This window comes from Rhodohalobacter barkolensis (assembly GCF_002834295.1).
Taxonomy (GTDB): domain Bacteria; phylum Bacteroidota; class Rhodothermia; order Balneolales; family Balneolaceae; genus Rhodohalobacter; species Rhodohalobacter barkolensis.
This window is the reverse complement of record NZ_PISP01000004.1, coordinates 57,672-108,837: the sequence shown is the minus strand read 5'-3', so window position 1 is coordinate 108,837 and position 51,166 is coordinate 57,672. Positions and strand designations below refer to the sequence as shown.

The window sequence follows — 51,166 nt, the reverse complement described above, 5'->3', positions numbered from 1 at the left end:
CTAAAATACTTGACTAAAGGATTTTAACAGTGGCAACACAACAGAAAATAAGAATTAAGCTTAAATCGTACGATCATAACCTGATTGATAAATCAGCTGAAAAGATTATTCAGACTGTGAAATCAACAGGAGCTGTGGTATCCGGTCCAATTCCATTGCCGACCAATAAGAATATTATCACAGTTAACAGATCTGTTTTTGTGGATAAAAAATCACGAGAACAATTTGAGTATCGTTCACATAAACGGTTGATAGATATCCTGTCAACCGGTTCACAAACCGTTGATGCCCTGATGAAGCTAGAGCTTCCTTCTGGCGTGGATGTAGAAATTAAAGTGTAAAAATTCCAAAAGTACCATGAGTGGTTTAATCGGAAAAAAAGTGGGAATGACAAGTATCTTTGATGAATTGGGACGCAGTATTGCTGTCACAGTGATCGAAGTACCTGCTTGTACAATTACCCAGATAAAAACAGAAGAAAGTGACGGATATAATGCCGTTCAAATAGCAGCTTTTGATAAAAAGAGAAAAAATATATCAAAAGCGCTGAATGGGCATTTTGAAAAAGCCGGATCTGAGCCTAAAAGAATTGTAACTGAATTCAGAGATTACATTCCTGAAGGATTTGAAATAGGCGATGAATTAAACATTGATGATGTTTTCACTGTAGGAGATCATGTTGATGTAGCCGGAATTTCAAAGGGAACCGGATTTACAGGTGTAATTAAGCGACATAATTTCCATGGTGTTGGTGACCAAACACACGGTCAGCATAACCGGGAAAGAGCACCTGGTTCAATCGGTCAGGCATCTGATCCATCCCGCGTCTTTAAAGGGATGAAAATGGCCGGACGATCCGGAAATCAAAGAACTAAAATTAAAAATCTTTCTGTAGCTAAGATTCTTCCGGAATCAAACCTGATGATGATTACCGGATCAATACCGGGATCTAAAGGTGGTTACGTAGAGATTTATAATCAATCACAGAAATTAGCCTGATGGAATTAACGATTTATAAAACTGACGGAACAAGCAGTAAGAAAAAGGCTCAATTGAGTGATTCTATCTTCGCTATCGAGCCTAATGAAACAGTTTTGTACGAAGATGTTCGTCGTATTCAAGCTAATAGCCGTCAAGGTACAGCTAAGACAAAAGAAAGAGGCGAAGTAAGAGGCGGCGGTAAAAAAGCGTACAAGCAAAAAGGAACCGGTATGGCCCGTCGAGGTTCAATCCGTTCTCCACTTTTAAAAGGTGGTGGTACTGTTTTTGGTCCTAGACCAAGAACATACACCGTAAACCTTTCCAAGAAAGCTAAAAGACTTGCTCGTAAATCAGCTCTTTCACTAAAAGTTTCAGAAGAGTCACTGGTTGTTGTTGAAGATTTTTCTTACGAAGCGCCTAAAACAAAGCAAGTAGTTGAGCTTTTAACCGCTTTGAAACTGGATGGTAAAAAAGTGCTTCTTTTAACTTCAGAAATGAATAAAAACATATTTATTTCAGCCCGTAACATTCCTGGTGTTAGTGTATTGGAAGCCAGTAAGCCATCTACTTACGAAATAATGAAAGCTGATGTTGTCATATTTCAGGAAAGTGCAGTATCTGTTCTTGAAAACAGCATCGAACCAAAAGTTGATGAGGAAGCAGCATGAGTGTATTAGTTCAACCATTAATTACTGAGAAACTGACTCGTCTTCAGGAAGAGCATCAGCAGTATGCATTTGAAGTAAGTAGAAATGCAACAAAACCACAGATCAGAAAAGCTGTTGAAGAGAAGTACCCTGAAGTAAAAGTTGCTAAAGTGAATACGATTATTGTTCCTTCCAAACCGAAAGGCAGATTTACTAAAAGTGGATTTGTAAGTGGAAGAAGCAAAGTATGGAAGAAAGCGATTATTACGCTCAAGGAAGGAGAAATAGACTTTTTCAGCGAAATTTAAAGAAATTTAGACAATGGCTACTAAGCAATTAAAACCAACAACCCCCGGACAGCGCCATCGTGTTGCACCAGTATTTGATGATGTAACCACAAACAGGCCGCAGAAGTCTCTGACTCAAGGAGCTGGTAAATCCGGTGGTAGAAACAACCGTGGTAGAATGACCTCCCGACGACGAGGAGGAGGCCATAAGCGTAAGTACCGCGTAATTGATTTCCATCGTAATAAATTTGATATCCCTGCAAAGGTTCAAACAATTGAGTACGATCCGAACCGAACTGCAAGAATTGCATTATTAGCTTATGCTGATGGTGAGAAAAGATATATAATCGCTCCAAGTAAATTGAGTGTTGGCGATACTGTAATCAGCAGTAAGACTGCCGCACCTGAAAATGGAAATGCAATGCCACTGAAGAGCATGCCTTTGGGTACTGTTGTTCACAATGTGGAAATGATTCCAGGTAAAGGTGGTCAACTTTGCAGAAGTGCCGGTACAAATGCTCAATTGGTTGCTAAAACTGATAAGTATGCTACTGTGAAACTTCCTTCTGGTGAAGTTAGAATGGTATTGGCAAATTGCTTTGCTACTGTTGGTACTACAAGTAATGCAGATCACTTCAATACTTCAAAAGGTAAAGCCGGTCGTAACAGATGGCTTGGAAGAAGACCTAAAGTAAGGGGTGTTGCGATGAACCCGGTTGATCACCCAATGGGTGGTGGTGAAGGAAAAGCTTCTGGAGGTCATCCAAGATCTCCATGGGGACAATCTGCCAAAGGGAAAAAGACAAGAAAACCGAAAAAGTTATCGTCTAAATTTATTGTTAGACGACGAAAAACTAAAAAAGCTTAATAAGTATGCCACGTTCGCTAAAAAAAGGGCCTTTTGTTCACTATAAGCTTCAGCGTAAGATTGATGCTGTGAATGAGAGCGGCAAAAAGAAAGTAATCAAAACCTGGTCCAGAGGTTCAATGGTAACACCGGATTTTGTTGGCTTGACCATCGCAGTTCATAATGGCAAGCAGTTTATACCTGTTTACATTACAGAAAATATGGTTGGACATAAACTTGGTGAATTTGCACCAACGAGAACATTTCGTGGCCATCCTTTAAAAAAGGCTAAATAATTAAAAGAGATTGATTGATGGAAACGCCAGTATTTGAAGCAAAAGCAGTACAAAAACATCTCCGAAAGTCTGCCCGTAAGGTGAGACTGGTAGCCAATTTTGTAAGAGGTGAGCGAGTGGATAAGGCACTTACAAAGCTTGATTTTGAATCAAAATCATCTTCAACAGATGTGGCAAAGGTTATTAAATCGGCTGCTGCAAATGTGAGAGATAAATTTCAGGAAGAGCGGTTGGATAACGACCTACTGTTTATCAAAGAAATTTATGTTGATGAAGGTGTGACTTTGAAAAGAATTCAACCGGCTCCAATGGGACGTGCCCATAGAATTAACAAAAGAAGCTGCCATATCACTGTGGTTGTTGCTAAGCTTCAGGAAGAAACTGTAACAGAAGAATAAACGAGTAGAACATTGGGACAAAAAACCAATCCAACCGGACTAAGACTTGGAATCATTCAAGGATGGGAATCCAATTGGTATTCTGAAGAGAATGAACCGGCTATGCTGGTGGAAGATCATAAGCTTCGCGAATATCTGGCAACCCGTTTAAGAAATGGCGGATTATCAAACGTCGTTATTGAACGAACACCCAAGAGAATATTACTTACACTGAATACTTCCAGACCCGGTGTGATTATCGGTAAAGGTGGTGAGCAAATTGAACTCCTTCGTGAGGAGCTCAAGAAAATCACCAATAAAGAAGTTCAGATCAATGTAAGTGAAATTAAGCGACCAGAATTAGATGCAAGCTTAGTAGCACAGAATATTGCCCAGCAGCTTCAGGCAAGAGTATCATTCAGAAGAGCTATGAAAACAGCGGTTTCTTCTGCGATGAGAATGGGCGCCAAGGGTATTAAGATTAAATGTTCCGGTCGACTCGGTGGAGCGGAAATGGCACGTACCGAACAGTACAAAGAAGGCCGTGTACCTCTGCACACATTGAGAGCTGAAATTGATTACTCAAACACCACTTCAAATACCATTTATGGTTCTATTGGTGTAACCGTTTGGATTTTCAAAGGCGAGATTATCGGTGATGTTGATTTAACACCGGGCTCTCAAACAAAACAGGATGATGAGCCGCAACGCAAACGTTCCGGTAAATCTGGTGACAGAAGATCCAGAAGATCGAAAAGACGCAGTAGAAATTAACCGTTTTAGTATAGAACAATGTTAGAACCAAAAAGAGTACAAAGAAGAAGAGTTCATCGTGATAAACTCAAAGGGAATGCCCAGAGAGGACACACTCTCGCTTTTGGTAGTTTTGGACTAAAAGCCCTGGAACCAAAGTTTATCACCTCTAGACAAATTGAAGCGTGCAGGGTAACCATCGCACGTACTTTGCAAAGAGACGGTAAAACTTTTATCCGAATTTTTCCTGATCGTCCAATTACACGTAAACCTGCTGAAACCCGAATGGGTAAGGGTAAAGGTACTCTGGACCACTATATTGCAGTTGTAAAACCGGGCAGAATACTGTTTGAAATTGCTGGTGTTAGCGAAGAACAAGCTAAAGAAGCTCTCAGACGTGCGTCTAATAAACTGCCAATTAAAACAAAATTTATAAAGCGTCGCGATTACGACGGTGTATAATTGACAGAGGTTTAAAAGATGAAAGCACACGAATTACGAGACTTAACGATGACGGAATTGGAGGCCAGGCTGAAAGATGAAATTGAAGCTTTGGAAAACTTTCGATTTAACAAAGCAATTGCTGGCCAAATTGAAAATCCGGCCAAAATAAAAAATACCAAGCGGGAAATTGCCCGTTTGAATACGATTATTAATGAAAAATTAGGTGCTGAATAAATTATGGCTGAAGCACAAAGATCTCAAAGAAGAACCAGAACCGGTCGGGTAGTAAGTGACCGAATGGAAAAGAGCATTACAGTTGCTGTAGACAGACAGATTAAACATCCGATCTACGGTAAGTTTATTACAAAAACAACCAAGTATATGGCGCATGATGAAAACAATGATGCCAAAATTGGTGATACTGTATTGATAATGTCAACTCGGCCTCTATCAAAACGCAAAACATGGCGTTTGGTAGATATCGTAGAAAGAGCAAAATAACGTTCAATCTTGTAGGTAAAGCTCATGATTCAAACGCAAAGTGTATTAACAGTTGCCGATAATAGCGGCGCAAAAAAGGTGATGTGTATTAAGGTTCTTGGAGATTCAAGAAGACGTTATGCACGTATTGGAGATTTAATCTCATGCTCTGTAAAAACAGCGATACCCGGAGGAAATGTTAAGAAGGGAGAAGTTGTACAAGCTGTAGTTGTGAGAACTAAAAAGGAAATTCGTCGCCGTGATGGAAGTTATATTCGTTTTGATGAAAACGCGGCAGTAATTATTAACAAAGAAAAGGAACCGGTTGGAACTCGGATTTTTGGACCTGTAGCCAGAGAGCTTCGGGAAAGAAATTTCATGAGAATTGTTTCACTGGCTCCGGAAGTACTTTAAAATCATATTTGTTATGCCACGTAAGTATAACACGCAAAAGAAATTACATGTTAAAAAAGGCGATAACGTTTTAGTTATTGCCGGAAATGACAAAGGGAAACGAGGTCGTGTTCTGTTTGTATATCCAAAAACTGATCGTGTATTGGTAGAAGGGATTAATATGAGAACACATCACGAAAAACCATCTCAGGATAATCCACAAGGTGGACGCCTTAAAAGAGAAGCATCTGTCCATATATCCAATGTGATGGTGATTGACCCAACTACTGACGAGCCAACTCGGATTGGACGCAAAAGAATTGAAGAAGAAGGTGGTGGTCGTTGGGTGCGATATGCAAAAACCAGTGGCGAAATCATTGATAAATAAATAGTAGAATGGCTGAAGCAAGACTTTATACAAATTACAAAGAAGACATTATACCTAAGCTCAGAGAAGAGTTTAAGTATGAGAACATCATGGGTGTACCCAAATTACAGAAGATTGTAATCAATGTTGGTGCCGGTGATGCTATGAATGATGCCAAGATACTCGACGTCATTAGCGATAATATTGCAACCATAACCGGGCAACAACCCGTAAAGACCAAGGCCAAAAAATCGATTGCGAACTTCAAATTGAGAGAAGGGATGCCAATTGGTTGTAAAGTGACTTTGAGAGGAAAAATAATGTATGAATTCCTCGACAGGCTCATTAACTTGGCGCTGCCCAGAACCCGAGACTTTCAGGGTGTTCCAAATAAAAGTTTTGATGGCAGAGGAAATTACACGATGGGTATTAAAGAACATACCATTTTCCCTGAAATTGATGTTGATAAGGCAAAATTAGTGCATGGTATGGACGTAACGTTTGTTACTTCAGCTGAAAGTGATGAAGAGGCGTTTACGCTTTTGAAGCACTTTGGAATGCCATTCAAAAAATAATTTAATACTAAGACAAGGTTCGATAATGGCTAAAAAATCCTGGATAGCGAGAAACGAAAAACGTAAACGAACAGTAGAAAAATACGCCGAGAAAAGACGTCAGCTTAAAGAAGCAGGCGACTACGAAGCGTTGCAAAAACTGCCTCGCGATGCAAGTCCTACAAGAGTAAGAAATCGTTGCTCAATTACAGGACGTTCAAGAGGTTATATAAGCAAGTATGGCGTATCAAGAATTAAATTCCGTGAACTTGCTTTAAATGGTAAAATTCCCGGCATTCGTAAAGCAAGTTGGTAAACTGGAGATTTTAAATTATGCAAAGCGACACAATATCAGATTTTTTAACACGCATTAGAAATGCACAGCGTGCCGGCCACAGACGCGTTGACATTCCCGCTTCGAAAATTAAACGGGCAATGACAAAGATTCTTGTGGATAAAGGTTACGTGAATAGGTTCATCGATATCGAAGATGGCAAACAAGGTATTATCAGGATCTTCTTGAAGTATGATGCCTATGGAAAGCCTGTAATTCGCGAGATGAAACGTGTATCCAAGCCGGGATTAAGAAAGTACAGTTCATCTGACAATATACCGAGATCTTACAATGGTCTGGGAGTTGTAATTGTATCAACTTCAAGAGGTGTAATGACAGACAAAGAAGCTCGTAAACTAAATGTAGGCGGAGAAATTCTCTGCACTGTTTACTAATAAAAGAATTAGAGAAAAGTTATGTCCAGAATAGGTAAGCAGCCCGTTCCATTACTGAAAAACGTTGAGTTTTCTATTGATGCCGATAACGTAGCTACTGTTAAAGGCGAAAAAGGAACCGGTACACTGCGTATACATCCTGAAATTAAAGTAGAAACTACAGAAAGTGAGATTATTGTATCTCGCAGCAGCGATTCGAAAGAACATAAATCGCTCCACGGTCTCTACCGCTCTTTAATTGACAATATGGTTAAAGGAGTTTCTGAGGGCTATAAAAAGCAACTCGAAATTATCGGTGTAGGTTATCGTGCTGCTTTTTCTGGCGGTGTTCTTGAATTGAACCTGGGTTATTCACACCCAATTTATTTTATGCCTCCGGAAGGAATTGATATTGAAGTGGATACTAAAACAAAGAAAAATCCAATTCTTAATATCAGTGGTGTGAATAAAGAGTTGGTCGGTCAAGTTGCGGCTAAAATCAGATCTCTTCGTAAGCCCGAACCTTACAAAGGGAAAGGAATCCGCTACGTTGATGAGTATGTACGTAGAAAAGCCGGTAAATCTGCAGCTAAATAATTTTAGAGATCTTTTAGAACTATGAAGAAGAATAAGAAAAAGATAGAACGTAGAAATAAGATCCGCAGACGAATTCGTTCTACGATCCGCGGTACAGCTGAAAGGCCACGATTGAGCATTTTCAAAAGTAATAAGCATGTTTACCTGCAGCTTATTAATGACAGAGAAAATGCCACCTTGGCAGCGATGTCAACTAAATCTGATGATTTAGAGAAGGAATTAAAAGACAAACCAGGTGTTGAAGCTGCACATCTAGTAGGCAAGGCTCTTGCTGAAGTAGCAAAAGACCAGGGAATTACAAAAGTTGTTTTTGACAGAAGTGGATATAAGTACCACGGTGTTGTTAAAGCAGCTGCTGATGGTGCCCGTGAAGGAGGATTAGACCTATAAAATTATTTGAATTATGCCTAAAGTAAGAAGAAAACATAACATCCCGGCTGCTAATTTGAACCTTGAAGAGAAGCTCGTTCACATTAACAGAGTTTCTAAAGTGGTTAAAGGTGGTCGTCGATTCAGCTTTAATGCAATTGTAGTAGTTGGTAATGGTGAAGGTGTTGTAGGCCACGGATTGGGTAAGGCAAATGAAGTTGCCGATGCAATTCAAAAAGGCTTTGATAATGCCAAGAAAAACCTGATTAAAGTACCGATTACTAAATCAGGAAGTATACACCATCCAGTTGTGGGTAAAAAGGGTGCCGGTAAGGTTCTTTTGCGACCGGCTGCTGAAGGTACAGGTGTAATTGCCGGTGGTCCTGTAAAATCTATTTTAGAGGTTGCCGGATTCCATAATATCCTCTCAAAATCTTTGGGATCATCAAATCCGCATAACATGGTTAAAGCTGCTTATGAAGCTCTGAGAGAATTGACCGACCCTGTTGAGGTTGCTCAACGTAGAGGAGTTAGCGTAAGCAAAGTCTTTGAAGGATAATCAATCGTTTTAATAGAGATCTATCATGAAATTACACAATTTAAAAGCACCGATAACCAACCAGCAAACTCGTAAAAGAGTTGGGCGTGGACAAGGTTCCGGTATGGGCGAACAATCTGGAAGGGGCCATAACGGTCAAAAATCCAGAAGTGGTAGTAAAGTGAAAGCCTGGTTTGAAGGTGGACAGATGCCGCTTCAAAGAAGAGTTCCGAAATTTGGATTTAAGAATCCATTCAGAACAGAATACCAAGCATTAAATGTTCAAAAAGTAGCTGATTTTATTGAGGCTGGTCGTTTAACTGAAAATGTAACCATTAATGATTTAGTGGGTGCCGGTTTAGTTGACGATAAAGAAAGAGTGAAACTCTTGGGTACTGGCGAAATTAGTCAAAAAGTATCTATAGAAGTACACGCTTGCAGCAATTCAGCAAAAGAAAAAGTTGAATCCGCAGGCGGAGAAGTAACTATCATCTCGTAACAGCCACAATCATCTCAGTTGAATATATCTAATGAGTTTAATAGAAAACTTTAGAAACATATTTAAAATCGAAGACCTCCGGAATAGAATTCTCTATGTGGTCGGAGTTCTTATGGTGTATCGTATCGGTAGTTATGTTACGATGCCCGGAGTAGACGCAAGTTTACTAACTCAATCGCAAGGAGATGCATCTAGCCTGTTGGGGCTTTTTGACCTGTTTGTAGGTGGAGCTTTCTCGAGAGCCGGTGTATTTGCTCTTGGAATTATGCCCTACATTACTGCAGCGATTATCATTCAGCTGATGGGTGCTGCGGTTCCTTACTTCCAAAAACTTCAGCGTGAAGGTGAGGAAGGTAGAAGGAAAATTAATCGTTTAACACGATATGGAACTGTAGGTATTACTGCTGTACAGGCGATTGGTTTTGCTATTAATTTAATGGCAACTTCACCAGATGCCATCGTAGTGTCTAATGCTACATTTATATTTACCTCGATTGTTGTCCTAACCGCAGGTACTACATTTGTAATGTGGCTTGGTGAACGTATTACTGACAGGGGAATTGGGAATGGTATTTCACTGCTGATTATGATTGGTATTATTGCGGTGTTGCCTACGAATTTGATGAATGAGATCCAGACTACGAACAATGCAATTATTATCATTGTTGAGTTAGCAGGTTTGGCACTAGTTATCGCATCTTGTGTACTCTTAACTCAGGGAACAAGAAAAATTCCGGTACAGTATGCAAAGCGTGTTGTTGGTCGAAAAGTTTATGGTGGCACTACGCAGTATTTACCGATTAGAGTTAATGCAGCAGGAGTAATGCCTATTATTTTCGCTCAGTCAATTATGTTTATACCCAGTACGGTAGGAACATTTTTTCCGGAAAATCAGACTGTACAATGGTTAACCGCCTGGTCGTCCGATTTTACAGGAATTACTTATTCGATCATATTTTTCATCATCTGTGTGTTTTTTACTTTCTTTTATACTGCCATTGCAGTGAATCCGAAAGAGATGGCAGATACAATGAAGAGACAGGGTGGATTTATCCCTGGAGTTAGACCTGGTAAGCAGACTGTTGAATTTATTGACAACATTTTGACAAAGATTACATTACCCGGTTCGTTATTCTTGTCATTCGTGGCGATTATGCCTGCGATTGTAGCAAGAATGGGAGTTACACCCGGTTTTGCTCTCTTTTACGGTGGAACGAGTTTGCTGATTATTGTGGGTGTTGCATTAGACACCCTTCAGCAAATTGAAAGCCATCTGATGATGAGACACTATGATGGATTTATGAAATCAGGTAAGATCAAAGGAAGACGAAGAGCCTGATGATCTACCTGAAAAGTGAATCGGAAATTGAAAAACTGAGGGAAGCTGCACAGTTAGTGTCCAGAACATTAGCTGAAGTTGCTAAGAAAATTTCCCCGGGTGTTCAAACCGGTACACTTGATAGAGTAGCTGAAGATTTTATTAAAGAAAATAATGCAAGGCCTGCGTTTAAGGGTTATGGATCAAAACAGAATCCTTTTCCGGCTAGTTTGTGTATTTCAATTAATGAAGAAGTAGTACATGGTATTCCCGGTAAGCGAGAGCTTAAAGAAGGAGATATCGTTTCTATAGATTGCGGTGTTGAGAAGGACGGGTATTTTGGTGATCATGCTTATACATTTGTAGTGGGTGAGTGTGATGACAAGACCAAAAATCTGTTAAAAACAACACTCGAATCTCTTTATAAAGGGATTGAAAAAGCAATACATGGAAATAAAATTGGCGATATTGGCGCTGCTATTCAAAAGCACAATGAAGCCGAAGGTTTTGGTGTAGTTAAAGATCTTGTAGGTCATGGGATCGGAAAAAATATGCACGAAGATCCATCTGTTCCGAACTATGGCAAACCGGGTCGTGGTGAAAGATTGCGATCAGGTATGACATTGGCAATTGAACCGATGATTACAGAAGGAACCTGGAAAGTAAAAACATTGTCTGATGGATGGACAATCGTTACTGCTGATAACTCCAGGGCAGCTCATTTTGAGCATGATATTGTAGTAAGAGAAGGAAAAGCTGAAATTCTCAGTACTTTTAATTATATTGCTGAGATCACAAAAAATGAAATTTTAGAAACGCATTATGGCTAAACAAGAGCCTATAAAGCAAGACGGAAAAATTTTAGAAGCATTACCTAACGCACAATTTCGTGTGGAACTAGATAACGGGCATGAAATATTGGCTCACGTATCAGGTAAAATGAGAATGTACTACATAAAAATCTTACCGGGCGACAGAGTACAGGTTGAAATGTCTCCGTATGATTTAACGAAAGGAAGAATAACATATCGTTACAAGTAAAATAGGATTACAATGAAGACTAAATCCTCAGTTAAGAAAAGAAGTTCTGACGACAAAATAGTTCGGCGTAAAGGTCGTGTCTATGTAATTAATAAAAGGAACCCGCGTCATAAGCAGCGGCAAGGTTAAAAATATTGGATTTGATTTATGGCAAGAATCGCAGGTGTTGATTTACCGAAACAGAAGCGTGGCGTTATCGCGTTAACTTACATTTTCGGAATTGGTAAAACCACGGCAAAAGAAATTTTGGACGAAACAGGTATTGATTATGATACCAAAGTAGTGGACTGGAATGAAGACCAGGTGGCTGCTCTGCGTTCAATCATTGATAATGACCTTAAAGTTGAAGGTGCACTTCGCACTGAAATCAATGGTAACATCCGTCGTTTAATAGAAACCGGAAGTTATCGTGGTGTAAGGCACAGAAAAGGTTTACCGGTTCGCGGACAACGTACACAGACAAACGCACGTACACGTAAAGGCAAGAGAAGAACTGTTGCCGGTAAAAAGAAAGCTCCTAAATAATCGTTTAATTTTTTAATCTAATGGCTAAAAGACAAAGAAAAACTGCGACTGAAAAGGTAGCAAGGAAAAAGAAGAAAAAGCAGATTGCGAACCCTAATGGGATGGCTTTTGTAAAGGCAACGTTTAATAATGTTTTGGTAAGTGTTACTGATGCAAATGGCAATGTGTTGTCCTGGTCATCATCCGGAAAAGAAGGATTTAAAGGTTCTAGAAAAAATACACCGTATGCAGCTCAGCTTAGTGCAGAAACTGCAGCTAAAGCAGCATACGACATGGGGCTCCGTAAAGTAGAAGTTTTTGTAAAAGGTCCCGGTTCAGGTAGAGAAGCAGCCGTTCGTGCTTTGGCTACAAGCGGATTGGAAGTTGTATCGATTAAAGATCGTACTCCAATACCACACAATGGATGCCGTCCTCCAAAAAGAAGAAGAGTTTAAAATAAATACATTTAATTAAATGGCACGATACAGAGGTCCAAAACAAAAAGTAGCGCGTAGATTTAGAGAACCAATCTTCGGTCCAAGCAGCGCATTAGAAAGAAAACCGTATGGCCCGGGCCAACACGGAAGAAGCCGTTATAGCAGAAAATCTGAATATGCTATTCAGCTTGATGAAAAACAAAAGGCAAAATACACTTACGGTTTACTTGAAAAGCAATTCCGTAATTTATACGAAAAGGCTAACCGTCAGGAAGGTGTTACCGGTGAAGTTCTCTTGCAGTTGTTAGAGTCCAGATTGGATAATGTTGTATTCAGAATGGGATTTGCCAGAACCAGAAGACAAGCCAGACAGTTAGTTTCTCACAAGCACATTGTTGTGAATGGCCAGGTTGTAAACATTCCTTCTTATCACGTAAAATCGGGAGATGTGATTACTGTTCGACCGAAATCACGCGATTTAGAATTAATAAATGAAACCTTGCAAAGCTATTCTACAAGCAAGTATAAGTGGCTAGAAACGGATAAGAAAACAAAGACCGGTAAGTTTTTAAATGAACCGGTAATGGAAGAAATACCTGAAAATATCAACGTTCAGTTGATTATTGAGCTTTATTCTAAATAATTTAAACAGTCTTTTAAAGATCCAGCTATGAACAGCTATAGTTTACAAATGCCTGAAGTACTTGAGGTAGAAAAAGAAACAGAAACTTTTGGTACATTTATTCTTCAACCACTTGAAAGAGGATTTGGTGTTACCATTGGTAATTCATTCAGAAGAGTGCTCTTATCCTCACTGCCGGGTTTAGCGATTACCGCTGTAAAGATTAACGGTGTTGATCATGAATATTCAAGTATAGACGGAGTGAAAGAAGATGTCTATGAGATTATTCTGAACCTGAAGCAGATTAGATTCAAGCAGGTTGAGCAAAGTGGCGGAGTTGTAACTATGTCCATTAAAGGGCCCGGTAATTTTACAGGAAAAGACATCGATGATGCTACTGCAGATTTCGATGTATTGAATCCTGATATGGTTATTGCAACCCTCTCTGAAGACGTTGATCTTGATATCGAACTTCGAGTAGGCCGTGGCCGTGGATATGTACCTGCAGAGGAAATGGCATCTGAATTTGAAGACGATGTAAACTTGATGCCAATTGATGCAATTTTCACACCTATCAAATCAGTTCAGTTTGATGTTGATAATGTTCGTGTAGGGCAGAGAACTGATTACGAAAAATTAGTTCTTAACGTGACTACAGATGGGTCTTTGAATGCTAAAGAAGCTCTCACTATTTCCGGTAAAATTCTCAAAGAGCATATAGAGAAGTTTATTACAGAGAAAATTGAAGAGCCATTCACTCAAGAGGAAGAAGAGGTTGATGCAGAGAAACAGCGAGTAGCGAGCTTGCTTAAGACCAGTATCGAAGATCTTAATTTGAGTGTAAGAGCATACAATTGCTTGAAGTCAGCAAATATTAATTCTATTGCTGAACTTGTTTCAAGAGAAGAACAGGATTTATTGAAGTTCAGAAACTTTGGTAAAAAGTCACTTTCTGAACTTGTAGAAGTAATCGAAGAAAAGAATTTGGAATTTGGAATGGATGTTTCCAAATATCTTGACAAATAATAGGATAACCAATCATGCGTCACCAAGTTAAAGGAAGAAAATTAGGAAGATCGACTCCACACAGAAAAGCCACATTACAGGCTTTAGCTGTAGCTTTAATTAAAAAGCAGCGTATACAAACAACTCTGCCTAAAGCTAAGGAGTTAAGAACATTTGTTGAGCCTATTATTACAAAGGCTAAAGAAGATACTACACACAACAGACGGCAGGTATTCTCTAAGTTAAGAGATAAGTATGCTGTTACTGAACTTTTTGATAACATCATCCCTGAAGTTGGAGATCGGCCTGGCGGATATACCAGAGTATTAAAGCTTGGCAGACGTTTAGGTGATTCTGCTCAAATGGCAGTTATCGAATTAGTTGATTTTAACGATGTAAAACCAGAATCTGCTGATAAGAAGAAGAAACGAACTCGTAGAGCCGGTAAGTCAAATAAACCAACCGAGTCTACAGAAGAGACCTCAAAAGAGGTGAAGTCTGAGGAGAACAAAGAAGCTCCTAAGGCAAAGAAAGAAGAGAAACCAGCAGAGACGAAAGCATCATCAGATTCTAAGAAAGAAGAGAAAGCTGATAGCCCATCTGAAGAAAAGTAAAAAAACTTTCAAAGTAACCTTGACTTAGGTTGAGGTTACTCCTTATATTGAAAGTCTGTTGCGGAATTCGGCAGTAGCAAATAAGTGAATCGAATGACGCAAAATTAGCCAAACTTTTTAACTTTTATTTTGGGTTTTGTTTGATAAACTCGTAAGTTTGGAATCTGTCGCAAAAGCGAAATGCCTGGATGGGTGGAGTTGATGTGGCGGGAAAAATTGTTCTTTCGATACGGTTCTGTTTACCAACCCAAACGGCGTGGCCGTGATCCACATCATAGCCACAGGTTTCAACCTGTGGTTTTTGAATACGGTACCTAGCCAGAATGCCGTAGGCATGGGACACATGTTTGGATTGGATTACACCAAGATTTAAGACCTGACAGGTTTGGGATTACAACATGATCTTTAGCCAGGAAATCCCCGGTCACGTGGATCGTGCCTACGGCACTCTGTGGGTTTGTTTAGCATTTTGTATCCCCACAATAAATTGTGGGGCTATGATGTGTTAGCGTGTCTACGACACTGGATTATTCAATATGGTTTAACCTTCTGTGATCTTGTTCAGGGCCTTTTACAACGAATGGGTAGGGATTTCGATACGGTTCTGCTTTCCAACCCAAACGGCGTGGCCGTGATCCACATCATAGCCACAGGTTTCAACCTGTGGTTTTTGAATACGGTACCTAGCCAGAATGCCGTAGGCATGGGACACATGTTTGGATTGGATTACACCAAGATTTAAGACCTGACAGGTTTGGGATTACAATATGATCTTTAGCCAGGAAATCCCCGGTCACGTGGATCGTGCCTGCGGCACTCTTGGAGTGGTTTTCCATTTTGAATCCCCACAATGAATTGTGGGGCTATGATGTGTTAGCGTGTCTATGACACTGGATTATTCAATATGGTTTAACCTTCTGTGATTTTGTTCAGGGCCTTTTACAACGAATGGGTAGGGATTTCGATACGGTTCTGCTTCCCAACCCAAATGGCGTAGCCATGCCCAACATCATAGCCACAGGTTTCAACCTCTGATTCTATGATGCGAATATTATCTAGAATGCCGTGGGTATGGTACATTTATTCAACCCGACATATGACATAAATATCATCACCAAAATCGAAATTAAAAGAAAAAAGTCATTACGTGGCTCAATTACCCCATCTATTTTATGATTACACATACTTCCCTTCAAATTGACCCAAAACACTCTCCACAATTTCTCTCGATTTTTTCGTCTCTATCTTTGCTCCCAGTTTCATCAAGAAGTGATAGAGGCCGAGATGTACCCGGGTGCTGTAGATGAAATATTTGCTGCCGCGCGGTTCATTGGTAATCGGAGCGTTTTTGGTGTATTCTTTCATAATAGATCGATACTCCTTATCTCCAAAATCGAATGAGTTCTCCAGGTAGGGCAGGGCAAAGGTGAATCCGTAGTTGAGCGCGAAATCATAAAAGCGTTTCTCCTTCTTGCTGTTTTCCGGATCATCACTCAGTACTCCCAATTCTTTATACAATTTTTTGATTTCCTCTTCATCGCGGTTTAGATGCGTGGGAAGAAGTTTCAGATAGTTGAAAAAGAAATCCTCGGGAAATGTTTTTACACAGCCGTAGTCAATCACTCCAAGTTTTCCATCAGGAGTTAAAAGAAAATTACCCGGATGTGTATCGGCATGAAACTCCAGAATTCCATCAGCAACACCTTTGATCTGATTGTGAAAGAAATCCCACATAAGTTGTCCGTAACGATTCTTTTCTTCCGGAGTAGGATCTGATTCCAAAAACTCATTCAGATGTTTCCCCTCCAGGTATGTCATGGTTAATATACGTTCAGTAGAGTACTCTTTAATCCAGCGTGGGGTGGCTACGGTTTCAGATTCAAACCGCTCATGAAATCGCTCCATTGATTCTCCTTCATGAATATAATCTGTTTCCATGATCAGTGTCTGCTTCACCTCATCGATATATTCTTCAATAGTGGCACTATCTGAAGCAATTCGTTTGAGAAGTGTTTTTGCCAGTGCAATATCAGAAGAGATCGTTTCCCTTACACCGGGATATTGAACTTTTACAGCCACCTCTGTTCCATCTTTTAGCGTTGCACGATGAACCTGTCCGATGGAAGCTGCCGCCATCGCTTTTGAATCAAACGATTGAAATAGCTGCTCGGGGTAGCTGCCCAGCTCTTTTTTGATGATGCTCCGGACAAGGGATCGGTTTATGGGAGGGACGCTGTACTGGGCTTTTGTCATCACCTCGGCAAACTCCTCCGGCAGAAATCCCTGGTCGATACTAAAAGACTGGGCAATTTTTAGCGCAGTGCCCCGCAGTTTTGTGAACTCACCAAATACTTCCTCTGCCGTTTGACGGTGCAAAGCATTTTTATCACCGTTACCCGATGTGATCGATTTCAGGTAGTGCTTTGCGTAGTTTGTTCCCACTTTAAGACCGGTTTTGGCAAAAATCTTACCACGGTCGAACTTCGAAGATGGAAAATCATTCATGCTTTTTCTCCTCATTTTTTTGATCTGATCCACACAGAGATGGAAGCCTGAAGTTTTCATCCGTGATGCATTTATTAAGAGATGAGTTCATCCACAGGAATTTTCCAAGATCAAATCCCTTGTCGATAATCCGGGTGTAGAAAATCTCTTCGATGAAAGAACTCCATTTGTCGGCCAGCGCCATACTGTTTTCTCTCATCCGGCTTGAATCTTTGGACCAAAACGCGATGAGTCCGTGAAACTGTATTAAAATGGATTTCCAAAGCAGTTCATTTTGTATGATGAATGAGGAGCGGGAAACCTTAGAGTCGTTCTTGAAAATCTCCCTTACTTCCTCTTTAAACAATTTTCTGAAAGCATTTCTGCGTTTATCCCACACCACCTTCTCTTTATACGTTGAGAGAATAAATTCCCGATGCTCCTCAAAAGAGTCGAGCAGAGTTAGGAAAAGATGGTTTAACTTTTCGCTCAGTGTAAATTCACGATAATCCTCTAGGTTTTCGAGAGAATCTCTATAGAGTATCAGTCTGGACTCATAGTAAAAATCCAATATTGATCTTCGGTTAGGAAAGAGATCAAAGATATCCTTTGAACTTATATCCAGAGATTCCGCAAGTGATTGAATCGTAAATCGGTTGTTGCTGAGATATCGCTTTGTTGCCGCTTCCGATATCTTAATTTTTAAACGCGTCTCTTTATCCATGGTGGTGTATTTCTTTAAAATGCTTCATTTCTTAAAAATCATCATTGATGTAGCAGTTCTCGCTGTAAGAGAGATGAAGAGATTGATTCGTTAATTTCTCGGGATGATTTGAATCGGGTCTCTTCATTCGATACAACATCTTCAGCGGGGCTAAAGGTTCGGATGAAATTAAAAAAGAGTGTACGTCCCGTCGGCATGCTGCAGTTGCAGGCTGACGGGTTGACGCTTGAAAGTTGGTTTGAGATTAACGGCGTGCACTCACGTTTTCTCGAGTTTGTAGAGAGTTATCTACTGCCGAATTTGTACGACGAGTTTTTTAAGCCTTGAACTTCAAGCTGCAGGAAGTCATTTCGGAAATCGACATTCGTTATTTTCTAGTCAATTCAACCCTGTATAACGGGTCCACAGGCGTCGTTGAAAAATGTTTACAAAAATGCGCTCGGTTGAGGATCGCCTCAATACTGTTTTACACTCCAAACTATTCTCCCTGTTCGGCGAAAATTATTTGGGGCCGTTTATACCCCGGGTTTCGTTTCACTTTACCCGAGGCTAATTACATTCTGCCCCGCCGGGGCAGGTTGTATCGACCGGTTGCATGATTCATTTCTCATGTTTTAAGCTGTAGGAAAACATTTCGCAAATCGGTATTCAACATTCGTTAATTAAAAACCCCCGCAGGGGTAAAAGGAGAATAGCCCCATGCTTTAGCGTGGGGTTAGCAAGATGTCAGTAAATTCTCCGCCGAACAGAGAGAGTAGATTATTCACAAAAGTATCTTTGAGGCGGTTAGTAGAAAGCTAGGTTTGGTCAAAATCATTATCTTTTTTTATACATTAGGGTATTTGCTGTTTAACGGTGTAAAAAAATACGAGGAATGATCGCCTCAATCCTGTTTAGCACATCAAGCCATTCTCCCTGTTCGGCGAAAATTATTTGGGGCCGTTTATATCCCGGGCTTCGCCTTGCTCACCCAAGGCTATAAACATACTGCCCCGCCGAAGCAGGTGGTCTCTCAACAGTCTTATGCGTCAAATTGTTGGAACACACTTCAAAATTCAAAATTCGATATTCATAATTCATCATTCAAAAAAAACACCCCATAAAATATTTGCTCAGAACATAGCGACAACAAAACTTTTACCTGCGACCTGCGACCTGCGACCTGCGACCTGCGACCTGCGACCTGCGACCTGCGACCTGCGACCTGCGACCTGCGACCTGCGACCTGCGACCTGCGACAAAAAGCGCTTTTCTGTCGGCTCGGTAGAATGTGGAAAAGTTTATTAAAAAAGATTCAAAAATGGGTTGACTTGGATACGGTTTACCCCCTATATTTATGATCCTTTCGAGAAAACGAAATGCTCAAAAAAACGCAGCCAATCTGCAATTTATTGCGTGTTTAACTCGGGAGGATGTTCCTTAAAAACTTTCTGAAAATTTCCGGCTTAATGCTTGACATTGGGATACGGAAACTCGTAAGTTTGGAATCTGTCGCAAAAGCGAAATGCCTGGTAGGGTGGAGTTGATGTGGCGGGAAAAATTGTTCTTTGAAGGTAGTGAAATATAGACAGATTATTGAGTGAGCCTTGGGAAGACTTGAAGAGTGTAATATTTGTATTACAATGGAGAGTTTGATCCTGGCTCAGGACGAACGCTGGCGGCGGGCCTAACACATGCAAGTCGCAGGAGAAGGAAGGAGCTTGCTCTTTCCGGAGACTGGCGCACGGGTGAGTAACGCGTAGACAACCTGCCTATAACAGGGGGATAACACACCGAAAGGTGTGCTAATACCGCATAATGCAGCGGGGCCGCATGGTCACAGTTGTTAAAGCCTTCGGGCGGTTATAGATGGGTCTGCGTGCCATTAGCTAGTTGGTAGGGTAAAAGCCTACCAAGGCGATGATGGCTAGGGGGTCTGAGAGGATGATCCCCCACACTGGAACTGAGACACGGTCCAGACTCCTACGGGAGGCAGCAGTGAGGAATCTTGCGCAATGGGGGAAACCCTGACGCAGCCACGCCGCGTGCCGGAAGACGGCCCTATGGGTTGTAAACGGCTTTTGTTTGGGAAGAATGTACGGGTTTCGATCTGTATTGACGGTACCAATTGAATCAGCACCGGCTAACTCCGTGCCAGCAGCCGCGGTAATACGGAGGGTGCAAGCGTTGTCCGGAATCATTGGGTGTAAAGGGTGCGTAGGCTGGCGCCTAAGTCTGGGGTGAAATCTTGCCGCTTAACGGTAAAATGGCCATGGATACTGGGTGTCTTGAATCTGACAGAGGTCGGTGGAATTCGTAGTGTAGCGGTGAAATGCATAGATATTACGAAGAACACCAGTGGCGAAGGCGGCCGGCTGGGTCAGTATTGACGCTGAGGCACGAGAGCGTGGGGAGCGAACAGGATTAGATACCCTGGTAGTCCACGCTGTAAACGATGTATGCTAGTTGTTGGGCTTTCGGGTTCAGTGACGCAGTTAACGCAGTAAGCATACCACCTGGGGAGTACGTTCGCAAGAATGAAACTCAAAGGAATTGACGGGGGCCCGCACAAGCGGTGGAGCATGTGGCTTAATTCGATGCAACGCGAAGAACCTTACCCGGGCTAAATCCACGATGACCGGTCCCGAAACGGACCTTCCCTTCGGGGCATCATGGAAGGTGCTGCATGGCTGTCGTCAGCTCGTGCCGTGAGGTGTTGCCTTAAGTGGCGCAACGAGCGCAACCCCTGTGGTTAGTTACCAGCACGTAATGGTGGGGACTCTAGCCAGACTGCCTACGCAAGTAGTGAGGAAGGTGGGGACGACGTCAAGTCATCATGGCCCTTATGTCCGGGGCTGCACACGTGCTACAATGGATGGTACAGAGGGAAGCTACCCAGCGATGGGCTGCAGATCTCAAAAGCCATTCCCAGTTCGGATTGGAGTCTGCAACTCGACTCCATGAAGGTGGAATCGCTAGTAATCGCGTATCAGCAATGACGCGGTGAATACGTTCCCGGGCCTTGTACACACCGCCCGTCAAGCGATGGAAGTCAGGAGTACCTGATGTCGGCGTGCTAACCCTTCGGGGGGGCAGCTGCCTAGGGTAAGCCTGGTAACTGGCGCTAAGTCGTAACAAGGTAGCCGTACCGGAAGGTGCGGCTGGATCACCTCCTAGGAATAAGTTTTTTCCGGGGCTTGCCAATAATCTGTCTATATTTTGATGCCTTCCGGGGCAGAAGGGCAGGCGGCGCTGTCTGCCGAATGGGCTTGTAGCTCAGGTGGTTAGAGCGCACGCCTGATAAGCGTGAGGTCGCAGGTTCAACTCCTGCCAAGCCCACTGTTCGCACCAGGAGGGGCTATAGCTCAGCTGGCTAGAGCACCTGCTTTGCAAGCAGGGGGTCCGGGGTTCGAATCCCCGTAGCTCCACGGATGGTTTTTTTGATTTTTTTATTGTAGTAATAAGGCCGGCGGCGGTTCTGAGTAGTCAGGGCGGGTTGCCAGGGGGTTCGAGTCCCTGCGGTTCTTCTGGCTTCTTCCCGGATGTTTAGGGGAGGAGAGTTCTTTGACGTATTGAGGTAAGATGAAAATACTGGCTGTTCTCGCAGTGATGCGGGGGGAGCCGGTGAGTAAAGATTCTTTAAGATTTAAAGTATCAAACGAGGTAACAAAATCGAGCTCATGTGATGTGTGGTTTGCGCAGTGATTGTGCAAGCCATGCAAGGAAAAAGTAGAAAAGAGCGTACGGTGGATGCCTAGGCATACAGAGGCGATGAAGGACGTGCCAAGCTGCGAAAAGCTGCGGGGAGCTGCAAAGAAGCGTTGATCCGCGGATGTCCGAATGGGGCAACCCATCCCGATTTATCGGGATACTCCTTTCGAGGAGGGCTTACGAGGGGAACTGAAACATCTAAGTACCCTTAGGAAGAGAAAACAATTGTGATTTCCCAAGTAGTGGCGAGCGAACGGGAATCAGCCCAAACCACAGGATGCTTGCATCCTGTGGGGTTGTAGGACTTACCATAAGACGAATAGAGGTGAATTGAAGCTGTCTGGAAAGCAGCCCCAAAGAAGGTGATAGGCCTGTAAGTGAAGCTAACGTTCGTTGGTAAGGATCCTGAGTAGTGCGGGACCGGAGAAATCCTGCATGAATCTGGCGGCACCATCCGCCAAGGCTAAATACGTCTGTATGACCGATAGTGGACTAGTACCGTGAGGGAAAGGTGAAAAGAACGCCGAGAAGGCGAGTGAAATAGTACCTGAAACCGTGCGCTTACAAGCGGTCGGAGTCCGTCTTAGACGGATGACGGCGTGCCTTTTGTATAATGAGCCTACGAGTTGCGCCTGTCGTGCGAGGTTAATCCGCTCAGCGGAGAAGCCGAAGCGAAAGCGAGTCTGATAAGGGCGAGCAGTACGGCGGGGCAGACGCGAAACCGAGTGATCTATCCATGGTCAGGGTGAAGCTGGGGTAACACCTGGTGGAGGCCCGAACCGCCTGGCGTTGAAAAGCCATCGGATGAATTGTGGATAGGGGTGAAAGGCCAATCAAACTCGGAAATAGCTCGTACTCCCCGAAATATATTTAGGTATAGCGTCTGCCGTGTAGCTACATGGAGGTAGAGCACTGATTAGGCTAGGGCCCTTCACCGGGTACCAAACCTAGACAAACTCCGAATGCCATGTAGTGTTGGCAGGCAGTCAGTGGCAGGGTGATAACGTCCTGTCGCGAGAGGGAAACAACCCAGACCATCAGTTAAGGTCCCAAAATACCAGCTAAGTTGAATAAAGAAAGTTGGATTGCCCAGACAACCAGGAGGTTGGCTTAGAAGCAGCCATTCCTTAAAAGAGTGCGTAATAGCTCACTGGTCGAGCGATCCGGCGTCGATAATTTGCGGGCATAAGCTGGTTACCGAAACTATGGATTCTACCATGTAGAGTGGTAGGGGAGCATTCCAGCGGCGCAGAAGCCGGTCTGTGAGGACGGGTGGAGCTTCTGGAAGCGAAACTGTAGGCATGAGTAACGATAAGACGGGTGAGAAACCCGTCCACCGAAAACCCAAGGGTTCCTGATCAACGCTAATCGGATCAGGGTTAGTCGAGACCTAAGGTGTAGCCGAAAGGCGAAGCCGATGGAAAACCGGTTCAATATTCCGGTACCGACTCCAACGCAAGGCAAAGGCGTGACGCAGAAGTGACACTTCCGCCCCGTGACGAACATCGGGGTTGAAGGGTGTAGGCCGGGGTGCAGGTAAATCCGCACCCCACGTGGCTGAAACCCGACAGTACCGGGAGGCTTCGGCCAAACGGATAGTGAAGGTAATCTGGCTGCCAAGAAAAGCGTCGTTGTTTGTTGTGAGTTGCTCGTACCTTAAACCGACACAGGTGGGTGAGGAGAGAATCCTCAGGTGCTCGAGAGAATCGTGGCTAAGGAACTAGGCAAATTCGATCCGTAACTTCGGGAGAAGGATCCCCCCTTGTTAGCGCAAGGGGGCGCAGTGAAAAGGTTCAAGCGACTGTTTACCAAAAACACATGTCTCTGCTAAGCCGCAAGGCGACGTATAGGGACTGACACCTGCCCGGTGCCGGAAGGTTAAAGAAGGGAGTTAGCTTCGGCGAAGCTCTTGACTGAAGCCCCGGTAAACGGCGGCCGTAACTATAACGGTCCTAAGGTAGCGAAATTCCTTGTCGGGTAAGTTCCGACCTGCACGAATGGTGTAACGACTTGAACACTGTCTCGGCCACGAGCTCGGTGAAATTGTGGTATCGGTGATGACGCCGATTACCCGCAGCGGGACGGAAAGACCCCGTGAACCTTTACTACAACTTTACATTGGCTTCGGCAACTGCATGTGCAGGATAGGCGGGAGACGGTGAAGCGGGCGCGCCAGCGTCTGTGGAGTCGCCCTTGAAATACCGCCCTTGAAGTTGCTGGATTCTAATCCGCCTAAGGCGGAGACATTGTATGGTGGGTAGTTTGACTGGGGCGGTCGCCTCCTAAACAGTAACGGAGGCTCCCAAAGGTACCCTCAGCATGGTTGGCAATCATGCGCAGAGTGTAAAAGCATAAGGGTGCTTGACTGTAAGGCATACAGGCCGAGCAGGAACGAAAGTTGGGTTTAGTGATCCGGTGGCACCGCATGGAAGGGCCATCGCTCAAAGGATAAAAGGTACTCCGGGGATAACAGGCTTATCTCCCCCAAGAGTTCATATCGACGGGGAGGTTTGGCACCTCGATGTCGGCTCATCGCATCCTGGGGCTGGAGAAGGTCCCAAGGGTTTGGCTGTTCGCCAATTAAAGCGGTACGCGAGCTGGGTTCAGAACGTCGTGAGACAGTTCGGTCCCTATCTGCTGTGGGCGTAGGAATTTTGAGGAGAGCTGCTCCTAGTACGAGAGGACCGGAGTGGACGCACCGCTAGTGTACCTGTTGTGACGTCAGTTGCATCGCAGGGTAGCTATGTGCGCATGTGATAAGCCGCTGAATGCATCTAAGCGCGAAGCACACTCCAAGATAAGAATTCCCCAAAGAGTCCTGGAAGACGACCAGGTTGATAGGCGGCAGGTGTACGCACAGCAATGTGTTTAGCCGAGCCGTACTAAGTACTCTTCAGTCTTTGCCTTGCATGGTTTGCACAAACACTGCAGCCGGCAGGCATGAGGTAACCGATTGGGTTACCCGTTTATGCTCTCATCTTACCCCAACAACGTCATAAGAAATTCCATACAAGTTTTGATGTGGTGATTATAGCGCGGAGGTCCCACCCGTTCCCATCCCGAACACGGCCGTTAAGCTCCGCAGCGCCGATGGTACTGCATACGCGGTAGAGTAGGTCGTCGCCTCATCTTTATACTTCAAGCCCCTCAGCGCTCCGCGCTCAGGGGCTTTTTTTATTCCCCCACCAACCCCAACCCATGAAATGGTTTATATTTTCTGGTCAACGGTCTGCATCATACCTGAATACCATTCATGGTATGTATCATTTTTAATTTGCTCCCTGATTCGTTCCATTAACCAAAGATAAAAGGTCAGGTTATGCTTGGATGTAAGTTGCAAACCAAGTATTTCGTTTGACCTTATCAAATGATGGATATAACTCATGTTGTATCGTTGACATAATTCTGACGGAAAATCAGGATCAAGTGGCTTATGATGATGTTTCCATTTTGCATTTCTGACATTTATCTTTCCGTTTCTCGTAAAAATCATGCCATTACGGGCATTTCTTGTGGGCATTACGCAGTCAAACATATCTATGCCAAAGGCTACGTTCTGTAGTAAATTTGCCGGTGTACCCACACCCATTAAATATCTTGGTTTATTTTCCGGAAGGTAATCGGTATTGAAATCAGAAATCTCATACATTAAATCAGTAGGTTCACCCACACTGAGTCCGCCAATGGCAAGACCCTCAAAATCAAGAGAGGCCATATATTCAGAGGATTCCTTTCTCAAGTCTTTATGCACCCCACCCTGTACAATTCCAAATTGGAATTGTTTATGGCCATATAGTGGATCAGTCTTTAAAAACTCTTCCCTACCACGTTTTGCCCATCGATGAGTCAATTCCATAGAATTTTTCACATAATCAAATTCAGCCGGATAAGGAGGGCATTCATCCAGTATCATCAAAATATCTGAACCAAGGATGCGCTGTGTTCCTACTACATTTTCTGGTGTAAAAAGATGCTTGGATCCGTCAATGTGACTTTGAAATGTAGCCCCCTTCTCTTTTAGATTACGAATTTCGGCTAAAGAAAATATTTGATACCCACCGGAATCTGTTAAAATAGGTTTATCCCATCCAATGAATTTGTGTAAACCGCCGGCGTCTTGTATAATTTTATTGCCTGGTCGTAAATAAAGATGATATGTATTACCCAGTATTATTTGAGCTTTTATTTTTTCGGACAGATCATCCTGGTTTACAGCCTTAACAGTTCCCAATGTGCCAACCGGCATAAATATTGGGGTTTCTATGGTACCGTGGTCTGTTGTTAACTTGCCAAGGCGGGCTTTAGTCTTAGACGAAGTTTTCTGTAGAGTAAACAATGAAATAATTTATTATTTGTATTCATTAGGCAGTATTTTCTGCCTGTTCAAGAAGTTTTAAAATAAGGATCGTTACACTACAATAACAGCTGTTAATATGTAAGGTGTGTAATGCCATTTGAATTAAACCGTTGAAATGAAATCAAAGTCTGTAGTAATAATTCCCACATATGATGAATCCAACAACGTCTCAAGAATTGTTGACGTGGTGATGGATTTAGAGCCGGAAATCGATATTCTCTTTGTTGATGACGGATCACCTGATGGAACAGCTGACTTGATTAAAAATAAAATGAAGGAATTTCCTGAGAGGGTGAATCTGATTGAAAGAAAGGGAAAACAAGGGTTAGGTACTGCATATGTAAGAGGTTTTGAGTACGCATTAAATCATGACTATAAATACATCTGTGAGATGGATGCTGATTTTTCTCATGACCCTAATGATCTGCCACGACTAATAGAGGTTGTTGAAAATGGATCAGCGGATTTGGCAATCGGCTCCAGATACAGTAATGGTATAAGTATTGTTAACTGGCCGTTAAGACGTTTAATTCTCTCATACTGCGCCAACTTATATGCCAGAATTATAACGGGTATCCCTGTTAAAGACACCACTGCAGGTTTTAAATGTATCCATCACAAGGTCTTGGAATCCATAGATCTGAATGAAATTCGTTCCAACGGTTACGCTTTTCAGATTGAGATACATTTCAGAGCCTGGAAAGCAGGTTTCCGTCTGAAAGAGGTCTCCATTATCTTTAAAGAAAGAGAAGAGGGTGTGTCAAAGATGTCTAAATCTATAGTTCGTGAGGCGATATGGAGAGTCTGGAGTTTAAAATTCAGGAGCTTGATTGGTAAGCTTTAATCATATTTTATGATAAAGAACTGAGCCAAATGAGACGGCACTTTCCGTATGATCCTCATCCCACCAATTGTAATTAATTTTCTTTCCCTTCAGATCAGTAAAAGCATTCAAAAAAGTATACAGTGGCGGAAATCCACATATTCTGGATGAATCGTAATGAGAACTGAGATTATCCAGAATTTGAGATGAATCAGCGTTAACAGATGCATTCATAAAATTCTGATCTATCGATTGGATCTCTTTTTTCATGAGATTGGCTCCGGTCTGATCCCCAAACTTTTTACCTACATGAGACAAATCACCGGATATCAGATAAAAAGTATCATCATCATCTAACGAGTTCAGGGTTTGAGTGAAATTTTGAACTTTCCCGGCAAGATCACCGGAGTTGTGGTACAAAAGCTCATCTAAGGAACCAACAAGGATAGGAACAATTTCAAAATTGTGTTGCCAAATATGGGAAGCAAGCAACAGATGGATTTCAATACTGTGCTCTATTCTGTGAGCTCTGTCAGCCATTGTAAAACCACTATCAGCAGAATCGATATTATCCAACTGCTCAAGATAAGTTTGATCCGTTTTGAAAGTTCGGTGAGGGAGTTCAAAATCCTTACCTGAACCTATAAATGGAGTTTCCTGGTAGACTTTGGGAAAATAACCCGAGTAGTGGCTTGTTGCCAGGATAACCACTCGTTTTGGTTTTACACTATTCAGCACTGAAAAAGCTTCTGAGTACTGATTCAGACCAACCCGAAGATCAATATGAGGCGCATAAAGGGCTTTAGGACTTCCGTTATGAACGGTTGAACTGTTTTTAAAAATCGATTCTAAGTATTCATTTAACTCTTCTGTTTCAGCGGGATAACTTTGCCCTGATAAAGCCGGTTTACGCACCGATTTATTCTCAAACTGTTTCTCAATTTTGTTTGAAAAAAGCTTGAAGTGTTTAGTATCTAATATTCGATTTTGATCGAGCATTTGAATGAATTCCAATAGCTCATCCGTAGAAACATTTCCATTGGAAAGTTTAGATATTTCCTGAATGGATGTTCGATCGTTGATCAATGATAGGATTGTTTGAATTTGGTTGTCGAGAGCAAAATTAGGCGAAGCATATCCCATTACATCGTGAAAATAGAGTAGATCACGACCATCATCTTTAATGGGTATGATGTTAATATCTCTCCGAATTCCCGGTATAGGTGAGGTTAATGAATCAAATAGGAGTGTATCATTCATTTTATTTCTGTCCTCTCATTTTCCAGCATTCACATTTTTTCCCATATTTAATGCAAATGGGGTGGTCAGGGGGTTCGGATATCCTTGCCTTACACGCATTTCTACCGTGGTGAATCATTAAGTGGGAAATATTGGTCCAATGTTCCTGAGGAAAAAGGGCCATCAGATCTTTTTCAATTTTGTTGGTATTCTTTTTCTCCTTAGTCAGACCAAAACGATTGGATAGTCTTTTGACATGAGTATCCACAACGACACCAACATTTTTATTAAATGCATTTCCTAAAACTACATTGGCTGTTTTCCTTGCGGCTCCCCGAAGTTTTAAAAGATCTTTCATGGTATCAGGCACCTCTCCGTCAAACTCTTCAACGATGGTTTTAGAAGCCTCTTTTAAAGATTTTGCTTTATTACGATAGAATCCCGTTGTACGAACCAACTCTTCCAGTTCCTCAAGGGGTGCTTCAGCCATCAAGTCAGGTGTTGGATAGGCTTTAAATAAAGCCGGAGTCACTTTGTTTACTCTTACATCCGTACACTGAGCGCTCAGAATTGTGGCAATTAACAGTTCAAAGGGATTTCTATGATCTAATTCACAAACCGGGTTGGGATAGTGTTCATATAAATCATTCAGAATTTGCTCTGCGCGCTCTTTTTGTTTTTTTGTCTTCTTTGGGAGTTTGGCCACCGTTAACCTCTGTTTGTGGTAATAGGATTACAAGAGTGTAAAACTTATGAATGTCACTGCTTAAATAAAATTTTATTCGATATCGTTTAAGCTGGTTGATAAAGTTTATCGCTTCATATTCGGTTCACGAATCCGTAAACTTGCACCTCACTTATAACAGATTGACCGGAATGAAAAAGTACGCCGCTTACGGTACTTTACTGCTATTTACTCTTATTTATGTTCTGAGTTTTGTGGACCGACAAATTGTTGCGGTTCTGGGAACTCAAATCAGGGATGCGTTAGTGCTGAATAACCTGCAAATTGGATTGTTGTATGGTCCGGCATTTTCTTTTGTATATGCACTTTCCGGTATTCCGATGGGCCGTATTGCGGATCGATCATCACGAAAATTGATGATCTGTATAGGGCTTTTTGTTTGGAGCCTGATGACGGTAATCAGTGGATTTGCAGCTTCATTCATCTTTTTAATCACCGCTCGGATATTTGTAGGTCTAAGTCAGGCTATGCTAAGCCCTGCAGTATATTCCTACCTGGCAGATTCATTTTCTCCTGAAAAGCGTGCTACCGTTTTTTCAATTTATGCCAGTGGAATTTTTATCGGTGTTGGCCTTTCATTTTTGGTGGGTGGTACTGTTTCAATGCAGTACGACTGGAGAACAGCGATGATTATAGTTGGAATTCCGGGCCTTATTTTGGCTCCATTAGTCTGGTTTTTAGTAAAAGAACCGAAAAGAAGCAGAAAACGGAGTAATCAACAAGAGAACATCATAGCAGATTTAAAGTCTATTCTCTCCAAAAAAGCGGTTCGGTATCACTTGATTGGATTTTCCTTTTTAGCATCGATGGGTTATACCATTTTAGCTTTTGTGGGTAATGTATTTAATGATGTTCATCAGCGGCCGGATCTCATTTCGCACTACGGGTGGTTTATGTTTGGTGTTGGTTTGATGGTTATTCTTTCGGGTAGAACGGCAGACAGGCTGGCAATTAAAGAGCCGAAACGCCGATTTTTGATGGGAGTTTTTGCAGCTTTGGGGGGCGTGCCATTTTATGCTTGGGGATTATATGCATCAACTCCGGAAATCGCGTTTTTGATGATGGGTATCGGTGTCCTGTTTGCATCCTCCTACAATGGAGTGGCTGCTGCCATTATTCAATACTTTGTGCCGGGTAAACAGAGAGCTCTGGCGGCAGGATTATATCTTTTTGTAATTAGCATAGCCGGATTTGGTGTAGGTCCGCCATTAACAGGTTGGTTGATGGATTTTGTATTTTCAGGCCAATATTCAGTTTCTCACGCTATCATGACGATGATTACAATTTCATCTATAGGTGCGACTCTTTCATTACTTATGGCAATGAAATATTATGAGAGCGACGCGTTTGAAGAAACGATGATTGATTAAATGTAAATTTTAAGGATTAACGAATTGAGTAATAAGAAAGCAGAAAATCGAGATCGTACAGACTGGAAAGAGTCCCCGTATCTTATTATAAAAGGTTTTTTAATGGGATCAGCTGATATTGTACCGGGTGTTAGCGGGGGTACAATGGCCCTGATTACCGGTATTTACCATCGCTTGATTTACGCGATAAAAAGTGTTGACAGTAAGACGGCAAAGCATCTCTTTACTCTTCGATTCAATAAGCTGTTTGAATACTTTCACTGGAAATTTTTGCTTTTGCTATTTACAGGCATTCTGCTTGCAATCATCTTTTTTACGAGGATTGTTCCACTTCAGGTATACATGTTTACACATCCTGAGCTTGTTTACGGCCTGTTTTTTGGCTTGATATTGGGATCTGTATTCCTGCTTATTGCGGAATTGGATAAAACGCATCGGAATGCCAAGGCACTGCTTCCATTGCTCCTTGGATCTGCAATTGGATTTTGGGTTGTAACATTGGTTCCGGCCGAAACACCGGAGACCTTTTGGTATGTTTTTATCAGTGGTGCCGTAGCGATATGTGCTATGATTTTACCCGGCATCTCAGGGTCCTACATTTTATTGATTTTTAGAAAATATGATTACGTACTGAGTCAGTTAGGGGCAATCGGCTCAGCAGAAACTGGTCAGGCACTGATAAACATTCTACCCTTTGTAATTGGTGCTGTTACAGGATTGATCCTATTCTCAAGAGTACTTTCGTGGTTGCTTAACCGCTATTACGCTGTGACTCTTCTTATTTTAATTGGTTTCCTGATTGGTTCACTCTACGTGATATGGCCGTATCAAGATCGGGACTTTGAAGAGGTTGTGAGAAGTACGGAAATTGTATCTTTAGATAGCAGCCTGGTACGTGAGTTGAAAGATCGTGAAGGAGTTCCCAATCAGCCAGAATTTCAACGACTCGGTGACCAGGTAGAAGCGGAAGATGGTGAAATGATGATTGAAGTAGAAACCGTTTCAAGGAAACTAATATCGAGTAAACCTTACTTTCCGACAAATGAATTAACTGAATCAGATCGAGAAGTAAACCGCACGGAAGGAGTGGTTGGAATGGGTTTAGGATTCTTATTGATAATTGGAATTGCATTCCTTCGTAAAAGGTCTCCAAATCATTGAAATATTTTCAGATACATAAAATATTTCTTGCTTAAGAAGCTAGAAACTTGAAAATTTAAGTGTGGGGAAATTTATTGAATATAGCGTCAGAAGTATCACCGTAAATAGATTTTTTAATACTAATATTAAAAGCAGATTACGATCATGATTACATTCAAAAAGATTCTGGTACCAACAGACTTTTCAAAGGGAGCAGAGGGCGCTTACGCAGTAGCTCAGAAAATTGCGGACAGATTTGGAGGACAAATTGACTTTATTCATGTAGTTCCAACTCTCAAATATGTAAACGAGAGTATTAAGCGGTTAGGTGTGCCTCTTGATATGAATAAAGATATATATCCCCGTGTAATTGAGGAGGCCGAACAGAATATCAAGAAAGCAATGAACAGTTACATTGCAGATAAAAACAAGGGAGATGCTGTTGTTAAAATTGATCGTAGACCTTCTGAGACGATTATTGAACATGCTTCTAAAAATAATTATGACTTGATTTTAATTGGGGCAAAAGGTGCACATCAAACAAAAATGCTCCGGGGAAGTGTCACAGAGCGTGTTATCCGGAGATCCAAAATACCTGTTTTCTCCGTTGGCGATCGGTTTAATGCGGATGAGGTGAAAAATATTATGGTCACTACAGACACATCTGAATTGTCGCTGGCATCCTTTCCAATGGCTGCAGCGCTGGCAGATTCATTTGGAGCTCGCCTGACCCTTTTTCACGTTATTGAGCTTTACGGAAGCATTTCGGAGGATATTCCACGAACGCCCGCGAAAGGTGAAACGATTTCAATTTATGAAGCGATCATTGAACGGTTAAACAACTTTCTTACTAAGCGTAAAATTGACAACATTCATGTACAGAGAACCGGCGTTACATTTGAGGATGAGGTTGTGATTACCGATGGAGATCAAAGCCGTACAATTCCGCTGTTTACTAAAATTGAAAAGGGAGTATCAGCACATTACGAAATAGAGAACTACGCTTCTGAGTCGGCAGACCTTGTGATCATGGCAACTCATGGTTACAGTGGTTTTGCTCATCTTATTTTGGGATCTACGGCAGAAAAAGTGGCTCAGTATGTATCAAAGCCGGTACTTACAGTAAGACCGGATGAAAAAGATTTTGAGGAGGCTTAAACACAAATAAACATCAAGGTTTATCCAGGGAGGATAAAATGAGGTTGAAAAACAAGAGTGTAATAATCACCGGCGGAGCCGGTGGCATTGGATTGGCTACAGCAAAAAAAATGCTGGACGAAGGAGCAACCGGCATTCTTCTGGTTGATCTGAAAGAAAATGCATTGAAAGAAGCGGCTTCGAAACTTAAAAATGAGAAGGTTCACTACATTGCAGCGGATGTTTCAAATAGCAGTGATGTGAAAAAATACACTGAAAAAGCTATAGAGCTTTTCGGGAAAATCGACGTTGTATTTCTGAATGCAGGTGTGGAAGGGGTTGTAAAACCGATTACTGACTACCCCGAAGAGACCTTTGATCAGGTAATGAACGTAAATGTGAAGGGAGTTTGGCTGGGTATGAAACATGCCTTTCCTCACATGAAGAAAAACGGTGGTGGAAGTATAATGATCACATCGTCTGTTGCAGGCTTGCAGGGTACACCTAACGTGAGTGCATACGTAACCAGTAAACATGCAACGATTGGTGCGATGAAAGTAGGAGCATTAGAAGGTGCCGCAGATAAAATCAGGGTAAATACTATCCATCCGTCACCTGTGGATAACCGAATGATGCGATCTTTGGAAGAAGGGTTTGCGCCCGGTGGAGGAGAAGAAGCGAAAAAAGGTTTTGAGCAGATGATACCTTTAGGCCGATATGCAAAAAATGAAGAAATCGCAGATTTAGCACTTTTCTTAGCGTCAGACGAGAGTAAATTTATAACGGGTGCACAGTACGTTATTGATGGCGGTTTGACCACATAATTAAATCCAAAAATTTACTAAATGACTCATAGCCAATCTCTTTACAGGGATTGGCTTCTTTATTTGATAAGGTCAAAAAATAAAAATGGGTAACCCTTGATTTTTTAATAAGATGGTTGCAATATGTCGAGTGAAGAAAATCGGGGGGAAGTGAATCTTATTCAGAAAGCATACGTATACACGCCCGTTCATTAACCATAAAAACTATTCACCTTACTATGAAGAAAAAAAACAAGATACTTTTAGGGGTATTGAGTGTATTGTTTCTGCCGATGGTCTCATTTGCGCAGGGATTAGATACATTCGAAGAGAAAGTCACAGAGTTTACTCTGGATAACGGATTACACTTCATCATAATAGAGCGACCGGTTGCACCTGTAGCAACATTTGTGACATTTGTCAATGTTGGAAGTGTAAACGAACCGGTTGGGAATACGGGAGTCGCTCATATTTTTGAGCATATGGCATTCAAAGGCACCAAGGAAATTGGAACCACAGATTGGGAAAAGGAGAGCGCCGCCATTACACGGGCAGATTTTGTATACCGGCAGTGGGTTCGTGAACGAAGCAAACCCAACCCCGATCAGGAGAGGCTGGAACGGCTGAAGAGTCGTTTTGATGAGTTGGTTGATGAAGCAGATCAGTATGTGGTCAGCAATGAATTCACTCAGATCATTGAGCAGAATGGCGGAAGTGGACTAAACGCGTTTACTAGTGCCGATGCCACAGGATATTTTTACAGTCTGCCACAAAATCGAGCAGAACTGTGGTTTACGCTGGAATCAGATCGCTTTTTGAACCCTGTTTTCAGAGAGTTTTATGCGGAGAAGGATGTTGTAATGGAAGAGCGAAGAATGCGAACCGATTCTAATCCGGTGGGCCGATTAATTGAAGAGTTTCTAAGTGTGGCATATTCTGCTCATCCGTATAAAAATCCGGTTGTAGGCTGGTCATCAGATATTCAGGGTACATCCATCGAAGATGCCAAGCAGTTTTTTCAGCAGTACTATACCCCCAGCAACATTACCATTGCTATTGCCGGCGATGTTGATCCGGACAGAATGAAGGAGCTTGCAGAAACGTACTTTGGCAGAATGGCTCCGGGCCGTCCGGCACCGGAAGTCGTCACTTCTGAACCGGAACAAAGGGGTGAGCGACGTTTTGTGATGGTTGAAGAATCTCAACCTTTTTTCCTTTCGGGATATCATACAGTATCTCAAACCCACCCGGATTTTGCTGCACTTCAGCTGGTTGGAGCCATCACTTCTCAGGGCAGAACCTCCAGGCTTTATAAAAGATTGGTTGAGGACGAACAGATGGCTTTGGCTGTGCAAGCCTTTAACGGATTTCCGGGCACGAAATATCCCGGCTTATTTATGACTCTGGCTGTTCCAAACCAAGGAGTTACGCTAGAGGAAATTGAGGAAATCATCGAAGAAGAGTTCCAGAAAGTTAAAGATGGGGATATCACACAAGAGGAGTTAGACCGTGCCATCACCAATGCGCGTGCCAGCCAGGTACGGAGTTTAAACAGCAATATGGGTCTTGCACTCAGCTTTGCGGAAAATCATGCACAGAAGGGTAGCTGGAAACAGTCTTTTAGTTCGTTGGAAGCACTGGAGGAGGTAACACTTGAGGATTTACAAAGAGTTGCTGAAACCTATTTTGTGAAAAACAACCGAACGGTTGGGATGATAAAAAATGAATCCTCAGAGGAAGAAGTAGCAATAAATTCAGAAGAAAATTAAAGGGCAGAACCATGAAGAAATTTATATTAACAACTATTGTACTTCTCTTAGCAGGCTTGCAAGTGGCCGATGCCCAAAAGAAATGGGACGAAATCGATTATCCTGAAATCAATAACTTTGAAAATCCGGATATAGAAATTTTTGAACTGGATAACGGTATTCGATTTTATCTGGTGGAAGATCGCGAACTGCCGCTCATTAATCTGAATGTTCGTGTTCGAACAGGTTCATTCCTGGATCCGTCTGATAAAGTTGGCCGTGCTTCTCTAACAGGTACAGTTATGCGATCGGGTGGCTCTGAAATGTATCCGGATGATGAATTGAATGAGCTTTTGGAAAACAGAGCTGCCAGAATGGAAACAGGTATCGGTTTAACTTCCGGATCAGCCTCCATGAATGTTCTTGAAGAAGATTTTGAAGAACTACTGCCCATATTTATTGATCTGCTTCAAAATCCGTTATTTCCTGAGGAAAAAATCGAGTTGGCAAAAACTCAGTCGAAATCAAATATTTCCCGTCGGAATGACGATCAGGGGAGCGTTGCCGGCAGGGAGTTTCGTAAACTGATCTATGGAGACGACGCTGTTTTTGCCCGACACACCGAATACGAAACCATCGACAACATTACCCGGGATGATATGGTTGAACTGCATGAACAATCATTTGTTGGCAGTAACATGATGATTGGAGTCATTGGTGATTTCGATATCGAAGAGATGAAAACGAAGTTAGAAAATTCGTTTTCAGATATTCCGGCAGGACAGGAGATTGAGCTCGAATTGCCTGAGGTTAATTACGATTTCGAAAGTAGTGTTAACTTTATTGATAAGCAGGATGTAAATCAAAGTTACGTACTGTTAGGTCATATTGGCGGTATGCGGGACAACCCAGACTATGCCAAACTTCAGGTTATGAATCAGGTTTTAAGCGGCGGGTTTTCGAGCCGGCTTTTTAAAGTGGTCCGTTCCGATCTGGGACTGGCTTACTCAGTATTTGGTTCATACGGAAGCGGAACTTTCTATCCCGGAACATTTACCGCCGGTGTAATGACAGCAAGTGAAACTACTGCGGAAGCTATTGATGCCATTATTGGACAAATAGAGCGTTTACAAAACGAACCGATAACAGAAGAAGAACTGCAGCAAACAAAAGATCAGTTTTTGAACTCCTTGGTATTCAGATATGACAGCCGCGCAAAAATCCTCAATGAACGCTTGGGATACGACTATGCTGGCCTTCCTGAAGACACTTTCGATCGATTGGTTGAAGAGATACGAGAGGTTCAGGCAGAGGATATTATGGAGGTTGCAGATGAGTATCTGCGACCAGATGATGTGCAAATCCTTGTTGTAGGTAACTCAAACGAAATCGGCGACCAGCTTAGCAAGTATGGAGACGTGAACGAAATTGATATCACGATTCCTGAACCCGCAGACGACCGGGAAGATGTGGCCGGTGATGCTGAAATGGGCAGAGAGTGGTTGGATAAGATGGCTGCTGCGCTGCTTCCTAACGGTGCTTTTGAATCGGACCTTTCTTTTGAAGCAGACAATATTGTCCAAAGTCCTGCAGGCGAAATTACGATGAAAGTTGCTCAAACAATCAATTTCCAGGAGGAGCGAATTACATCTGTAATAAATGCACCTATGGGCGAGGTAACTGTTGAGGTTGCTGATGGGCAGGGAGTCATGCGTATGGGCGGCAATGAGATGAATATGCCACCACAGCAACTGGCTGAAACCAAATCGGAACTGTACAGAAACTATGTCTACCTGGCGCTGAATAGAGATCAGCTGGACGTTGAGTTTTTGGGAATGAAAGAGCTAAACGGCAGTGAATACGCTCATATCCGAATAAATGATGAGATGCCTTTGGAACTCTATATAGACCCTGAGACAGCACTTCCGGCACAGGCAGAGTATCGAATGATGGATCCGCAGCAGGGTCAGCGGGTAACCGTTACACTGGAATACAGAGATTGGAAAGAGGAGAGCGGCGTAATGATGGCCTATGAAACGACCGGCTATTCAGACGGTAATCAGATTTCCAGAACGGTAATAACATCACACTCTTTGGATAACTAAGTATCGGATTACACAGTGTTTTACAAAATAGGCCGGTTTTCCGGCCTATTTTGTTTACTCAGATATAAGATAAATAGAATCAGAAGGATGAAACATGTTTGCGGTTTATCGAGTGCATGGAGGCGTATCGATAGAGTAGATCTGCCAATTCAGTTGTGTCTGCTGTGTCGTTTAAATACACGGTTTCTGCGTTTTCAATCCAGTCCTGAACAGTTTCAACAAATGAATCATCGATTTGATGAACGGTTTGAACTCCCATTTTATTCAGAGCTGCAGCGTTACAAAGTTGTTCGTACTGATTCTTAATCGGTATTGCCAGTAGCTTTTTTCCTAAAAACATCGCTTCGGCACAGGTTTCAAACCCTGCTCCCGCAATAACTCCCTTCGCTGACTCAATACTTTCCAAAAACGGCTTATTGCCAACAGGATGAATGATAACATTTTCAATTTGATAGGAGGATTCGCAAAGTGGAGAAAAAATATGCCAGTCTGCAGATTTACACTGCATAAAGATGGCTGCAAGCTTCTCATGGCTAAATGAAGGTAGATAAACCGTTACATGATTGTTTTGATGCGGTTGCAAAGAGCGAATCTCCTGACGAATAACCGGTGGCAGTATAAATGAATCGTACCGCTTAAAATGGAAACCAATAGGACGTTTTACGGGTGCAAAATATTTTAGAACGGATTCTGAAAGCAGAGAGATCTGTTTGGGCCGGGGACTCTTGGGTGAGAGAAACGATGCCTGATGGCTTAAGCCGATCGAAGGTGTTTTGGAATTGATTGATGCCCAAGCGGTGATGGGCTCAAAATCAGATATGATAAGATCATACTTATCAGGGTTTACAGAGTTTATATCCTGAAGAAAGGTGACAGGTTGGATATTCAAGGTTGTTTTCAGGTAAGATACACTTCCATTATCATCGTAAGTTAAGCTAATTCCGCGTTTATGAGTCACATCTGTGTTCTCCAGACTCATATTGCAGTTATAGCCGCTTATCAAAACATCTAAGGAGGCCTGACTTGTCAACTTGGGGAGGATTTCTCTGGCTCGGCTTATATGGCCGTGGCCGGTTCCCTGAATACCATATAAAATTTTCATCCAATCAGAATTTCGTCGTTAATAGATCTCTTCTTAATTGCCTTCTCTATTCTTTGGGAAATTTTAAATTCCTCTTCTGTGTAGCGATACAAATTCCATTCATCTCCGTTGTATTCAAGAGAAGTCAAATTCTCAACCCAGTCGCCACTGTTCATGTAGATAACAGATCCCCGATCATTTTCATGGCCGCGTATTTTGGGTTGATGGATATGGCCACAAATTACGTAATCGTATCCCTCATCAATGGCAAGGTCCATTGCGGTGGTTTCAAAATCATCAATAAACCGGACCGCTTTTTTTACACTATCCTTTATTTTTTTACTGAGAGAAAACTTTCCTTTACCCAGTCGCATGGAGATGTTGTTGATCGCACGATTCAGTAAAATGAGAAGATCATACCCGTGGCTTCCTGCTTTAGCAATCCATTTGCTGTGCTTCATGGTGATATCGAATATATCTCCATGAAATATCCATACTCGTTCACCCTTGAGATTCAGGACTAATTTATCGCGAATAAAAAGTGGGCCTAACTGCAGACTTGACACTTTTCGTAGTACTTCATCGTGATTTCCGGTCAGGTAATAAATGTCTGTACCATTTGCCATCTTGTTGAGCAGGGTTCGGAGAACCATCATGTGAGACTCCGGCCAGTAGTATTTCTTAAAATTCCAGATATCTACAAAATCTCCATTCAAAATGATCATTTTGGGATCGATAGAATTCAGATACTGGAGCAATTCCAAAGCATGGCATCCTACAGTACCCAGGTGAATATCAGAAAGTACAACAATGTCGAGCGGGCGTTTTTCCATTCGCAGATGATTTCTTTTTGCAACAAATTTCACTAAATACTGTTATGCTAACATGTTGGAATCATTAGGTTTTGATGATGATAATGTTATTGAATTGTAATCGGCAGCAGTTAATTAAACCAAACAGTAGTCGGATCAGGTATGAAGAAATGGGTTTTATATGGCAGTTATGGATATACCGGTAATCTAATTACCGAATTAGCGGCTTCGGACGGTGATCAGCATGTTGTGCTGTCCGGTAGAAACGAAGAGAAACTGCGAGAACAAGCCGGGAAATTTGAATTAGATTATAAAGCAGCCGACTTAGATAGTCCTGAAGATTTGGACGAACTGTTACAGGATGCTGAAGTTGTACTACACTGTGCCGGTCCATTTGTCCACACCTGGAAACCGATGGCGGAAGCTTGCCTGAGAAATAACTGCCACTATTTAGATATTACCGGTGAGATCAACGTTTTTGAGTCTTTGAAAATGATGGGACCGGAATTTGAAGAAAAAGGCTTAATGGCAATGTCGGGCGTGGGTTTTGATGTTGTGCCTTCAGATTGTTTAGCAGCTACACTGCACAAGAAATTACCTGATGCCACTCATCTGGAACTTGCTATTTCCGGACTGGGAGGAGGCTTGTCGAGAGGAACGGCAAAGACCATGATCGAAAACCTTGGCAGTGGAGGGGCCGTGCGCAGGGGCGGGAAGATTGAAGAGGTGCCGGCAGCTTATCTGATCCGAAAAATCCGATTTGGGGATAAATGGAAAGATGCTGTTTCCATTCCCTGGGGCGATATTTCAACAGCCTACACTTCTACAGGAATTGGGAATATTGTTGTTTATGCGGCTTTGCCTAAAAAGAGTATTGAAAAATTGAAGTGGTTAAACAGGCTTGGCCCAATTGTTAAAAATAAGCGACTCAAATCATTCTTAAAATCGAGAGTTGAACAGGGAAAACCGGGTCCATCTGAGGGAGAAAGACGAGAGGGAAGGTCACTGCTTTGGGGACATGCATCGAATGCAAAGGGAGAATCTGTAGTGGCTCTGTTGAAGACGAAAGAAGGATACCAACTGACGGCTGAAACAGCACTTAAAATAGTTGAAAACTGTTTGAAGGATAAGCTTAAATCGGGGTATCAAACACCGTCTAATGTTTATGGTGCTGATTTTATACTTGGTTTTGAACACTCAGAAATCGAGTTTCTTTAAACGTTTTTTCAGTTATCCGCTATGGAGTGTTCCGGTATTCCGATCAAAAGCTGAACATACTTATTATTGACGGAGCCGTTGAGAATCAGCCGGTTATTGCAAATGACTGAATCGCTCACAATAATAAGGCCTGTCTTATTTTTATCCTCGAGATTCTGAAGATACTCTTTCCAATAGCCAACCCGAAGCCATGTAAATGGGTTGTCGTGATCAGCGCAAAGAGCAAACCAGCTAAATTTTTTATCGGGTGAAGGAATCACTACATCCGGGAGTTCCGTTGGATGGATGTGATGCAGATTAAGTTGATTGGCAGCCGCGCAATTTTCAAGTGCTTCCAGCATAAATGCAGGTTCATCACCTTTTTGGGTATTTACACTTTTCTTAGGTTTTGATTTGGCGGAATTGAATATTCGGATGGCTGCAATTAGTGCAGAATCATCGAGGTTTGGAAAACTTTGAATATGGTGTTGTAATCCTTCCCCGGTCAACTTTTGTCGCAAAGCCTGTAGTACTTTACCAATACTGATTACTGCGTTTCTGTATTCACTTTCTTGCTCAACAAACTCTTTTTTTACTGAGAGCTCCAGAATATTGCTTGAAAGGTGGTATTTCCAATAAACTGTGCCGTAGCGATCCGGTTGATTTTTAATTTGTTCGATCCAGGTTTTCAGCATCTTTTTGGCTCAAATACGTTTTGCGGTTAGATCGAAGTGAACCGTGAGTTCATCATCTGCTTTAATCAGGCCGAGAAGTCCTGTTGGTGGCTCAATACCGTAATCGGTCATGAATATTTTTTTACTGCCACGCGCTCTCATTTCCCCGTTTTCTGAAACGTCTCCTTCAGCGACGAAGCTGATTTCCCTTGTTACCCCAGCAACTGTCAAGTCACCTTCAACTATAAATTGATTAACATCATTTGAGTTGAGCAATTCAGCACGGCTATAGCTGAATGTAATATTTGGATATGAATCAGCCTTCAGGGCTTTTTTCATATCACTATTCATTTTCCTTTTTCCACAATCAAAGCCGTTAACGTTAATTACGACTTCCAATGTAACTTCTTGATCTTCCTGATCAGATTCTTCAGTGCCATTTTGACCTACGACGGCCTCTCCACTGTACTCATTAGCTACACAATCGAAAGTATTTACGTTTGAGCTTCCTTCAATCCAAAGCCGGCTCACCTCTTCAGCAGGGGTGAACCGGTTTTGAGAGAAAAGTTCTCCTTCAGGTGCCGTGAGTGTAAGAACCCACAGGCCAATAAATGTTAAAATCTGAAGAAGTTTCATGTCATGTTATGGATTAGAAATTTAGTTGAAGTTCACGTTGAATGTAATTAGCATTTCATCTCGTGCACGAACAGTTCCAAATATTGCAGTTGGAGGATCAATATCAAAGCTTGTCATAAGCAGATCTTGCTCACCGGTGAAATTAATAGTTCCATCGGAATTGATGCTTGCGTTTACATTCATCGTAACTTCGTGATCATTACCGGCCGCGCTTACAACACCAACAGCGGTGATTAAGGCTGTACCGTCATCCTGAACTTCGATGTCTGTTACTTCATTCAGTGTAAACGTAATTTCAGGATAGTCGTCTGCTTTCAGATATTTTCTCATGTTTTTATCCAAACCGCCAGAGCCGGAATCCATACTCTCTACGGGAATAGTCAGGGTCATCTCTTTAAAAGAATCGGCAGTTAAACTGTCGATGGTAATTTCTTCCATTTCTGAAAGAACCAGGGTGCCGCTCAGTTCTGTGATGTCAGCTCCCCAGCTTCGGACATTTGCCTCTCCGTCAAGACGCATTTCATAGTCATCTTGCACATTCAGGGTCATATCCTGGGCAAACACTGCGCCTGCCATAAAAAGCATTAATATCGAGGTGGTTATTATTTTTTTGAAATACATGTATGGTCTCCTTGAGTGTTAATTAATCTGTGAGGCAAGAATGCCCCACAGATTAAAAGATTATTTAGAAGCTGATAACTGCTTCGAGCATTACACCATCAAATCCAGCATCTGAAAAATCTGGGTCAGAGAATCCGTCATAAGACTGTGTTACGTACTCTAATTTTGCAAGTACGTTCTTGGTCATGAACCATCCACCACCAATGTTCAATCTTGTGATATCGATATCTTCGTTAGCACTGTTGTCTCCTGTTACAACGTTGTAACGGCCGCCAAGGTATACATTTTCGCTGGCACCAAATCTGTAGATCAGTTCTCCACCGTATTGTGCAACAGAACGTGTGTCAACATCGCCGGCACCTTTTCCTGATACAAATTCCATCACGCCAAAGAACTCTAAACCTTGGAACTTAACGAAAGGGTTGATCTGGATGGCTGTCATTTCATTGTTGAAGCCAGGGTTAAATCGTCCACTGAAGTCGTTGCCTTCAATTACTACGTTGTAATAACGAGATCCGGCACGGTCACCTGAGTACAAGTAAGTTCTTGCAGCTTGTCCTGTATGATAGATAGAACCTGTCAGACGGAATCTAAGGTCTTCATTAATTTGACTGTCATAGCCAAGTTTAGCTACAATGGATGCTCGGGTATTTGTGGCACCTTCAATTGTACTTTGATTCAGCTTACCATTTGTTAAACCAAACATAGCAAGCAGACCATTATTCTGGACGTAGATTTCACCACCAACTTCTGTAGTAAAAGAATCCATTAGATAGTTGCCTACAAATGGGTTGTAGATAGCCTGACCATTGTCAGTTCTTCTAAAGTGAGCATCACCATAGTTGATTTCCATGTGACCTACTTTAATGGTAACCATGTCCATAAGACCGGCCATGAAATCTTCTTGGATAAAATCCAGTCGATCCATTTGAATGTATCCACCTTTAACCCATGCTTCTGCGTGGTGACGAGAAGACAGATATGTTCTCAGGTGCATTCTAAGTCCGTTTGCTAACTGAGCATCGATGTCGAGATTTGAAGTAGCTAGGTTGAAGTTAGGATGTAAATCAGGTCCTGTTTCATTTGTCAGTGCCTGGAACTGAAGTGTGTTTGCACCACCTATTCGTAAATTGAATCCATCAAATTCTACATCAGTATCTTTTGAGGTTTCAAAAACGTTAATTCCGGTTTGATCCGGAGCTCTAAAGTATTGTAAGTCGCGGTTGCTCTGTGCATTTGCAAAATCTGCAACGAGCAGAGAAGCGATCAGCACAGCCATTGTCATAATTGTAGTTTTCATAACTATGTGGTATTTGTTTATTAATGTTGAGAAAATTTTTTAATGCTTTTACTTTCTGTAAGAGCGTTTGTTATCATCGTTCAATCAAAACGACATGAGCAATATCGGCAGCGGTAAGCTGCTGTGTTAGCGGTCAAGTTCTGATTGTGCAGTGGGGATTTCCCCGATACGGGTAGGAAATTCCCCTAACGCATTTCAAGTGGCAGAAATACGCGTCATTGTTTTTTAATGACTTACACTTGTATTAAACGTAAAAATACTTAGTTATGAAAGGATTTTTAATAAAACAGACACTTTTGACTGTTTTTGGATTTGCGGCCTTGTGCTTGATTACAACCTCCTGCAGTGATACTTCTACATCGGTCCTCCCGATTGAAGATGAATTAAAACAGCTGGACATAATTGAAAGGGTTTCCGTACGAACAGACAACTCAATTACAACATATAATTCAGGTGAGGATTACAGCTTAACTGAAGTAAATGACGGGTATCTGTTGCTGAAATTTGACAGGAATGTGACTATTCACTCATTCAATTTGGTGAATGCCAGAGAAAAATCTATCCAGCACGATAGGAATAGCGTAATTTTATACTACTAGAGGCAGGAAATAGTTTACCCTGATGCCCCTTCAACCCAGCGAACAGCGTGACGCATCAGCTCGTTAGCTGTATCAATTTGTAGCTTGTCTTTGATGTTTGCGCGATGGCTTTCGACTGTTTTGACGGATATGTGAAGTTTTTCGCCAATCTCTTTTGTGGATAGACCTTTCCCGGTCAGTTCAAACACTTCCAGCTCACGGTCACTTAACTGGTCCAGTGGATTATCACTTTTCGCATTATTGCCGGTTGCCAGTTTCATGAGCAACTTGTTGCCGATCTTATTGCTAAGGTAGATTCCACCATTCAGAATTTGGTTGATGGCCTGTACTAGTACATCTACAGCTTCAAGTTTCATCAAATACCCTTTAGCACCGGCACGCAGTGCCCTCTCGGCGTAGAGTTCTTCGTCATGGCGGCTAACAATCAAAATTTTCAACCCGGGCATTTGGTGTAACAGATTTTTAACAAGCTCTAAACCATTCATACCGGGTAGTGAGATGTCGATGATAGCTACATCGGGCTTGAGTTCCAGAATATCATTCATCGCTTCCTCAGCAGATTCGGCCTGACCTGTCAATTCAAACCCCACTTCTTTTTCAAGGGTCATAGCCAGTCCTTTCCTCATAAGAGGATGGTCATCAACAATGTAAATCTTTTTATTAGCTCCCATAGTGTTTTATAAAATTGTCGAGAAACAGGTCTGTTGGTAGATAACCTATTTAAGTACTGCAGAGTTTAAGAAAAATGCTTGTCATTCGCATTCTTCAATCAACGTTTAACTCAAAACGTATCTATTTATAGGAGTAACTGGTTCCCACGGGGTAGAGTGTAACAATGATGGCTGCTCCCCCAAGCTTTCCACTGGAGCCAATTTCAAGGTTAGCCCCGATTAACTGTGATCTGAAATGCATAATTCGAACTCCAAGACCGCGTTCCTCTTCCCAGTCGTCAGAAAAACCGGTTCCGTTATCTTCTATTTTAATCACCAACCGCTCTTCATCACTGTCGATTGAGATGTGAACTTCTGAAGCATTTCCATGTTTAACGGCGTTGCTGGTTGCTTCTTGAACCACCCGATAGAGGTGAGTTAAATTCGTGGAATCTTCGAATTGAAGATTATCGGGTGCTTCCAACTTGCAAGTTATATTGAAAAGCTTCTCAGCATTTTTCATCATTCGTTCCAATGCAGCTTTCAACCCCTGGCCTTCAAATTCTACCGGAATCAATCCCCTGGAAAGGCTTCGGGCATACTCATCTGCTTCTTTAACCAAACGGGTAATGTCATCTACCTCTTCAGCCAAAGGGTGATTTTCGTCCCTGAGCGAATTGGCAATATTCCGGTTAATCAGGCTGATGCCGGTCAGCATTTGTCCCAGGCCATCGTGTAAATCCTGGCCAATACGATGCCGTTCGTGCTCACTAATGCGCAGAACTTCCTGTTCCAGCCGGCGCTGCTCGGTAATATCGCGAACAATACCTGTGTAAAGCCGCTGGCCGTTTACATTCACTTCACTTACAGCCAGATACATTGGAAATGATGACCCATCTTTGCGTAAGCCGGTCACTTCCCGGCCAATGCCTATGATCTTTTTATGCCCGGTATTGTGATAATTATTGATATAGTCGTCGTGCTCCCGGCGATAGGGTTGAGGCATTAACAGCTTTACATTCTTGCCGATAACTTCAGAAGCTTTGTAGAGAAACAGATCTTCTGCGGCCTTATTGAAAGTTCTGATCTGGGCGTGTCGGTCAATCGTGATGATGGCATCTACTGTTGTTCGGAGAATACTGCGAGCCCGGGCTTCGCTTTCACGCAATTTTTGCTCAATCAGGAACTGCTCCTCTTTATTGCGAGCCATTTTTTCCGCAAAAGCGAGGCGTACATCCAATCGCTGTTCGTCGAAAAGAGATTCTGTAATATATTGATCCACTTCAGCATCGAGCATCCTGTGTAAATGCTCCATATGTTCTTTACTGATTACTGCTATAACAGTGCGGTGTTTTCCCCGCTCACTTGCCCTTGTAAGACGGCAAAGGCGCAAGCCTTTTTCAGAAAAATCACTTAACAAAATGAGGGAAATATTATCCTCTTCTATCGTGTTGAGTAACCGTTCTTCCGGTTCACCAACAATGACGTGATGATTTCTTCTCTCAAGAGCACTTTTCAGAATGTTTATGGCTTCTTCATTATATCCGGTTACAAGTGTTTTCATAAATGCTGAAGGCTCTTGTGTTTTAAACAGGTAATTTCATTCTATTGAAACTGTTCAATCTGTCAGATTATTTTAAATAAAATAGTAAATGGTCTGAAATAGTCTAATTTTAAAATTGTCAAGCAGATAAACAGAATAAATGGAGGGCATCAAACCGATTTAATTTTGGCTGATCCATCGTTCCACTCAATTTCTGTTTCAGCTGATTTTTTAAAATGTTTTGATGATCTGATCCAAACTCCATCCTGTAATATCCGGGTAAATCCACGTTCCAGCGGAGCCTTCGGATTTACTTCGGCAAGCAGGGAAAGCTGTTTGTTCAAAGCTGATTTTTTATCACTTAACATGCGTTCATATCGGTTTTCCAATCGCTCGGAAAGTACGGCTACAGACTCCCCCCATTTTTGTAAAACTACTTTCGGGTTTGAAGATTCTACTGTTGAGTTCAGTTGTTGTATATGGGATCGCCGCTCCGATATAGCCCGATCCATCCGACTGTTCATCCGTTCTAACAGAGCATCAACCCTGTTTTTTTGAAATTTCAGTTTTTCCTGTACCACCAGCAGTGCATGTGAATTTGCAAGTCTGTAGACATACTCCCGATAGGTTTGAATCTTTTGCTGAAGAATAGTTTCCATATCACTTGCATAATCATCTACCATGTAGCGCAGCTCGTTAATATCCGGGGCAGCGATGACTACAGCCTGGGTTGGCGTTGCAGCCCTGGCATCAGCCACAAAGTCGGTGATACTAAAATCGACTTCGTGACCCACTGCGCTAATGGTTGGTATGGGGCAGTTGAATACTGCTCGTGCAACAGTTTCTTCATTGAATGGCCAGAGATCCTCGAGAGATCCACCACCGCGACCGATTATCAACAGATCTACCGGTTTTTTTTGTGAACCAAACCATTCGATAGCTTTTACCAGTTCAGGCGCAGCATTGAGCCCCTGAACACTGGCGTGGTGCAAATATAGCGTGGCTACGGGCCAGCGCTGCTCAAAAGTGGATTTTATATCGTGGAAAGCAGCTCCCGTTGCAGATGTAATGACACCAATCTTAGTAGGAAATGGTGGAATCGATTTTTTGTAGGAATCGCTGAAGAGCCCTTCTTCTTCGAGCTTTTTCTTGAGTTGTTCAAATTTCTGCTGAAGTTTACCGATTCCGGCTTGCTGTACCAGGGAGACAATCATTTGGTAGCGCCCGTGTGGTGCGTAAACTTGCAGATCTCCACCCAGTACCACCTGCTGACCATCCCGGATTTCAACTTCCATTCTCTGTGCTGTGCTTCTCCAGATCACACAGGGAAGCTGAGCATCATCATCCTTTACCGTAAAGTAGTAGTGCCCGTTGCGGCTTTGATTCACATTGCTGATTTCACCTTCAACCAGGATATCGCGAAAATTTCGTTCAAGCAGTCCTTTAATTTTTTCGGTGATTTCTGATACGGTAGGTACATCAAAAGAGAATGGAATCTGGTTCTTCATAAAACGTAGTTCAGGAAACGAATGTCAGAAATCAGTTTGTGTGAGTTCGGTTTTTACTCAGACCACATTATACCAAAATTTAGCTGCGGAATGCCAATGTAATCTGAACTTTTACGTGAGTTGTTTTGTCCAGAATACTAGTTCTTTTTGAGTCTCTTCGGTCTCATCAATGTCTTTCCATGGAAACCGGGCTATGAGCTGAGGGGCTTTCCGATATCCGTATTTTTCCCAAACCGGATCCAATGGAGTGTAGTTGTCGGGACGGAGAGGGTGATTTGGATCCCGATCGACCGCGCAGAATGTGATTAACTCAAATCTATCCAAAGACTTCGCATAATTCTCACGCTCAGAAAAGAAGTGACTGTAGAGTCCAAGTCCCCTGTATGATGGCAAAAGAACGGACTCTCCGCAGTAGTAAATGTTTTGCAAATTGTATCCGTTTTCTGAAAACGGCTTTTTAAAGTCATAAGATTCATCTGATAATGGAATACCTGTAGAAACCCCTACCAATTGGTCATCATCCAGCACCATCGCGGCAATGCTTTCATCTGAGTCTATGTACTTTTTCAGATACTCCTGCTCGTACTCGGCTGAACCATCATACAGGTAAGGAAACTCTCGGAATACATTAATACGGAGTTCGCCAATCTGCTTCAGGTAGGGTTTGATTTGGCTGCCGTGCACCGTTTTTTTGATAAGCATAATCTGCGCGGGGTAAAAGATTAATTATTGTGATCAGGGGATTTTGAAGTTTTTTCGATGCAATCAAAGAGTTAGTTTACAGATCTGATCGTAATTATGCAGAAATCAGCCTATATTTGCACAAAAAATTAAACCTCATTTGATATGGACGCTACGCCGAATTTAATTATTAAAAACTGTATACCTGTAGGAGATGGTTTTGACGGTAAATCTCAAAAAGATATACGTATTAATGATGGAGTCATTGCGGAGATATCAGATGAAATTTCTGCAGAAGAAGGAGAAAATGTATTCGATGCAAAGGGTGCATTTGTAAGCGGCGGATGGATGGACATGCATGTTCATTTCCGTGAGCCGGGATTTGAGCACAAAGAGACAATTGAAACCGGTTGCCGGTCTGCCGCTTTTGGCGGATTTACAGAAGTGGCTTGTATGCCCAATACCAAACCCGCCACTCATACACGCGATGTAGTGGAGTTCATTAAAAAGAAAGCAGAGAAGGAAGCGGTAGATGTGCACCCCATTGGCTGTGTAACCAAAGAGCGTGCGGGGAAGTCGATCGCGGAGATGTCGGATATGAAAGCCGGCGGTGCAGTAGCATTTAGTGATGATGGCGACCCTGTATACAACTCTCAGGTAATGCGAGTGGCGTTGGAGTACTCTTCTATGTTGGGCGTACCGATTATCAATCACGAAGAAGATCTGAAGCTTTCTCGTCCCGGTCATATGAATGAGGGGGTAGTTTCAACCCGGCTTGGACTTGAGGGGACACCCGGAATTGCGGAAGAAACCATGATTGCTCGTGATATTCTGTTAGCAGGATTTACAGGCGGACATATTCATGTGGCTCATATCAGTACGCGTAAGGCGGTTGATCTGGTCAGAATAGCAAAAGAAGAAGGCGTGAATGTTACCACTGAGGTGTGCACACACCATTTTGATTTGACCGATGAGGAGATCGACAAACGTCATTTCGATACGAACGTAAAAATGCATCCACCTCTTCGAACACAAGATGATGTAGATGCGATGATTGAAGGCCTGGAAGATGGGACTATAGATGTTATTTGTACAGACCACGCGCCGCACGCCATTGAAGAGAAAGAGGTGGAGTTTATCTATGCGCCCAATGGAATTACGGGCCTGGATACCGCTTGGAGTATTACCAACATGCGCCTTTTAAAACCGGGTAAACTCACGTTGGAACAGATTTTGGATAAGCTGGTGACCAACCCGCGCAACATTCTAAACCTGTCTGTGCCGATGGTTAAAGAGGGAGAGAAAGCAAATCTGACAATCTTCAACACAGACGAAGAGTGGGTTTACAGCGAAAATGAAGTCCGTTCTAAGTCGAAAAACTCACCTTATCTTGGTGAATCTTTAACCGGGAGAGCCGTAGCGATTTACAACCGGAACCGGTTTATTGAAAACAAGCTTCGAGCTTAACTGCAATGGATCACTCTATTCGGGAACGTCCTCTCCTGAGATGTGATTTTACAGATCAAAAGATCAACGATCTCTAACGAATGTTTCATCAAACTGTAAAATTAGCCCTTTTAAGCACACTATGGTTGCTTCCTGCTTTGGGATATGCTCAGTTCGACAGCGATGAAATTTTACAGGAGAGGATGATATTTGAAAAGTTCGGATCGCTGCCGGCTGAATTGTCGGAATCGGCACCTGGGCACAACGCTCCCTATGAGTTTTTGCTGAGAGAAGCATCTGTTGAATTTGATGAAACGGACCGCGGCATAGTGGCTTACATTCACTATTTGAACCGGATAAAAATCTACTCAGATGATCCGATAGAGCAGACCGAAGCTGCATTGATTGGTATTCCGTACTACGCTTCGGATAATATCGAACGAGTTACAAATCTTGAAGGACTTACCTGGAAGCCGAACGGCCAATTCTATCGGTTAAATGTTGATGACACTCGCAATGTAGAGCTAAACAGCCGGTACAGGCTAATTGAATTTGAGATGCCGGAGATCGAGGAGGGTGTGATTTTAGAATATAAGTACACTCTTGAGCGGAGATATATAGAAGAGCTTCCTGACTTTTACTTGTCAGACCGTGTTCCGGTTCGGGAAACCGCACTCTATTTGAAAAATGCCAATTACCTTCGGTTTGATGTGATTGAGCAAAATGTAGATTTTGAATTGAGCTATCAGGAGTTCAACGTAGATACCAGCAGCATACCTTTCGTATTTACCTACGAACGCCCCGATCCTGTAAATGTCGAAGTTTGGAAAGTGACAGACATTCCGGCAATCAACACAACCAGTTATATTTCTTCGATTGATGATGTACGCGCGAAGTTGAAATTTCAGATCAGTGAATTTGGTCTGCCTCGTCAGCCACTGGATAACAGCTGGGAATTGGTTGCTGCACAAATGCGAAGAAATTCGAATCCGTTTGATCGTTTAGAAGAGAATAAAGCTCTTATAGATGAATTAACGGAGCCTTATTTGTCGGTTCAAAATTTGCAGGAGCTACAGGATTCAATCTTCCATTTTGTGAATTCAAATATGCAGTTCGATGGTGTGCATTCTATTTATGCAGAGGGTGATTTGGGACGTGTTGCGAAGGGTGAGCCTGCCGATCAGGCTGAAATAAATACTCTGCTGATGGGGATGTTGAGAAAAGCCGGAATTGATGCATATCCACTCTTTATTTCAGGCCGCCAGTTTGGCCGGATAAACCGATCCTATCCCTCTCTTTTCCAGTTTAACCGGATGCTGGTTTTCTCCGAAATCGGGGAAGAAACATTCATTATGGATGCCTCCTATTCGCACAG

The 51,166-nt window shown here is 42.4% G+C and carries 57 protein-coding genes, 2 tRNA genes and 3 rRNA genes (1 of these 62 running past the window's edge); 46 read left to right on the top strand and 16 right to left on the bottom strand.

Annotated elements, in window-relative coordinates:
- Window positions 1–29: 29 nt before the first annotated feature.
- The 29 genes from rpsJ to rplQ are packed head-to-tail and all read left to right on the top strand — an operon-like array spanning window position 30 to window position 14,678.
- Window positions 30–341, top strand: a complete 312-nt coding sequence (gene rpsJ, locus CWD77_RS13010) for a 30S ribosomal protein S10 (protein WP_101074014.1) — start codon at window positions 30–32, stop codon at window positions 339–341.
- Window positions 342–357: 16 nt separating this feature from the next.
- Window positions 358–999, top strand: a complete 642-nt coding sequence (gene rplC / locus CWD77_RS13005) for a 50S ribosomal protein L3 (RefSeq protein ID WP_101074013.1) — start codon at window positions 358–360, stop codon at window positions 997–999.
- Window positions 999–1,649 (top strand): 50S ribosomal protein L4, encoded by a 651-nt coding sequence (gene rplD / locus CWD77_RS13000; RefSeq protein WP_101074012.1) that lies wholly within the window; start codon window positions 999–1,001, stop codon window positions 1,647–1,649. Before rplC ends, rplD begins: the two co-directional genes overlap by 1 nt.
- Entirely contained in the window at window positions 1,646–1,936 is a 291-nt protein-coding gene (gene rplW / locus CWD77_RS12995; protein ID WP_101074011.1) for a 50S ribosomal protein L23, read from the top strand. The genes rplD and rplW overlap by 4 nt, the downstream gene beginning before the upstream one ends.
- 13 nt (window positions 1,937–1,949) lie before the next feature.
- The gene (gene rplB / locus CWD77_RS12990; protein ID WP_101074010.1) at window positions 1,950–2,783 is read left to right on the top strand and encodes a 50S ribosomal protein L2; all 834 of its coding nucleotides are present in this window, start codon (window positions 1,950–1,952) and stop codon (window positions 2,781–2,783) included.
- Window positions 2,784–2,788: 5 nt separating this feature from the next.
- On the top strand, window positions 2,789–3,058 hold the full coding sequence (gene rpsS / locus CWD77_RS12985; protein WP_101074009.1) for a 30S ribosomal protein S19: 270 nt from the start codon (window positions 2,789–2,791) through the stop codon (window positions 3,056–3,058).
- Window positions 3,059–3,075: 17 nt separating this feature from the next.
- Window positions 3,076–3,456, top strand: a complete 381-nt coding sequence (gene rplV / locus CWD77_RS12980) for a 50S ribosomal protein L22 (protein ID WP_101074008.1) — start codon at window positions 3,076–3,078, stop codon at window positions 3,454–3,456.
- A gap of 12 nt (window positions 3,457–3,468) precedes the next feature.
- On the top strand, window positions 3,469–4,209 hold the full coding sequence (gene rpsC, locus CWD77_RS12975; protein WP_101074007.1) for a 30S ribosomal protein S3: 741 nt from the start codon (window positions 3,469–3,471) through the stop codon (window positions 4,207–4,209).
- An 18-nt stretch (window positions 4,210–4,227) separates the two neighbouring features.
- Window positions 4,228–4,650: a 50S ribosomal protein L16 gene (gene rplP, locus CWD77_RS12970; protein ID WP_101074006.1), complete on the top strand. Its 423-nt coding sequence runs from the start codon at window positions 4,228–4,230 to the stop codon at window positions 4,648–4,650.
- 18 nt (window positions 4,651–4,668) lie between these two features.
- Window positions 4,669–4,866: a 50S ribosomal protein L29 gene (gene rpmC, locus CWD77_RS12965; RefSeq protein WP_101074005.1), complete on the top strand. Its 198-nt coding sequence runs from the start codon at window positions 4,669–4,671 to the stop codon at window positions 4,864–4,866.
- Window positions 4,867–4,869: 3 nt separating this feature from the next.
- Entirely contained in the window at window positions 4,870–5,133 is a 264-nt protein-coding gene (gene rpsQ, locus CWD77_RS12960; RefSeq protein ID WP_101074004.1) for a 30S ribosomal protein S17, read from the top strand.
- A 24-nt stretch (window positions 5,134–5,157) separates the two neighbouring features.
- Window positions 5,158–5,526 carry a 50S ribosomal protein L14 gene (rplN, locus tag CWD77_RS12955; protein ID WP_101074003.1) on the top strand — a complete coding sequence of 123 codons (369 nt, stop codon included), beginning with the start codon at window positions 5,158–5,160 and terminating at the stop codon, window positions 5,524–5,526.
- 13 nt (window positions 5,527–5,539) lie between these two features.
- Window positions 5,540–5,893 carry a 50S ribosomal protein L24 gene (gene rplX, locus CWD77_RS12950; RefSeq protein ID WP_101074002.1) on the top strand — a complete coding sequence of 118 codons (354 nt, stop codon included), beginning with the start codon at window positions 5,540–5,542 and terminating at the stop codon, window positions 5,891–5,893.
- A gap of 8 nt (window positions 5,894–5,901) precedes the next feature.
- Window positions 5,902–6,447 carry a 50S ribosomal protein L5 gene (gene rplE / locus CWD77_RS12945; RefSeq protein WP_101074001.1) on the top strand — a complete coding sequence of 182 codons (546 nt, stop codon included), beginning with the start codon at window positions 5,902–5,904 and terminating at the stop codon, window positions 6,445–6,447.
- 25 nt (window positions 6,448–6,472) lie between these two features.
- On the top strand, window positions 6,473–6,742 hold the full coding sequence (gene rpsN, locus CWD77_RS12940; RefSeq protein WP_101074000.1) for a 30S ribosomal protein S14: 270 nt from the start codon (window positions 6,473–6,475) through the stop codon (window positions 6,740–6,742).
- Window positions 6,743–6,759: 17 nt separating this feature from the next.
- A complete protein-coding gene (rpsH, locus tag CWD77_RS12935; RefSeq protein ID WP_101073999.1) occupies window positions 6,760–7,155 on the top strand; it encodes a 30S ribosomal protein S8 in 396 nt (131 codons plus the stop codon).
- A 21-nt stretch (window positions 7,156–7,176) separates the two neighbouring features.
- Window positions 7,177–7,731 carry a 50S ribosomal protein L6 gene (gene rplF, locus CWD77_RS12930; RefSeq protein ID WP_101073998.1) on the top strand — a complete coding sequence of 185 codons (555 nt, stop codon included), beginning with the start codon at window positions 7,177–7,179 and terminating at the stop codon, window positions 7,729–7,731.
- Between the two features lie 21 nt (window positions 7,732–7,752).
- Window positions 7,753–8,121, top strand: coding sequence for a 50S ribosomal protein L18 (gene rplR / locus CWD77_RS12925; RefSeq protein WP_101073997.1), 369 nt, complete (start codon window positions 7,753–7,755; stop codon window positions 8,119–8,121).
- A gap of 13 nt (window positions 8,122–8,134) precedes the next feature.
- Window positions 8,135–8,659, top strand: a complete 525-nt coding sequence (gene rpsE / locus CWD77_RS12920) for a 30S ribosomal protein S5 (RefSeq protein WP_101073996.1) — start codon at window positions 8,135–8,137, stop codon at window positions 8,657–8,659.
- A gap of 25 nt (window positions 8,660–8,684) precedes the next feature.
- Window positions 8,685–9,137 carry a 50S ribosomal protein L15 gene (gene rplO / locus CWD77_RS12915; protein ID WP_101073995.1) on the top strand — a complete coding sequence of 151 codons (453 nt, stop codon included), beginning with the start codon at window positions 8,685–8,687 and terminating at the stop codon, window positions 9,135–9,137.
- A gap of 31 nt (window positions 9,138–9,168) precedes the next feature.
- Window positions 9,169–10,476 carry a preprotein translocase subunit SecY gene (gene secY / locus CWD77_RS12910; protein ID WP_101073994.1) on the top strand — a complete coding sequence of 436 codons (1,308 nt, stop codon included), beginning with the start codon at window positions 9,169–9,171 and terminating at the stop codon, window positions 10,474–10,476.
- Entirely contained in the window at window positions 10,476–11,285 is an 810-nt protein-coding gene (gene map, locus CWD77_RS12905) for a type I methionyl aminopeptidase (protein ID WP_101073993.1), read from the top strand. The genes secY and map overlap by 1 nt, the downstream gene beginning before the upstream one ends.
- A complete protein-coding gene (gene infA, locus CWD77_RS12900; RefSeq protein WP_101073992.1) occupies window positions 11,278–11,496 on the top strand; it encodes a translation initiation factor IF-1 in 219 nt (72 codons plus the stop codon). Before map ends, infA begins: the two co-directional genes overlap by 8 nt.
- 12 nt (window positions 11,497–11,508) lie before the next feature.
- Entirely contained in the window at window positions 11,509–11,625 is a 117-nt protein-coding gene (gene rpmJ, locus CWD77_RS12895) for a 50S ribosomal protein L36 (RefSeq protein ID WP_101073991.1), read from the top strand.
- Window positions 11,626–11,643: 18 nt separating this feature from the next.
- Window positions 11,644–12,021, top strand: a complete 378-nt coding sequence (gene rpsM, locus CWD77_RS12890; RefSeq protein ID WP_101073990.1) for a 30S ribosomal protein S13 — start codon at window positions 11,644–11,646, stop codon at window positions 12,019–12,021.
- Window positions 12,022–12,041: 20 nt separating this feature from the next.
- Window positions 12,042–12,455: a 30S ribosomal protein S11 gene (rpsK, locus tag CWD77_RS12885; RefSeq protein WP_101073989.1), complete on the top strand. Its 414-nt coding sequence runs from the start codon at window positions 12,042–12,044 to the stop codon at window positions 12,453–12,455.
- A gap of 19 nt (window positions 12,456–12,474) precedes the next feature.
- Complete coding sequence (gene rpsD, locus CWD77_RS12880) at window positions 12,475–13,080, top strand: 30S ribosomal protein S4 (RefSeq protein ID WP_101073988.1); 606 nt, start codon at window positions 12,475–12,477, stop codon at window positions 13,078–13,080.
- A gap of 27 nt (window positions 13,081–13,107) precedes the next feature.
- Window positions 13,108–14,085, top strand: coding sequence for a DNA-directed RNA polymerase subunit alpha (locus CWD77_RS12875; protein ID WP_101073987.1), 978 nt, complete (start codon window positions 13,108–13,110; stop codon window positions 14,083–14,085).
- Between the two features lie 14 nt (window positions 14,086–14,099).
- Window positions 14,100–14,678, top strand: a complete 579-nt coding sequence (rplQ, locus tag CWD77_RS12870) for a 50S ribosomal protein L17 (protein WP_101073986.1) — start codon at window positions 14,100–14,102, stop codon at window positions 14,676–14,678.
- A gap of 124 nt (window positions 14,679–14,802) precedes the next feature.
- On the opposite strand, the gene CWD77_RS12865 is transcribed toward rplQ, so the two are convergent.
- Window positions 14,803–15,021, bottom strand: a complete 219-nt coding sequence (locus CWD77_RS12865) for a hypothetical protein (RefSeq protein WP_101073985.1) — start codon at window positions 15,019–15,021, stop codon at window positions 14,803–14,805.
- A gap of 237 nt (window positions 15,022–15,258) precedes the next feature.
- Here CWD77_RS12865 and CWD77_RS15575 point away from each other — a divergent pair, with 237 nt between their 5' ends.
- Complete coding sequence (locus CWD77_RS15575) at window positions 15,259–15,420, top strand: hypothetical protein (RefSeq protein WP_165779152.1); 162 nt, start codon at window positions 15,259–15,261, stop codon at window positions 15,418–15,420.
- Between the two features lie 434 nt (window positions 15,421–15,854).
- Here the strand turns inward: CWD77_RS15575 and CWD77_RS12860 are convergent, their stop codons facing one another.
- Together CWD77_RS12860 and CWD77_RS12855 are read right to left on the bottom strand one after the other, a co-directional pair.
- The gene (locus CWD77_RS12860; protein ID WP_101073984.1) at window positions 15,855–17,183 is read right to left on the bottom strand and encodes an ABC1 kinase family protein; all 1,329 of its coding nucleotides are present in this window, start codon (window positions 17,181–17,183) and stop codon (window positions 15,855–15,857) included.
- A complete protein-coding gene (locus tag CWD77_RS12855; RefSeq protein ID WP_101073983.1) occupies window positions 17,176–17,886 on the bottom strand; it encodes a hypothetical protein in 711 nt (236 codons plus the stop codon). The genes CWD77_RS12860 and CWD77_RS12855 overlap by 8 nt, the downstream gene beginning before the upstream one ends.
- Window positions 17,887–19,505: 1,619 nt before the next feature.
- Here CWD77_RS12855 and CWD77_RS12845 point away from each other — a divergent pair.
- The 5 genes from CWD77_RS12845 (at window position 19,506) to rrf (ending at window position 24,705) form a co-directional block, all read left to right on the top strand.
- Window positions 19,506–21,042, top strand: a 16S ribosomal RNA gene (locus CWD77_RS12845).
- A gap of 88 nt (window positions 21,043–21,130) precedes the next feature.
- Window positions 21,131–21,204, top strand: a tRNA-Ile gene (locus CWD77_RS12840).
- Window positions 21,205–21,219: 15 nt separating this feature from the next.
- Window positions 21,220–21,293: transfer RNA gene (locus tag CWD77_RS12835), tRNA-Ala, on the top strand.
- A gap of 295 nt (window positions 21,294–21,588) precedes the next feature.
- Window positions 21,589–24,483, top strand: a 23S ribosomal RNA gene (locus CWD77_RS12830).
- A gap of 113 nt (window positions 24,484–24,596) precedes the next feature.
- Window positions 24,597–24,705 (top strand): 5S ribosomal RNA (rrf, locus tag CWD77_RS12825).
- The 16S, 23S and 5S rRNA genes sit together here with 2 tRNA genes alongside, the layout of an rRNA operon.
- Before the next feature lie 79 nt (window positions 24,706–24,784).
- On the opposite strand, the gene tgt is transcribed toward rrf, so the two are convergent.
- Window positions 24,785–25,912, bottom strand: a complete 1,128-nt coding sequence (tgt, locus tag CWD77_RS12820) for a tRNA guanosine(34) transglycosylase Tgt (protein WP_101073982.1) — start codon at window positions 25,910–25,912, stop codon at window positions 24,785–24,787.
- Window positions 25,913–26,048: 136 nt separating this feature from the next.
- Here tgt and CWD77_RS12815 point away from each other — a divergent pair, with 136 nt between their 5' ends.
- Window positions 26,049–26,777 (top strand): polyprenol monophosphomannose synthase, encoded by a 729-nt coding sequence (locus CWD77_RS12815; RefSeq protein WP_101073981.1) that lies wholly within the window; start codon window positions 26,049–26,051, stop codon window positions 26,775–26,777.
- On the opposite strand, the gene amrB is transcribed toward CWD77_RS12815, so the two are convergent.
- Window positions 26,778–28,016, bottom strand: coding sequence for an AmmeMemoRadiSam system protein B (amrB, locus tag CWD77_RS12810; RefSeq protein ID WP_101073980.1), 1,239 nt, complete (start codon window positions 28,014–28,016; stop codon window positions 26,778–26,780). It lies immediately after the preceding gene.
- Between the two features lies 1 nt (window position 28,017).
- Entirely contained in the window at window positions 28,018–28,701 is a 684-nt protein-coding gene (nth, locus tag CWD77_RS12805; protein ID WP_101073979.1) for an endonuclease III, read from the bottom strand.
- Window positions 28,702–28,871: 170 nt separating this feature from the next.
- Here nth and CWD77_RS12800 point away from each other — a divergent pair, with 170 nt between their 5' ends.
- From CWD77_RS12800 to CWD77_RS12775, 6 genes are all read left to right on the top strand, one after another.
- Window positions 28,872–30,110 carry a spinster family MFS transporter gene (locus CWD77_RS12800; RefSeq protein WP_101074020.1) on the top strand — a complete coding sequence of 413 codons (1,239 nt, stop codon included), beginning with the start codon at window positions 28,872–28,874 and terminating at the stop codon, window positions 30,108–30,110.
- 102 nt (window positions 30,111–30,212) lie between these two features.
- Complete coding sequence (locus CWD77_RS12795) at window positions 30,213–31,271, top strand: DUF368 domain-containing protein (protein ID WP_101074019.1); 1,059 nt, start codon at window positions 30,213–30,215, stop codon at window positions 31,269–31,271.
- A gap of 144 nt (window positions 31,272–31,415) precedes the next feature.
- The gene (locus CWD77_RS12790; RefSeq protein WP_101073978.1) at window positions 31,416–32,408 is read left to right on the top strand and encodes a universal stress protein; all 993 of its coding nucleotides are present in this window, start codon (window positions 31,416–31,418) and stop codon (window positions 32,406–32,408) included.
- 38 nt (window positions 32,409–32,446) lie between these two features.
- The gene (locus CWD77_RS12785) at window positions 32,447–33,211 is read left to right on the top strand and encodes an SDR family NAD(P)-dependent oxidoreductase (RefSeq protein WP_101073977.1); all 765 of its coding nucleotides are present in this window, start codon (window positions 32,447–32,449) and stop codon (window positions 33,209–33,211) included.
- A 218-nt stretch (window positions 33,212–33,429) separates the two neighbouring features.
- Window positions 33,430–34,959 carry a M16 family metallopeptidase gene (locus CWD77_RS12780; protein WP_206018021.1) on the top strand — a complete coding sequence of 510 codons (1,530 nt, stop codon included), beginning with the start codon at window positions 33,430–33,432 and terminating at the stop codon, window positions 34,957–34,959.
- 11 nt (window positions 34,960–34,970) lie between these two features.
- Window positions 34,971–37,043 carry a M16 family metallopeptidase gene (locus tag CWD77_RS12775; protein ID WP_101073976.1) on the top strand — a complete coding sequence of 691 codons (2,073 nt, stop codon included), beginning with the start codon at window positions 34,971–34,973 and terminating at the stop codon, window positions 37,041–37,043.
- A gap of 79 nt (window positions 37,044–37,122) precedes the next feature.
- Here the strand turns inward: CWD77_RS12775 and CWD77_RS12770 are convergent, their stop codons facing one another.
- The gene (locus tag CWD77_RS12770) at window positions 37,123–38,145 is read right to left on the bottom strand and encodes a glycosyltransferase family protein (protein ID WP_101073975.1); all 1,023 of its coding nucleotides are present in this window, start codon (window positions 38,143–38,145) and stop codon (window positions 37,123–37,125) included.
- Window positions 38,142–38,957 carry a UDP-2,3-diacylglucosamine diphosphatase gene (locus tag CWD77_RS12765; protein ID WP_101073974.1) on the bottom strand — a complete coding sequence of 272 codons (816 nt, stop codon included), beginning with the start codon at window positions 38,955–38,957 and terminating at the stop codon, window positions 38,142–38,144. The genes CWD77_RS12770 and CWD77_RS12765 overlap by 4 nt, the downstream gene beginning before the upstream one ends.
- A 141-nt stretch (window positions 38,958–39,098) precedes the next feature.
- Between CWD77_RS12765 and CWD77_RS12760 the strand changes: the two genes are divergently transcribed.
- Entirely contained in the window at window positions 39,099–40,154 is a 1,056-nt protein-coding gene (locus tag CWD77_RS12760) for a saccharopine dehydrogenase family protein (RefSeq protein ID WP_101073973.1), read from the top strand.
- 8 nt (window positions 40,155–40,162) lie between these two features.
- On the opposite strand, the gene CWD77_RS12755 is transcribed toward CWD77_RS12760, so the two are convergent.
- The 4 genes from CWD77_RS12755 to CWD77_RS12740 form a co-directional block, all read right to left on the bottom strand.
- A complete protein-coding gene (locus CWD77_RS12755) occupies window positions 40,163–40,828 on the bottom strand; it encodes a hypothetical protein (protein WP_101073972.1) in 666 nt (221 codons plus the stop codon).
- 9 nt (window positions 40,829–40,837) lie between these two features.
- Window positions 40,838–41,443, bottom strand: coding sequence for a YceI family protein (locus CWD77_RS12750; RefSeq protein ID WP_101073971.1), 606 nt, complete (start codon window positions 41,441–41,443; stop codon window positions 40,838–40,840).
- A gap of 21 nt (window positions 41,444–41,464) precedes the next feature.
- Complete coding sequence (locus CWD77_RS12745) at window positions 41,465–42,064, bottom strand: YceI family protein (RefSeq protein ID WP_101073970.1); 600 nt, start codon at window positions 42,062–42,064, stop codon at window positions 41,465–41,467.
- 64 nt (window positions 42,065–42,128) lie between these two features.
- Window positions 42,129–43,364 (bottom strand): hypothetical protein, encoded by a 1,236-nt coding sequence (locus tag CWD77_RS12740; protein ID WP_101073969.1) that lies wholly within the window; start codon window positions 43,362–43,364, stop codon window positions 42,129–42,131.
- A 266-nt stretch (window positions 43,365–43,630) separates the two neighbouring features.
- Here CWD77_RS12740 and CWD77_RS12735 point away from each other — a divergent pair, with 266 nt between their 5' ends.
- Window positions 43,631–43,963 carry a hypothetical protein gene (locus CWD77_RS12735; protein ID WP_101073968.1) on the top strand — a complete coding sequence of 111 codons (333 nt, stop codon included), beginning with the start codon at window positions 43,631–43,633 and terminating at the stop codon, window positions 43,961–43,963.
- 14 nt (window positions 43,964–43,977) lie between these two features.
- Here the strand turns inward: CWD77_RS12735 and CWD77_RS12730 are convergent, their stop codons facing one another.
- The 4 genes from CWD77_RS12730 to CWD77_RS12715 form a co-directional block, all read right to left on the bottom strand.
- Entirely contained in the window at window positions 43,978–44,634 is a 657-nt protein-coding gene (locus CWD77_RS12730; protein ID WP_101073967.1) for a response regulator, read from the bottom strand.
- Between the two features lie 121 nt (window positions 44,635–44,755).
- Window positions 44,756–46,177 (bottom strand): PAS domain S-box protein, encoded by a 1,422-nt coding sequence (locus CWD77_RS12725; protein ID WP_101073966.1) that lies wholly within the window; start codon window positions 46,175–46,177, stop codon window positions 44,756–44,758.
- A 149-nt stretch (window positions 46,178–46,326) separates the two neighbouring features.
- Window positions 46,327–47,664 carry an exodeoxyribonuclease VII large subunit gene (xseA, locus tag CWD77_RS12720; RefSeq protein ID WP_101073965.1) on the bottom strand — a complete coding sequence of 446 codons (1,338 nt, stop codon included), beginning with the start codon at window positions 47,662–47,664 and terminating at the stop codon, window positions 46,327–46,329.
- Window positions 47,665–47,775: 111 nt separating this feature from the next.
- Window positions 47,776–48,366 carry a GNAT family N-acetyltransferase gene (locus CWD77_RS12715; protein WP_101073964.1) on the bottom strand — a complete coding sequence of 197 codons (591 nt, stop codon included), beginning with the start codon at window positions 48,364–48,366 and terminating at the stop codon, window positions 47,776–47,778.
- 144 nt (window positions 48,367–48,510) lie between these two features.
- On the opposite strand from CWD77_RS12715, the gene CWD77_RS12710 reads away from it, so the two are divergent.
- Entirely contained in the window at window positions 48,511–49,812 is a 1,302-nt protein-coding gene (locus CWD77_RS12710) for a dihydroorotase (protein WP_101073963.1), read from the top strand.
- Window positions 49,813–49,892: 80 nt separating this feature from the next.
- A protein-coding gene (locus CWD77_RS12705) for a hypothetical protein (RefSeq protein ID WP_101073962.1) crosses the window boundary here: on the top strand, window positions 49,893–51,166 show its 5' portion. It continues 730 nt past the right edge of the window; only the first 1,274 of its 2,004 coding nucleotides appear in the window; its start codon is at window positions 49,893–49,895; the stop codon falls past the right edge of the window.

Coding starts and splice junctions, on each gene's coding strand:
- rplC (WP_101074013.1), top strand. CDS start 358: ATGAGTGGTTTAATCGGAAAAAAAGTGGGAATGACAAGTATCTTTGAT.
- rplD (WP_101074012.1), top strand. CDS start 999: ATGGAATTAACGATTTATAAAACTGACGGAACAAGCAGTAAGAAAAAG.
- rplW (WP_101074011.1), top strand. CDS start 1,646: ATGAGTGTATTAGTTCAACCATTAATTACTGAGAAACTGACTCGTCTT.
- rplB (WP_101074010.1), top strand. CDS start 1,950: ATGGCTACTAAGCAATTAAAACCAACAACCCCCGGACAGCGCCATCGT.
- rpsS (WP_101074009.1), top strand. CDS start 2,789: ATGCCACGTTCGCTAAAAAAAGGGCCTTTTGTTCACTATAAGCTTCAG.
- rplV (WP_101074008.1), top strand. CDS start 3,076: ATGGAAACGCCAGTATTTGAAGCAAAAGCAGTACAAAAACATCTCCGA.
- rplP (WP_101074006.1), top strand. CDS start 4,228: ATGTTAGAACCAAAAAGAGTACAAAGAAGAAGAGTTCATCGTGATAAA.
- rpmC (WP_101074005.1), top strand. CDS start 4,669: ATGAAAGCACACGAATTACGAGACTTAACGATGACGGAATTGGAGGCC.
- rpsQ (WP_101074004.1), top strand. CDS start 4,870: ATGGCTGAAGCACAAAGATCTCAAAGAAGAACCAGAACCGGTCGGGTA.
- rplN (WP_101074003.1), top strand. CDS start 5,158: ATGATTCAAACGCAAAGTGTATTAACAGTTGCCGATAATAGCGGCGCA.
- rplX (WP_101074002.1), top strand. CDS start 5,540: ATGCCACGTAAGTATAACACGCAAAAGAAATTACATGTTAAAAAAGGC.
- rplE (WP_101074001.1), top strand. CDS start 5,902: ATGGCTGAAGCAAGACTTTATACAAATTACAAAGAAGACATTATACCT.
- rpsN (WP_101074000.1), top strand. CDS start 6,473: ATGGCTAAAAAATCCTGGATAGCGAGAAACGAAAAACGTAAACGAACA.
- rpsH (WP_101073999.1), top strand. CDS start 6,760: ATGCAAAGCGACACAATATCAGATTTTTTAACACGCATTAGAAATGCA.
- rplF (WP_101073998.1), top strand. CDS start 7,177: ATGTCCAGAATAGGTAAGCAGCCCGTTCCATTACTGAAAAACGTTGAG.
- rplR (WP_101073997.1), top strand. CDS start 7,753: ATGAAGAAGAATAAGAAAAAGATAGAACGTAGAAATAAGATCCGCAGA.
- rpsE (WP_101073996.1), top strand. CDS start 8,135: ATGCCTAAAGTAAGAAGAAAACATAACATCCCGGCTGCTAATTTGAAC.
- rplO (WP_101073995.1), top strand. CDS start 8,685: ATGAAATTACACAATTTAAAAGCACCGATAACCAACCAGCAAACTCGT.
- secY (WP_101073994.1), top strand. CDS start 9,169: ATGAGTTTAATAGAAAACTTTAGAAACATATTTAAAATCGAAGACCTC.
- map (WP_101073993.1), top strand. CDS start 10,476: ATGATCTACCTGAAAAGTGAATCGGAAATTGAAAAACTGAGGGAAGCT.
- infA (WP_101073992.1), top strand. CDS start 11,278: ATGGCTAAACAAGAGCCTATAAAGCAAGACGGAAAAATTTTAGAAGCA.
- rpmJ (WP_101073991.1), top strand. CDS start 11,509: ATGAAGACTAAATCCTCAGTTAAGAAAAGAAGTTCTGACGACAAAATA.
- rpsM (WP_101073990.1), top strand. CDS start 11,644: ATGGCAAGAATCGCAGGTGTTGATTTACCGAAACAGAAGCGTGGCGTT.
- rpsK (WP_101073989.1), top strand. CDS start 12,042: ATGGCTAAAAGACAAAGAAAAACTGCGACTGAAAAGGTAGCAAGGAAA.
- rpsD (WP_101073988.1), top strand. CDS start 12,475: ATGGCACGATACAGAGGTCCAAAACAAAAAGTAGCGCGTAGATTTAGA.
- CWD77_RS12875 (WP_101073987.1), top strand. CDS start 13,108: ATGAACAGCTATAGTTTACAAATGCCTGAAGTACTTGAGGTAGAAAAA.
- rplQ (WP_101073986.1), top strand. CDS start 14,100: ATGCGTCACCAAGTTAAAGGAAGAAAATTAGGAAGATCGACTCCACAC.
- CWD77_RS15575 (WP_165779152.1), top strand. CDS start 15,259: ATGGGTAGGGATTTCGATACGGTTCTGCTTTCCAACCCAAACGGCGTG.
- CWD77_RS12860 (WP_101073984.1), bottom strand. CDS start 17,183: ATGAATGATTTTCCATCTTCGAAGTTCGACCGTGGTAAGATTTTTGCC.
- CWD77_RS12855 (WP_101073983.1), bottom strand. CDS start 17,886: ATGGATAAAGAGACGCGTTTAAAAATTAAGATATCGGAAGCGGCAACA.
- CWD77_RS12815 (WP_101073981.1), top strand. CDS start 26,049: ATGAAATCAAAGTCTGTAGTAATAATTCCCACATATGATGAATCCAAC.
- amrB (WP_101073980.1), bottom strand. CDS start 28,016: ATGAATGATACACTCCTATTTGATTCATTAACCTCACCTATACCGGGA.
- CWD77_RS12800 (WP_101074020.1), top strand. CDS start 28,872: ATGAAAAAGTACGCCGCTTACGGTACTTTACTGCTATTTACTCTTATT.
- CWD77_RS12795 (WP_101074019.1), top strand. CDS start 30,213: ATGGGATCAGCTGATATTGTACCGGGTGTTAGCGGGGGTACAATGGCC.
- CWD77_RS12790 (WP_101073978.1), top strand. CDS start 31,416: ATGATTACATTCAAAAAGATTCTGGTACCAACAGACTTTTCAAAGGGA.
- CWD77_RS12785 (WP_101073977.1), top strand. CDS start 32,447: ATGAGGTTGAAAAACAAGAGTGTAATAATCACCGGCGGAGCCGGTGGC.
- CWD77_RS12780 (WP_206018021.1), top strand. CDS start 33,430: ATGAAGAAAAAAAACAAGATACTTTTAGGGGTATTGAGTGTATTGTTT.
- CWD77_RS12775 (WP_101073976.1), top strand. CDS start 34,971: ATGAAGAAATTTATATTAACAACTATTGTACTTCTCTTAGCAGGCTTG.
- CWD77_RS12770 (WP_101073975.1), bottom strand. CDS start 38,145: ATGAAAATTTTATATGGTATTCAGGGAACCGGCCACGGCCATATAAGC.
- CWD77_RS12765 (WP_101073974.1), bottom strand. CDS start 38,957: ATGGAAAAACGCCCGCTCGACATTGTTGTACTTTCTGATATTCACCTG.
- CWD77_RS12760 (WP_101073973.1), top strand. CDS start 39,099: ATGAAGAAATGGGTTTTATATGGCAGTTATGGATATACCGGTAATCTA.
- CWD77_RS12755 (WP_101073972.1), bottom strand. CDS start 40,828: ATGCTGAAAACCTGGATCGAACAAATTAAAAATCAACCGGATCGCTAC.
- CWD77_RS12750 (WP_101073971.1), bottom strand. CDS start 41,443: ATGAAACTTCTTCAGATTTTAACATTTATTGGCCTGTGGGTTCTTACA.
- CWD77_RS12745 (WP_101073970.1), bottom strand. CDS start 42,064: ATGTATTTCAAAAAAATAATAACCACCTCGATATTAATGCTTTTTATG.
- CWD77_RS12740 (WP_101073969.1), bottom strand. CDS start 43,364: ATGAAAACTACAATTATGACAATGGCTGTGCTGATCGCTTCTCTGCTC.
- CWD77_RS12735 (WP_101073968.1), top strand. CDS start 43,631: ATGAAAGGATTTTTAATAAAACAGACACTTTTGACTGTTTTTGGATTT.
- CWD77_RS12730 (WP_101073967.1), bottom strand. CDS start 44,634: ATGGGAGCTAATAAAAAGATTTACATTGTTGATGACCATCCTCTTATG.
- CWD77_RS12725 (WP_101073966.1), bottom strand. CDS start 46,177: ATGAAAACACTTGTAACCGGATATAATGAAGAAGCCATAAACATTCTG.
- xseA (WP_101073965.1), bottom strand. CDS start 47,664: ATGAAGAACCAGATTCCATTCTCTTTTGATGTACCTACCGTATCAGAA.
- CWD77_RS12715 (WP_101073964.1), bottom strand. CDS start 48,366: ATGCTTATCAAAAAAACGGTGCACGGCAGCCAAATCAAACCCTACCTG.
- CWD77_RS12710 (WP_101073963.1), top strand. CDS start 48,511: ATGGACGCTACGCCGAATTTAATTATTAAAAACTGTATACCTGTAGGA.